Source organism: Methanosarcina sp. 1.H.A.2.2 (genome assembly GCF_000979975.1).
GTDB lineage: Archaea > Halobacteriota > Methanosarcinia > Methanosarcinales > Methanosarcinaceae > Methanosarcina.
Map to the genome: position 1 here is coordinate 1 of NZ_JJQL01000041.1, position 57671 is coordinate 57671.

The window sequence follows — 57671 nt, forward strand, 5'->3', positions numbered from 1 at the left end:
TTCATCTTCTTCAAGTTTTATTTTTGCCATGAATGAAGATACAGATGGGATTCAAAGCTTATAAATAGGACTCAAAATTAAGTTGCCACGACACTAGAACCTGTTTACCAGATGCATCCGTATGGATTTCTACGTTATTTATAGACGTAACTGTACCTTCCGGGACACCAACAAAAATTGATTCACCGCAATCTATGAACCGATTGTTTTCTGCCTGAATATGTGTAAATGGTAGTGATGATATTCCTGTTCTACATTCTATGAATTGATTATTTAATGAAGTAATTCCGGTATCTTGACCTACTGTTAAACCTACCCAATGATGGATTATTTTGCTATTCTGAACTGTACAACCTACAAACTCAGTAGTGCCAACAGCACTTGAAGTATCATCTCCCTGAAATGTAAATCCATCAAAGACCGTGCCTACATTGTTATTAATTTCACCAATGTTGAAACTACCTGTGAGTATTGTGTCATCTGGGTTTCCGGATTTAGATTTTATAATCAAATCTTGCGTGTCTATAGTGGCACTATCACTATAAGTCCCAGGCTCAACAATAATTGTATCTCCTGCAGTTGCATTATTAACTGCTGCCTGTATAGACTCACCGTTGTGAACTATTATGTTCGCTGCAGCACCTATTCCAGAACCTGCCATTAAGATTAAGAAGGCAGATAAAATTGCAAAGAAACGGTTTTTCAATTTCCACACAATGAACACCCAAAGAAAGTATTTTTTTAATGACTTCGTCTCAAACAATAATATAAGGAAGTAGACTTTAGACTCACGTAGGAGTTATTTATCTGACTTTGGCATTGATGAAGAAGTCAATGACTAATTTTAAAAGATTTATTAATAATAAAGAATTATATTATTAGAATAGACCGTAGTATATAATATTGTCGAACAGTTATTATTATTGTTATTATAGCAGTAGATTTATATATTTAAGCAAAGGCTTGAAAATACACATTAGGGCTTAAAATGTGCAATCTGCAATGTTCAACCAATTGTAAAAGCAAAAAATGTTAACGTTTCGTCAACGACAAGCTGATATTTCCAGAGATTTTCATTCTTGCAGTTTCTTTTTAATTGTCAGGATAACTAAAACAGGTATTGAAATCGCAGACAACTTATAAAGCCACTCCACAAAAAGAGGACACAAAACAAAAAAACAAGAGCCGTCGGGGGGACTTGAACCCCCGGCCTGCTGATTACGAATCAGCCGCTATACCGCTAAGCCACGACGGCACATGGATTGAAGAATAAGCAGACTTAGAATAGCGATCAAGAATTTAACTATTTCGCTCGTGAGAGTTGTTTCCTTCCCGCAAAGAGAAGAATTAAAGAGAAGGAAAGCAAAAACCGTCAGTTACTTTCTTGCTCTTTAATAATTATTTTAACTTATTATTTTTCTCTTTTCTGAAAGTACTTGAGGTAGAACCATATAAAAATAAGAGCAACCAAAACTGAGAAACCTATCATGAAATAGGCAAATGTGGACATCAGAAATCAGCTCCCTGTAGAATTCTAAGTATGATCTGTAATTGAGCAGTTTTAAGAAACGTTATTGAAATTGTACCTGCAAATGTTTAAACATTTCTTTTACACAGGCCTCAGAATATTAGATCATACGGTTCCTTTTCTTCCTGCAAAGAATATTTTATATTTTATATTTTAATTGGCACACCCTGGCTACCAGTTACACCCTGGCTACCAGTTACACCCTGGTTGCCAGTATAAGTCGCCCGGCAGAGAGATTTTCATGCTCCGACCTTTGCGAGAGGTCGAAAAGCGAAAAATGGCAGAAATCTCAAATTACCCTTGCTTCGATGCATATATTATACTGGTGGGGGGCATAGGAACGGACTACTTTTTCCTCCAGAATTTCAATCTTCCGCCCTGCTTTTTCCGCAGCTTTTCTGATAAGTTCGACGGAGCTTTCGAAGAGATCGTCTTCATGAGTCATTCCGTAATAGTGGATTATGCCACCTGGTTTTGTAAGGAGGACAGCAGAGTCAAGGAACTCATGGGCACTGTGAGGAAGGTTCATGATTACATGATCGGCAGTGCCTGCAAACCTTTTTGCTTCTTCCCGGGCATCGCCTTCGATTGCTTCAATGTTTTTTGCGGAGTTAAGGGTTATATTTTCCCTGAGATAGCGGACAGCATCCGGGTTTTTGTCGATTGCCACAACTTTTGAAGGCTTTTTGCTTTTTGCAAACAGGATGCTGTAAGGACCGACCCCTGCAAACATATCGACAACGGTATCGCCTTCCTTAACCCAGGAGAGGATTCTTGAACGTTCAGTAGAAAGACGGGGAGTAAAATAAGCTTTTGAAAGGTCGACTTTGTAGCGGCAGCCATACTCCCTATGGATGGTTTCGGTTCTGGGCTCGCCTGCAATTACCTCAAATTCCCTGATCCTGAACTCTCCGATAACAGGAGTAAGAGGCTTGACAACGGTTTTTATGTTTGGCTGGGCAAGAAGGAGGACATCGGCGATTTTGAAGGCTGTTTGTGAGTCCAGACTCTCGTCTTCCAGAAGCGCAATATCTCCGATGAGCTCATAAGCCGGATTGAAACCAAGAAGATCTCCAGGTGTGGGTTTTTTCTCCTGAGGCTCAAAATCAAACTCAGCAAGTTCAGCTTCCGCAGGAAAATCTGCCAGCTCATGCGAAAGAAGCTCTCTGGAAAGGGGAAGATAAAGAAAAGTTTCATCCGAACCTATTTTCAGAGAATTATCAAGGAGTTCAAAATCAAGGAGTACTCTCCTTGCAGATTCTCCTTTCTTTTTGGGAATTTGTATGCATTGTCGCTTCATAGGGCTCCTACCTTCTGAAACTCTAAAGCTATCCTTTTGTTATTAAGTTTTCTCAATATCGAAATTGAATTTGGGACTTATTTGAATAAGGGACTTATTTCAGGAACTTTGTTTCCAAAGGCATCTTTAGACTTGAAATTATATTAAAATAGGAATTATCAATAAGCGTTCAAACAGATGGAGGGGAGTTAATCTGGCACCTGGACTGACCATATCGGAACTCAGAACTATATCACTTAGTCTACAGATAGCAACTCTATTACTTTACATAATAAGCGTTGGGGCTTTAAAAAAAAATAAATCAAAAAAAGAAGGAATAACAAAACATGGAAAAATAGTAACTGGGGGATATGCTCTTGCGATATTATCCGGCCTTTACATGTTATATTCCGCTTACAATTTAATCATTGCCGGGAAAGCCCCTTCAGTTATATATATTCATGGCTTTTTTGGAACCCTAGCCCTGGCTTTTGGTTTTATCTTTGTAATTAACAGATGGAGCTGGAAAACTCTTCAAAATATGAGAATACAGCTGGCTTTATGGATACTGACCTTTAGTGGTGGGATATTGATCTATCTCACTCTTATCGGAAAATTATGAGGAAAAAAGAAAGATAAATGTATAATTATAAAAATTAAACGCGATATGAAAACAGGATATATGCACAGCTAAAAGGCTCAATCTGAAGAAGACTGAACACAGAAAAATAGGGCACCTATACCCTGCACATACCGGAAAAACCTTTAATTAGGCTGGAAAATAAAAAAAGAAGAAGAATTTAAAGGATAATCTCAATATCCAGTTCTTCTGCTAGTTCCTTATACCTGTTTCTGATGGTAACTTCCGTAACCCCGGCAACATCTGCGACTTCCCGCTGAGTCCTCCGCTCACCGCAGAGAATGGATGCAATGTAAATTGCAGCTGCTGCAACTCCTGTTGGTCCTCTTCCGCTTGTAAGTTCTTTTTCTGATGCCTGCCTGAGGATCTCAACACTCTTTGACTGGACTTCTCCTTTCAGGTTAAGCCCGGAGCAGAACCTCGGGACATAGTCGATTGGGGAAGTTGGCATGAGTTTCAAGGCAAGTTCTCTGGAAATGAAACGGTAAGTCCTTCCGATTTCCTTCCTGCTGACCCTCGAAACCTCTTCGATCTCATCAAGAGTCCTCGGGACACTGCACTGGCGGCAGGCAGCATAAAGAGCTGCTGCGGCTACACCTTCAATACTGCGGCCGCGGATAAGGTTCTTGTCCACAGCTTTTCTGTAAACGACTGCCGCTGTTTCCCTGACAGTTCTCGGCAGACCCAGAGCAGAAGCCATTCTGTCCAGTTCGGAAAGGGCAAAAGCCAGGTTTCTTTCAGTTGCGTTACTTACACGAATTCTACGCTGCCATTTTCTTAAACGATAGAGCTGCGCACGGTTTTTGGAGGAGATGGACTTTCCGTAGGAATCACGATTCCTCCAGTCAATCATTGTGGAAAGCCCTTTGTCGTGGATTGTGTATGTCATGGGCGCACCCACACGGGAACGCTTCATACGTTGATCGTGATCGAAAGCTCGCCATTCGGGCCCTTCATCCACAAAATCGGCATCTACGACAAGTCCGCAGTCACCGCAAACGAGCTCTGCCCGCTCGTAGTCGTGAACAAGGTTCCTACTGCCGCATTCCGGACACACGGCCTTTTCGTTCTCAAAACTTTGCTCCTTTTGCTTCTCTTTGCGAGCTTTGATCATGGCACGTATTTTTTCTCTTTCAAGAGTGTCCGAATAGCGAACCCTTTCGACTTCTACCATATTATATCACCTTACAAATTAACATGACTATGTTTATGATTCCCTGCAATCTCAAGCCTGCACAACATAAATTACAGTATATATATAAAAGAAGGGATACGAAAACTTGCGGCTATAACTAGCAAAAAACATATAAACCAGTTAAAGTTAACCATAACAAAGGATTTAAATCTTCATCGACAATCAGAGATCTCACCGAATATAGACTCTTTCATTGACGAGAGCCCGAATTTCTGAATCAGGAATTTGCCTAAAGCCCCTCACTAAAAAATATGGATGGTTCACAGGTCCAAAGACACTGGCAATTGTACCAATCCGACTCAGGGCTTTGTCAACAACAACCGAATTCAACTTTGGAGGACTACCTGAGACATTATCGGGTTTTACCTCATCCCCTCTAATTATCAGGTTTTTAGGACCTGACCTGTGCAACACGGTACCGAGTCGTTTCATATCAGCCACGAATAGTTATGCCTCTCTGCGCAGGGTAGAATACCCCGGCTTCGAGTGGATTAAACTGTCAGTCCCGAATAAGAATATATATTATAGACTGAGAAGCATATGTAGTCTACGCTTATAACATATAAAGATATCGCAAGACCTATATTATACATTGATTGGAACTAAATTGAGAGAGTAAATTATAAGATACAGTTAAGGAGAACCACAAGCTTATATATTAAATGGACATTGTTGGCAACAACCAGGCCTTAGGTCTGGGGAATTATCAGACTCTAACTCCGATTAATGATCTCGTTTCAGGGAGGAGAATCATTGTCTAAGTTCGTATATTTTTTTGGAAAGGATGTAACTGACGGCAAAAGTAGTATGAAAGACCTGCTTGGAGGTAAGGGTGCAAACCTTGCCGAGATGGCAAATCTCGGAATTCCCGTACCACCTGGCTTTACAATAACAACCGAAGTCTGTGTACTCTATCTAAAGGAAAAGAAATATTCCGCAGAACTGCTCAGACAGGTCGAAGAAGCAATCGATCGATTAGAAAAACTAAATAATAAAAAACTGGGAGACCCTGAAGATCCGCTACTTGTTTCTGTAAGGTCCGGAGCCAAAGTATCTATGCCAGGGATGATGGACACCGTCCTGAATCTGGGGCTTACGGACAAATCCGTGATAGGACTCGCAAAAAAAGTTAATGATGAAAGATTCGCTTACGACTGCTATAGAAGATTTATCGCCATGTTTGGGGACGTGGTGCTTGGAGTTGAATTCAGAAAATTCGATTCCTTAATCGAGGACACGAAAAAGGAAATGGGGATTAAGTCCGACACTGAACTCGATGCAAAAGCATTAAAAGAATTGGCAGATAGGTTTAAGGAAGTAATCAAACTCGAAAAAGGATTTGAGTTCCCGCAGGACCCAAAGGTTCAGCTTCAGATGGCAATTAATGCTGTTTTTGACTCATGGAATAACCAGAGAGCCATCACCTACAGGAAACTCAATGACATTGATGACAGCTGGGGCACAGCTGTTACTGTACAGACCATGGTTTATGGGAACAGAGGAAACACCTCAGGTACAGGCGTTGCTTTTACAAGAAACCCATCTACAGGCGAAAAGAAGTTCTTCGGAGAATACCTCATCAATGCACAGGGCGAAGATGTAGTTGCCGGGATAAGGACCCCAGAATATATTAATACTCTAGGAGACAAAATCCCGGCAGCATATGCCCAGCTTGTGGATATTTGCCAGAGACTTGAAGCCCACTTCAAGGACATGCAGGACATAGAGTTTACCATTCAGGAAGGAAAACTCTACATGCTGCAGACCAGAACCGGAAAGCGCACAGCTGCTGCAGCCGTAAAGATTGCAACGGACATGGTGACAGAAGGGCTCATAGACAGGGAAACTGCAGTAAACAGAGTAAAAGCAGAACACATTGACCTGCTCCTGCACCCGAGGATTGACCCGGAAGCAAAACTGGAAATAATTGCAAAGGGGCTTCCCGCATCTCCCGGAGCAGCTGTAGGAAAGGTAGTATTTACTGCCGAGGCTGCTGAAGAGATGGCAGAGTTAGGCGAAAAGACAATTCTTGTCCGCACCGAGACATCTCCGGAAGACATCGGAGGCATGGCAGCTGCGCAGGGAGTCCTTACCGTGCGCGGAGGGATGACTTCTCACGCCGCAGTCGTTGGAAGAGGCATGGGCAAACCCTGTGTCGTTGGTTGCGGAGAGATCTCGATCGATATGAAGGGTGCTCTCTTCATGGTAAACGGTTTCACCATCAAAGAGCACGAATATATTACGATCGATGGAAGTATCGGAAGCGTCATAATCGGGAAAGTAGACCTGATTGATGCCGAGATAAATTACGATCTGAGAAAACTCCTCACATGGGCTGACGAGATAAGAACTCTCGGAGTAAGGACAAACGCCGACAACCCGGCTGATGCAGCCCTTGCCCGCGAACTCGGTGCAGAAGGTATCGGGCTTTGCAGGACAGAGCACATGTTCTTCGGAGAAGACAGGATCCCTGCAGTCAGGGAAATGATTATGTCCGAAGACGAAAAGGCCAGGAAGAAAGCCCTCAAGAAACTACTCCCCATGCAAAAAGCAGATTTCCTCGGAATCTTCCGCAGCATGGAAGGCCTGCCTGTGACCATTCGGCTCCTTGACCCACCTCTGCACGAGTTCCTTCCTGATAAAGAAGAGCTCGATGAAAAGCTCAGGGAACTTGAAGCCTCTGGGGATTGCGGGAAAATCGATGAGATAAAAAAAGTTATCAAGCGTGTAATTTCCCTTAAGGAACTCAACCCCATGCTCGGGCACAGGGGCTGCAGGCTCGGGATCACCTATCCTGAGATCTACAACATGCAGGTACGTGCAATAATGGAGGCCGCCTGTGAAATTGCATCTGAGGGAATGGAAATTGTTCCTGAAATCATGATCCCACTCGTTGGCCTTGTAAAGGAACTCACCCTTTCCAGAGAGGAAGTCTGCAAGATGGCAGAAACTGTCATGGCTGAAAAAGGCATAAAGATCGACTACAAGGTAGGAACCATGATCGAACTGCCCAGAGCCGCAATCATTGCAGACCAGATCGCAAAGGAAGCCGACTTCTTCTCCTTCGGGACAAATGACCTGACCCAGACAACCTTCGGGTTCAGCAGGGACGACGTATCCAAGTTCGTGCCTATCTACCAGAAGGCAGGAATCCTTGAACACGACCCCTTCGCAGTCCTGGACCAGGAAGGCGTAGGCGAGATCATGAAGATCGGCATACAGAAAGGCCGCTCCGTCAAACCCAACCTCAAGATGGGAATCTGCGGAGAACACGGCGGAGAGCCGAGATCCATTGCATTCGCTCACGAAATTGGCATTGATTATGTGAGCTGCTCCCCCTACAGAGTCCCAATTGCAAGGCTTGTAGCTGCGCAGAGCACAATGGAAATGAGAAACGCAAAAGGAAAAATCTAAAATTTAAAACTCTGGCGGGACCATATCCTGCCATTTTCTTCTTTTTTTGAAAAACAACTCTCAGGAGCGTAGCGGCTAACCAGCATTTAGCCTGCTTCAGGACTTAAATAAATCCTACTATGCTGCACTGATCCTCAAAAACCAGAAATCGAAAATTCAAAAAAAGGTTATCGAATTGCAGCAGGATCTGCCGCAATCCTTCAAGAAAGATAAATGTTCAGAAACTTCAGTATTCCCTTGCAATCATATAGTCGGCAATCTGGAGGAGAAGATCCTTTTCGGGACAGTCTTTCAGAACATCCAGTTTTGCCTTGCCCTCATTGATATATGAGATTGCAAGATTTTTCACGTAATCAAGGGATCCGCATTCTGTAAGAGTCCGGACGGCTCCTTCGGTTTCTTCGAGAGTGGCTTCCCCTTTCCCGAAGATGTCCAGGTTTACGCCTTTCCTGAAAGCGTCAATGACAATCAGGGTATGCTTCCCTTCCATAAGGTCACTGCCTCTTACCTTTCCGAGTACTTCTTCAGGAGAGATCATGTCCAGGACATCATCGTACATCTGGAAGCCAATTCCTATAAGGCGGCCATATTCGGATAAGGCCTCAGCAACCTCGTCAGAGGCCCCACCGAGGAGAGCACCGATCTTGGCTGCGGCTGCATAGAGGACAGAGGTCTTCTTTTCCACCATTTCGATGTACTCAAGTTCCGTTACCCTGTCCCTTGTTTCGAAGTCCATGTCAAGCCACTGCCCTTCACAGATTTCGGTACAGGTCTTTGAGAGGACATCCATGCACTTTAAAATCCTTACAGGTTCGTTATCGACCTTTGACAGGATCTCGAAAGCTTTGGAGTAGAGGGTGTCTCCGGCAAGGATAGCACCGGCTTCACCCCATTTAACATGGACTGCAGGCATTCCCCTGCGGACGTCGTCCTTATCCATAATATCATCATGGATCAGGGTGAAATTGTGTACAAGTTCCACGGCCACTGCTGCAGGCAAAACGGACCTGAGATCGGAACCTACAGCTTCTGCTGTCAGGATAAGAACTGCCGGACGAAGGCGCTTTCCGCCGGCATCCACGAGATAACGAGAAGCTTTGTAAAGCTCCTCGGGACGGGTTATTGGAAGCAGTTCGTCAATTGCAGCATCAACATGAATACTTCTTTTTTGAATTTCATCAATAAGCGTCATAAGCATCACGAGAATACAGAGGGGTTTTCATTATAGAGTTACTCTTCTATATATAACACTTCGCCGTTTCTGAGAAGGTGTACGGTATCTCCGAGTACATACCCCGCATCCTCTGCCATTTCGATGTAATGCCCGTGCATTTCCATGTCTCCGTGGGCAGGAATTACATGCTCAGGATTTACCATGCGCAAAAGCTCCCAGTGGTCTTCCCTGTAAGCGTGCCCTGATACGTGAACATTGTCATAGATCCTGCCACCCCTCATTCTGAGTTTGGTCTCAAGAGCATAGCGGTTTGCCTGAGTCATTGGGCTCGGGATCACATTTGCTGAGAAAATGATCCTGTCTCCAGGGTCGATTGTGTAAGGCGTTTCCCCGTTTGCAACCCGAACGAGAATGGAGCCTGGCTCTCCCTGGTGTCCTGTAACAATAGGAAGATACTTGTTCTTGCCTTCCTGCATGATGCGCTTGAATGCCCTGTCGACATCTTTTCTCATGCCGTAAATCTCCACATTGGAGGGCAGTTCAAGGTAGCCGACATCTCTGGCTGCACTCACATAACGTTCCATGGAACGCCCCATAAGCACCGGAATTCTCCCCATTTCCTCGGCAGCCTCGATAATTGCTTTTAGCCTGGCAATGTGAGAGGCAAAAGTTGTAACGATCATGCCCACATCGGACTCTTCTGTCCCGAGCAGTACATCCCTGACCATGTCCTTTGCAATCTGTTCCGAGGGGGTCTTTCCCGAGCGTCCTGCATTCGTGCTTTCGGTAATCATTGCAATGACCCCTTCCCTTCCGAGGGATTTGAAGCGCTCGAAGTCAGGAGCATCACCCATAGTAGGAGTCCTGTCCAGCTTGAAGTCGCAGGCATAAAGGACCGCCCCTGCAGGAGTGTGCACAGCTGCAAGTACACAATCGATAATACTGTGCTGGACCCTGATGAATTCTATGGAAATATCTTCCGTAACCTGATAGGTCCCGCCTGCCTGTAAAGGAATAACCCTGTTGCAGACCTCGAACTTGCGCTCAGACTCAATCTGCTGTTTGATGATAGCTGCAGTATAGGGGGTAGCAAGTATAGGAGCATTGTACCTGTGGGCAAGCTTCGGAATCGCGCCTACGTGGTCAAGGTGCCCGTGAGTACAGACGATTGCCCTGACAGTCCCATTGATTTCTTTCATGATGGTGTCATCAGGGATTGCACCCATCTCGATCAGTTCAAGAGAATGCATCTTGTCAATTTCAACATCTTCATGGATTTGAACCCGGTCAAGCCTGAGCCCCATATCCAGAATGACAATATCTTCACCTATAATGATAGCAGTCATATTGCGGCCCATTTCATTATAGCCGCCGACTGCAACAATTCCTATTTCAGTCATATTTTTTAACCTCTTATTTAATTTTTTTAATTTTTCATCCTTGTGAAACCGAAACCTCAAAACGAATCAGGTAACGATCTTAAATCAATGACCATGAATGTAAACGGTATAGTAGAGAAGTATAGAATCATTTTTAGAAAAGTCACTTCTAAAAGCTACCTTTTATACCCTTGAAGAAATCCTCTCCTGGATGAAATGCACCAGGCTGCAGTCCCTAGCAGGATAATGCCACTTTAAATATATATTTGTTTCATTATACAAATATTTTGATCTGCCAGAACTTCCGGAAACTACCTCTGATCCTGTTCTCATGTAATACAGATTTTCAAAAGGCTTTCCGACCCATTGAGAGATTTCCAGAGCCGAACTTGATCCACAGGCACTTTCAGTATCCTTCCTTAGTCACAACTATTTCTCAAAAGGCCTGATTCCAAACATACTCCGAATTAAGGGTAAGCTTTTACCTTTAAATGACTTTACTAACCTATTTCCTATATTTCAATAATCTAGATTATATATTCCAATAATCTGGTTTATATATTCCAATGATTTGTCTTCATACTCCAATGACTTATTTCCTGAATTCCAGTATTTTCCAGATCCCAGTTGATCAGGTATGGAACTCACTTCAATACTTGCCTAAATGATTTGTTTATAATTGATCCCTTATTCCAGTTGATCTTATGAACAATTCCTGATTTAATGAATCTGATAAGTGACCTTTAATTTAACAATTCCATAAATGACTCTAATGAACAATTTAAAGAAATTGACTATTAAATCAAGATTTTAAAGAACCAATTCTTTGAGTTGGTCCTGAATTGATGATTTTAAGGAGTGTATTTCAAGGAAAAATTAACCCCGATTAATGTTTCGAAGGTCTTTACCCCGGGAAATTGATCTTCAAACTAAGAATTTCATGAGGTAGTTCTAAGAGTTAATTTCTAAATTAAGGATCTTAAGGAGCTATCCCTGCTTTGCTTAATGAAGGTAATTTGACATTGAGTCCTATTCAGCTAAGTCCTATTCTGGTAATTATACTTATCTGAATTACCAGAAAAATTAGCTCTTTATTTCACGATGTTATAGTATTTCACGATGTTACAGTAAACTGACAGCTGCTCTGCCAATTTGTGATGTATGATCTTTGCTTTGTAAAGGATCTTACCGCAGTACTGACCTGCAAATCCCAGTAAAACTGCTTCCATTGTTCCAGATGGAATCATGATAACTCTGGTATTCTCATGCAGTCTTAATAAACGGCGTTCTTTTACTCTTCCGGTATACCTAAAGGGAAACAAAGCTAATTACTTTTTCCCTGATTTAAGAGTTCAGAGAGATAAATAAGTTCTCAGGTTAATATTGACTAATATTAACTATTTTCTTTTGAGACATTACTTCCGTTTTACGTATAAACATTGTCATGGAATAAATCTGTAATCGAATAAATCTGTAATCGAATAAATCTGTAATCGAATAAATCAGTACTCCCTGATTAATTGGCTGGTATTATTCCAAAATGACCGTAAATGATGTCCTAAGCCTTCTTTTCACGCGCCGCGCAAGGCTTGATCCCGCCTGCTTACTGTAAATACAAACGAAATCAATAGCCGTGCTGGGGGTTCTAATACCAAAATATCAACCATGTAGCAGAGGACAACCAATAAATTTGTAATGGGCTGTGCAGGCAGATGAAGGATAGAAGGAAGGGATGATGAAATGATTACAGTCCCTCTTCTCCTGTGATTAAAGTGCATTTTTGCGTAAAGAATAGTCTTTTACATTAAAACCGCGCTGCCCAAGGTATTCGAGTGTCCATCCGGTGACAACAACCGGTGCATTATGCAGGTCCTGGATGTTTGCACAGCCGCAAAGAAACATTGCAGCCCTGAACTCATCCAGCATGTGGGAGAGGACACTGACAACCGAGTCTTTTCCTTCAAGAGAAGGTCCCACAAAGGGCAGGGCTGCACTTGCCGCACTGGCTCCCAGAGCGAGGGATTTTGCAATATCAAGCCCGGTTCGGACTCCACCTGTTGAGATAATCGGGAGGGAGACCCTGGATTCTATTAAGCTGGCAACAGTAGGAATTCCAAAGTCCCAGAAAAGTTCCCCGAGACGTTCGGAAACCGAATCCCTGCTTTCTTTTGCCCTGTAGACCTCGACTCCTGCCCAGCTGGTGCCCCCAACTCCTCCGACATCAATTGCAGAGACTCCGGCTTTCTGAAGGAGAAGGGCATCTTCCCTGGAAATGCCTGCTCCTGTCTCTTTCACAATCACGGGAGTTTTGAGCATAGAACATAGTTCAGTAATCATATCCAGGCAACCGGTAGCATCCCTGTCCCCTTCGGGCTGGATGGCTTCCTGTAAGAAATTCAGGTGAATGGCAAGGGCATCGGCATCAATCATTTCGATGAGTTTTTCTACCCCTTCAACCCCGTACTGGCGAATCTGGGCAGCCCCAACATTTCCGTAGACAAAGGCTTTCGGAGCTTCATCCCTTACAATCCTGAAAGAGTCCTCCTGAGCAGGGTCGTCAATTGCAGCTCTCTGGCTGCCAACCCCTATCCCGACTCCCAGCTCTTCGGCTGCACCCGCAAGTGCAGCATTGATAGGGATGGTATCAGGGTGCCCTCCTGTAATAGATGCAATCAAAAATGGAGCTTGCATGCGTTTACCAAGGAAATCCACAGAAAGGTCGAGCTCATCCATGTTTAATTCAGGAAGCGCCCTGTGGATTAGAGTCACATCTTCAAAACCCGAACTGGCCCCCCGGGCTTCAACCGGGCTTTCAGCACAGAGCTTCAGGTGTTCTATCTTTCGCCTTGAGGTAGTATTGATCATACTTCATACCCTTTTATCCGGACTGATCCTGGTCCCTATGGATTCCCCATTTAAGAACCTGTAAATGTTATCCGCTTTTCCTGCATTGAATATATGTGAAGTGATACTAGAATTTTTGCTAAGTTCCAGAAGTTCCAGCACCTTCCCGAGCATTCCACCTGTAACATCGGTACTTCCCGAACCCCCGATACATTGCCGAAATTCCTCAAAGTTGGCAGGAGTGATCTCAGGCACCGGTTTTCCATCCTTATCAAGCACCCCATCCTCAGCCGAGCCCAGCCCGAGCCTGGTGATCCCGAGTTCCTTTGCCAGATAAGGAACTATCTGGTCTCCCGAGAGGATACAGGCCCCGAGTTCAAGATCCATAACAACATCTCCGTGCAGTACGGGGACAAAGCCTTTTTCGAGCATGAGTTTTATGCTGTCAAGGTACATACTCTCTATCCTCCCGTTTCTGCAAACGGTACAGCCCATTGGATGCACAGCAATAGCCATAACTCCGAAACTGTTCAGAGCATCCACTACCCTTGAGGCGAGTTTCTTTACGGATTCATGTGTTACAATTGCCCCCTCAGGGTCAAAAGTCCTGTCAAGCCCGTATTTTTTGGCATAGGTATGCCCAAAAGAGCCAGCCCCATGTACAACAATCATTTTTCCCCGGAAGCCTGAAACTTCCCGTGCAATCCTGAGAAGGTCAGCCTCTTTTACAACCCCTTCATTTGCGCCTTTGTCGGTAATGGCGCTGCCTCCGAGTTTAAGGATAACAGATTCGGTTGAAGCGTTCATTATATCACTCAATACCTTATTAAATAGCTTTCAGTCGATCTAAGGATTAATCTGCGACAGTATTAAACCGTGAATAATTAAACCGTGAATAATTAAACGGGAATAATTAAACGGGAATAATTGTAATCAAATGCTCCATCCGCCCTTTAAACACACTTTTTTTGAAAAATCCGTAAAGATTCCGGAGCGTTTTGATTTCGGAGAATATAGGAATTTCCTTTGCAGGAAAACCCACGGGAGTTCCTTAAGGCTCAGTCGACCTTCAGTCCCTGTTCCGTGGGTTTTGTAATGGTGACCTTACCTCCTGCGTTTGCAATGGCTTCAGCTACCTGTATGGACTTTTGAGGTGCCGTAAGTGCAACCATACAGCCGCCACCTCCGGCTCCCGTAATCTTTGCCCCGAAGGCTCCTGCTGCCCTTGCTGAATAGATTAAACGTGAAAGCTCAAGGATATTTACCCCAAGAGCATCAAGCAGGCCCTGGTTCACGTTCATGAGCCTGCCAATAGAAGCATAGTCCCCAGAAAGCACAAGGGGTTCTCCAATTAGGGAGATTTTGCCAATAGAAGCCATAAGAGGTTCAATCAGCTCAGGGTAGCTATCATGAAGCTGCCTTACATTTGCTACAAGCTCTTTTGTGGAAGAAAAAACTCCGGTATCCCCTATCACAATTCCGCAGTCAGGTGTTTTTAACTTTCTACGCTCCGGGATGGTGACAACCCCTCCGAAAGTAGAAACATAGGTATCGGTAGGGCTTGCTGAACCCTGTACCCGGATCTCGATTTCATGCCCAAGTTTTGCAATCTCTTCAAGGGAGAGGCCACATCCAAACAGCTCATTTAGAGCGCCTATGCTTGCAATTGTTACCGCAGCAGACGACCCGAGCCCTGAACCCACAGGGATATCGGAATCAACAGTCAAAAAGATGCCTTTTATGGGTACAAATTCCCCCATTTTTTCAATAACTGCAGAAACATAGGGATGTGTTTCAAAATCAATCCCTGTTCGACCAATTTGTGACTGGATAACTATGGAATTGTTTAACTCTACCCTCACCCGGGTCCTCAACTCTACCGCACATGCTATTGCGGTTTCTCCGTAAACAACCGCATGCTCTCCGAAAAGATAGATTTTGCCGGGCGCAGAACATGAAACCATATTATTCCTCAAAAATTTTCAAGTTTTGTTGAATTAGAGTATGTAAAGTTTTGTTGAATTTGAGCATGTAAAGTAATGAACTTTATCCTCGGAGAGGATAACCATAAGTAAAAGTAAAAATTATATAAAAAAACTTATCCCGGCATGAACTTTATCCCGGGTGTTTTCTGCATAATAAAAAACAAGCATACTTCATTTTTCGTAAGATATGTCTTTACTCCACAATAATCGCAGCATACCCGACAACTGCACTCATATCTCCTGAAACTTCTCCGCTGTTTGCATATTTAAGTAGAGTTGCCCTGGACCCTCCGAGCTTTTGGGAAGCTGAAAGCATTGCTGCAATAGGCCCATATCCGCATACTGAAGCATTTCTTCGCTGGAGCCGGTCATACATGCCTGAGACATTGAGATTCAGGATAGCATCTATAACTTCGGTATCGGTTTCCCTTGCGCGTTCTGCAGTTTCGTAATGAGTAAAATCACTGGACGCTATGATAACCGCACGTTTCCCGCTTTCGGAAACAAGGTCAGCAACAAGGTTTCCCACCTCAACTGCTGTTTCTTCGTCCTGCATACCCATGCAAATAGGAAGAATTTTAAAATTCCGTCCGAAACGGTATTGAAGAAAAGGAAGCTGGACTTCAATAGAGTGCTCGTATGTGTGCCCCAGTTCATCTGCATCAACGATGCTCCCGAGAAATCCTTCTGCAAGTTCGAGATCAACATCAATAGTTCCCAGAGGGGTTTTCCACGTTTCTCTGGATACTGATACTGGCGAACCGTACCCTGTATGGTTGGGGCCGAAAAGGATATAGGTATCGGCTTCAGGAAGGGTTGCATAAACATGTGCAGCCACTTTCCCGGAATAGATATACCCGGCATGCGGGCAAACAGCCCCAAGGACTTCTCGTTCTCTGAACTCCAGACCTTCGAAACATCGTAGAAGTTCTTTCTCCAGATTTTCACAATGCAGGGGATAGAACTGCCCTGCAACTGCTGGTTGTCTCATTTCCAATCACCCATAATATAAGATATGGGCAATTTGTATAAACCCTTGCAGTATGCAGGACGGATGTTCCGAAATCAGAGAGGAGTTTCGAAATCAGTCATCTCGTAATTGAAGGGGGTATTATTGAGTCTGGATACTTCCCTTGCAACCAGCCAGTAGACAAGAGAAAGAGCTTTTCTACCTTTATTGTTGGTTGGGATTACGAGATCCACATTTGAGGTCAGGTTGTTGGTGTCACAAAGTGCGATCACAGGCACCCCAATGCTTGAAGCTTCCTTCAGGACCTGGGCATCTCCGGCCGGATCGGTTACAATTATAACATCCGGTTCAAAGAAACCATGCATCTGCGGGTTTGTAAGAGAACCTGGAATAAACCTTCCGAGCATTGCCCTTGTGCCAAGTGCCCTTGAGAACATTCTGGCGGGGTGCTGCCCATACTGCCTTGAAGATACCACAAGGAGTCTGGAAGGGTCATAGTGAGACAACAATTTTGATGCAGCTCTGACTCTTTCATCTGTGGACTGAATATCAAGTACGTATAACCCGTCAGTTCTGACCCTGTATACGAAACGCATCATATCCTGAGTCTTCTGCTGGGTCCCGATATGAACACCTGCTGCCAGGTATTCGTCAATAGATACAAGGGATGTAGCTCCCTCTTTGGGAGAAACTGCTTCTTCCCCCGATTCTACAGGTACAGATCCGGTCTTTGCTGCGGCTTCCTTTTCAGGTTTTGCTTCAGCCACGACATTTTCTTCAGGCAAAGGCTGCTCTCCGGTTTCCTCCTGCCCTGTCTGCTCAATTTCCTCCATAAAGTCACCTCATATATAGAATCAACAATAAAACGCATTCAGCATCTGAAATGTATCCCATTACGTTTTTAGCTTTTCTTACGTTTGACCGTTATAGGAATAACTCCGGCCTTCAACTCTGCAATGGCTACACCCAGGGGGTCCAGCCGCCCGTCATCTTCAACCAGGACAGGAGCCCCCATTGCTATCTGCAATGCTCTTGCACCAACAATTCGTGCACGCTCGAACCGGGTATATTTTTCCTTAACCAACAGATCACCCTGAAACTTAAAAACGCTCCGATGAGTTCCGATAATCGAGAAGCATGATAAATTTGATATTCAGTACATACACCTGAAAACCAGTGCCCTTAAAAAGGGAAGTGGGACCGCTGAGATTCGAACTCAGGTTCCGGCGTCCCGAACGCCGAAGGATGGACCAAGCTACCCTACGGTCCCTTACTGGTACGGTGAAAGAACGTCAACAAGTTCGACATGGCTGAGGAACATTCTGCGACAGCAGTAACGGGTGATCCCGAGATCATCCATTACTGTAGCAGCGTCTTCGCCATCGTTGACGCGTCTTTTGTACTCATCCCAATAGTTAGAGATTACTTTTCCACATGAGAAACATCGGACTGGGATCATAACTGTCCTTACCTGTAAGATTTCTGGTATTTAGCCCTTGCTCCAGGCCCACCAAAGTTCTTTGATTCTTTCTGCCTGGAATCGCTTACAAGTAAACTGCGGTCGTAGGTTGCGAAGTTGTCTCTGATGATTGTGTCATTTGTCCATTCCACAATCCCACGAGCAACAGCGGTCCTTACCGCATTAGCCTGCCCGACGATTCCGCCGCCCCGAACATCGACATTGATGTCAAGCCCGGAAACTACTTCATTTCCTGCGATTAGCAGAGGTTCGGAGATCTTCATCATTGCAAGCTCAGGAGTATAGAGCTCGAGTGGAATTTTGTTGATCCTGACCTTACCGGTACCTTTCATGACTGTTGCACGTGCAGTTGCAGTCTTGTGCTTTCCAGATGAATTAACTACTTTGACCATGAGGACTCACCCATTAGAACTTTGAACCCATTTTCTGGCTCACTTCACCAAGCTCCATGTACTTGTTGGAACTCAGAAGCCTCATGTCGGCATCTGCGATGGCGATCGTTTCAGCACCCTTAAGTTCATAGGGGACACCTACATAGACTTTGAGCCTGGACATTGCATCCTTGCCTCTTGATTTCTTATAGGGCAGCATGCCACGAATAGTCCTCTTCAGGATGCGGTCCGGACGCTTCGGGAAGTAAGGCCCGAATTCCGTTGCACCCCTTTCTCGGGTCTCCCGGTACTCTCTAAGGGTGGCTGCCCTTGCGCCAGAAATGATGGCTTTTTCGGCATTTATAATATAAACCTTTTCGTCTCCTGAAAGCAACTGTTTTGCAACTGTACTTGCAAGACGCCCCAGAATAAGTCCATTTGCATCGATAACCGTCATCTTGTCACCTCAGCGGAAAATCCGGATACCGGACCCTTTTGGATTTGCTTCCATGATCTCCTCGAGACTCAGGCACTTGCCGCCGGCTTCAGTTATTTTTTCAACTGCGGATTCGCTGAATGTTACAGCCGCAACCGTAACAGAATGATCAAGGAGACCTGCACCCAGGACTTTTCCGGGGATAAGCAGGACATCATCTTCAGCAGTGTGCCTGTTGATCTTGCTTATATTCACAGCCGCATAGTTTCTGGACGGCGCCTCAAGACGTTTCGCTATATCCTTCCAGATGGGGGCAGAATCTCCATTTGCCCTCTCTTTCAGGGTAAGAATCAGGGAAACGATTCTTGGATTTGTTTTTCTTACTAGTTTTACCAGTGATTTTTTACCCAATGTATGTCCCTCCGCAAGATTAGTATGAAATCTCACTCACGCGGAAAAAAATTCCCTATCGCGTTCGAACATCGCTATAGCTGCCGCGACTCTGAAGATAGGGGCAGCAAATTAAAGATCAAGCGATTAGTCGGATGGTATGATGTGAATAACATTTCTAGTACATAAAGATTATGCGTAATCTGAAGAACCAGGAACAACCATGGAAACCTTCCCAAGTATCCCCTCTATTTCGCATCCGAACTTTCTTGCCACAATAAGTGCCACTATCCGGATATCCACAAGATAAGCAAGCCTATCCTGCATGGAATTGATTTCGGAAACAAGCCGTTGTCTGTTTACGCCCGTATCCGCGGAAACGAAATCAAGGATCTGTTCAAAGGATATTTCTTCCCTGTGACGACCTGCAGAAGATTTATCTGGTTTTCCGGGTTTCTTGTTGAGTTCGAGAAAATCTTCAGGAGGTTTAAAAGCATGGGGAAGCCGGACACTCTCAACATCAAAACAGGGTAAAAGTGCACCGTCCTTAAGGGAAAGCAGGCCTGCTTCAAGGGCGCGGCCCTTTATCTCAGAAGCAGTCTTCGGGGAAAACCATTTCAGATCAAAGGCAAGGGAAAACTCAAAGTCTTTTTCCGGGAGAGAACCGGTAAGATTTTTTTTAAAAGGGGCCGAAACAACACGTTTAAGTTCTTCCATTCATGAACCTCGAGAAATAACTGCGCTGGGAGGGGCAGTATAGTATATAAGTCCCACAGGGTGCAGTTTCACATTTGAAGAATTCCGAAAAAAAAATTGAATATCTCCGGCACAGAAATGAAATTTAAGCCTGTACCGAAGTGAAATGTTTTTCGGAATATTTTTACTACAATTTACTGATGAACGAATTCAGAGGGTCACAAGCTTGGCATTGATGATTCCAGGGACCTGCCTTACCTCTTCAAGGATTGCATCAGAGACATCGACATCCACGTTAAGGACCATCATGGTAACGCCTCCGACTTCCGCCCTTCCGACCTGCATGCCTGAAATGTTGATGTTGTTTTTACCAAGAACCATACAACAGGGTCCGATAACATTCGGTTTGTTAATGTGCTTGGCAAAGATCATACGGCCTGCGGGGAAGATGTCTACACTGTCATCATCAACGGAGACAATCTTGGGCTCATCTCCAACAACAGTTCCGGCAACCAGCTTCGCCGTTTCTCCGCTGGTGAGCCTGATACTGACAGTTGAAGAATACTCTTCTGCAGATTCGGACTTGCTTTCCACTACTGCGATCTTTCTGGACTTCGCAAGGATAGGAGCATTGACGTAATTTACCCCGGAACCGAGAGCCATTTCAAGCAGCCCTTTGAGGGCAGAGACTGTAAGGGGCCTGGTGTCTTTTCCGGAGATTTCCCCATTGTACGCGATTTCTACCTTTTCGTAATTGCCGTCTACAAGCTGCCCTGCAATTTTACCCATGAGCTCTGCGAGCCTGATGTATGGAGCAAGGACTGCCATAGCTTCGGGCTTCACCGAGGGGATATTGATTGCGTTCTTTGCAAGCCCGCCAGTAAGGACGGAGACTACTTCCCTGGCGATGTCGATTGCAACATTAACCTGAGCTTCCTGTGTGGAGGCACCGAGATGCGGAGTTACAATGACGTTGTCAAATTTCAGAAGAGGATTGTCAAAAGGTGGTTCCTCAACAAAAACATCTAAGGCTGCCCCGCCGACCTTTCCACTTTCAAGGGCTCTTGTAAGGGCTTCTTCGCTGATGATACCGCCGCGGGCACAGTTGATGATCTTGACCCCTGGCTTCATGAGGGCGAACTGCTCGTCATCAAGGATATTTCTGGTTTCCTTGATAAGTGGAGTGTGCACTGTGATGTAGTCAGCCTCTTTTGCAATTTCATTAACTGTAGCCAGCTTGACTCCGAGTTCGGCAGCCCGCTTCTCGGAAATGAAAGGGTCATACCCCATAAGGTTCATCTCAAGCCCTGAAGCCCGCTTTGCGACTTCAGACCCGATTCTTCCGAGCCCTACAACTCCCAGTGTCTTGCCCTTGACCTCAACGCCCGTGAACTTGTTGCGCTTCCATTCCCTGGATTTCAGGGAAGCGTTTGCCTGAGGGATATTCCTGGACATCGACATCATCATAGCAATTGTGTGCTCTGCTGCCGAAATCATATTTCCTTCGGGAGCATTGGCTACAATGATTCCTTTCTTGGTGGCTGCGTCAACATCGACATTGTCGACTCCGACTCCTGCCCTTCCGATAATTTTCAGGCTGTCAGCAGCCTCGATGACTCTCTGAGTAACCTGAGTGCCGCTGCGTATTACAAGGGCATCGTAGGCCCCGATCTTTTCCACCAGCTCGTCTTCGGAGAGACCGGTACAAACGTCAACAGTAAAATATTTTTTCAGAATCTCCAAACCTTCATTGGAGAGTGAGTCGCTGACCAATACTTTCATGTTAATTTCTCCAGATAAATACGATAAACGTGAGATGCTAAATTTTAACAAAGAATACCAATCAACTTAATCACACTTAAGCATTATCACATGTTTTTAGAGGCGGATTTTCCTAATATTAGGATCTTTAAAGCTCTACTCCACACGATTAACCTACAAGCCTTATAATTCCGATCTTCGGTTCGTAACACTGCCCTCCCGAAAGAAGAGAACGGACAACTTCTTCTACTAACTCTTCAGGGACGCCTCTTGAGATTGCGGCATCTACAAAACTAGCGTAATCAACTCCCTTGCCTCCACCCATTTCCCTGAGCAGCTCAAGTACGAACTCCTTCTGGTCAGCCTTGGCTCCTGCAGGATCTTCGGATTCGAAGTTCAGAGCGCTGAGACCTTCCCGGATAGAAGCCCTGAGCTGTTTAGCAAATTCCTGAGGGGCGCGTTCCCTTTCAAGGGCAATGGATATCCCTTCCGCAAGCTCTTCGGAAATTCCTCTCTCAAGCAGGTATTCCCTGAGTGTTTCCCCATGGTATCCGCATGCGAGAGCATCCGAAAAAGCCTCAAGCCTGTCAACGGCCTGTTCTGCAGTATCCACAACCCACCTATTGCGGAGCTCTTCGTCTACAACGTTTGCCTCTTCTGCCCGGATTGAGATAAAAACAGAGCCCGGTTCGGGTTCGTAAATTCTGGCTTTTCCGGTAAGTGCTATGAAAGCAGGGACCTGAACCGTTGAAAAGAAAATGGAAGCATCAGGCTGGTACTGCCCTGCATATACCGTAAAAGCTCCCGTTGGGTCAACTATCCGGGCTTTCCACATTTCATTTTGTGTACCTATACTGTCGAGTTCGGTAAGCACACCAATTGCAAAGACACGGTTGAGAATAAGCCCCAGGGGGCTGATAAGCAGGTTGGGGGATTTTGAATCAGCTGTTTCGGACGCGGATCTTGCCGATTTCTCAAGCTCCCTGCAGGCTTCAAATTCTTTTGCAAAAACCCTTTTTGCAACTTCTCTCTTAAGCAAGGCTTATCCCTCCCCCGGAAACCTCTGAACCCGGATCCTCTTCATCCTGCCCGAGCCTGTGTAATAATTCAACAACTCTAACAGCGAGGTCATCTTCGGGCACCCAGGCACTTTCTGCAACAAAAGAAATTCCATACTCTCCCTTTGAAGAATTCCCGCGTACTGCCAGGTAACGGCCGGTAAGGAACCGTCTCAGGTCTTCATAGACCGCATCTTTAGAAATATCAGAAAACATGAGCTGTTCGGCTTCCTCAAGGGTCTTCCCGTAGATAGATTCTGCAAGTTCCCTTGGAAACATGACTGACATAGCCCCTGTCCCATCATCCAGTATAGCCTTAATTCGCATATCTCTTACGCCTTCCACCTTGCCATGTGCCCTGCAATTTGATTTCTGAACCACACGGCTGCACTCCGGACAGCGGGAAATGATTCCGGAACCCGGTCGGACTGAAACAACATTGCCTGCAGCAGCTATATCGAACATACTGTCTCTTGAGTCTATTTCTTCTATTTTAAAGGGGGCAGGGTCTTTTGCTGCGGACTCGAAAGTAAAAGCAAGACTTTCAGCTTCTTCAGACCCTACTGAAGAGACTTTAGTACTGCTGAGGATATTGATCGAAGGCATTCCCCTGAACATGCGGATCTGGGCCCCTTCTATCCGGATTATGCTTCCTATGTCAATGCCCGGAAGTTCAACCCAGGCGCTGAAAGGCAGCCTGCCGGTCTCATCCGCAAGCACGCCGGAAATCACTTTAGACTGCTTACCCCTGACCAGAACTTCTCTGTGAGAAAGCTGAAGTACACAGGCTACGGTTCTAACGGAAAAATCCGCAGCACCGATATCAATCAATTTTTTTGCGGGACTTTCGGAAAGTTCGGAAAGCGGAGGGAGTGAAGAGTCAGAAACTTTAGATACCAGAGATTGCTCCCCTATAGAAAGCCTTATCCTGTTCTGCCAGAGGCGAGTATAGGCGTTCCTGACATTGATAACATCTCCAACCGAGCCCGGCAACTCCCTCCATGAGGAAAACATGACAGAACCCGTTTCGTCTGCAAGAACCCCGGTATACAATCTGGAAGGCCCCTCATGCCCCCCTTCCTGAGGACGAAGTGCCTTTTCCCCTAGATCCAGGATTCTGCCTGTTATTTCAAAATTCTTAAGGGAAGCTGAAAGGTCTTTTACCTTCAGGACTTTCCTTTTTCCACCAAACTTTCGGAGGATACTCTCCTTTGCAACTTCCGGAGGTACGCGAAAAGCAAGAAGTTTATCGAATTCTGCCCGGATACCACTCTTTTCAATGTCTCCAAGCGCCCTGGTTAGCTCTTCAAGTTGGGGCGCAATTTTTTCATCCATTTTAAGCCTCCATTCGAGACAAGAATAAAACAATTCAGATATAAGGGTTTCAGGTTTTACTTTAGATATAAGGGTTTTAGGTTATACTTTATGACTGCAGTCATTTACAACTGCAAGCATTTCGAGCATTTATAGGTAGTCAGGTTTCAAGACTTGATATTTTCGAAATCTGATAAGTAGGAATACTCAGTCCATCATAAAGATAACTTTTGGAAATCATTAACTGTTAGTTTAAACAAACTTCGCTTCTGTAATCTTTTAGATATTACTTTTCAAGGATGATTGTTCAGAACTTGTGATTCCAAAGATATATCTTTTCAGGACAAAATTGTTTTCCTGATAAAATATTGAAAGAATTAGCTCTGAAAAACAAACAAGATTCATTTCTGAAAAAGAGATAAGATCCGTTCCTGAGAAACAGAGGAAATTCGGAAAAGAGGAAATTAACGGTTTCTAAAACGATAAAAACGAATGAAAGAACCATAAAGAAATGGAAGAGTAAAAGGGGAACTAAAGATGGAAAGAATGAAAGAAAGGAATTTACAGGTATTAAAAATAGTAGCAACTGCATTTATTCTGGCAGTCATATGCACATGCTCTGCCGTTTCTGCAGCAAACTTAAACGTGGATTCTGAAACCGAAGGGGGCTATACAACAATACAGGCTGCAGTGGATGCCGCAAAAGCCGGAGATACTATTTTTGTAAGCCCCGGGACTTATGTTGAAAACCTCAAAATAGACAGGCAGGTGAGAATCTGGTCAGACTCGAGGAACCCTAACAATACGATTGTAAAGGCAGCTGACCCTGCAGAAAGTACCGTAGAAATAACTGCGGAAAGGGTAACTTTCAGCGGATTTGGGGTGGAGGATTCAAAGAAAGCCGGAATTTTGCTTACAGGAGCCAATAACTGCTATATCAACAATAACAGAGCCAGAAACTCAGAATACGGGATTCTGCTGCAGGAAGCGGGAAATAATAACATAAACGGCAACACCATAACCCTGAATGAAATAGGGATAAGGCTCGAAGGCTCGGACTCAAACACGATCCAGGACAACCTCGTTGCTTATAACTACGGTTTCGGGATCTCCCTTGAAGAGAGCCGCAGGAACATTATCTTTAATAACTACTTCAAAAACGCAGAAAATGTAGAAGAAAACACCGTAAACGCAGACAACACCTGGCAGAGTACCCTCTCAACCAAAAGTAACCTTGTCCGGGGCCCTTATATTGGCGGTAATTTCTGGGCAGACCTTGAAGGGACCGGTTACAGTGAAACCTGCGTGGATGGAAACAGCAATGGAATATGTGATGTCTCATACGAGGTAACCGGAGGCGGATCCGATAACTCCCCGCTTTTCCCGAAAGTTCCAAATGCTGTCACATCCCTCGAAAGCAAACTGGATGCTGAAGCTTACGAGCAGGGCCTGGCAGACAGAGAAGGCGCAGGAAATGAGACTGGAACCCCTGTAGAAGAACAGACAGAAGAAAACGAAACCGCAGGGGAAGGAAATGAAACTAATGAAACAGAAGCTCCAGAAGAAAACGGAGCTCCTGGACCGGGTCTTGGATTTACAGTTCTGGCGGCAGGAGCGGCTTATATCCTGAAGCGGAGAAGGTAACAATAACAGTAATATAAAAATAGAAAACAGGAGAGGAAGCAGAAGGGACAGTTTTTCTGTCCTTCTTCTTTCCCCTGTCCTTCACATTTTCCGGAATCACTTGTGGGCAAAATAAGCCACAACTTTTTCTCCATCTACGGCATCAATTCTACAGAATCCGAATCTCTCGAACTGGACGATGTTGTCAAGTTCGGCTGCAATCCCGTGTTCTCCTATTCCTTCGATATCGCCTTCAGGACCTCGGACTTTAACAGAAATTCCGTCAACGGGAGCCCAGTGGAGGATTTTTGCTTTTGCTTTTTTAAGGGCTTCAAGAGAAACATCAGAGCGTTTTGCCTGTAGCGGGGAAAGGGAAGTGATTTCGATATTACAGAAATCTTTTAAGCGGAGGACAGAGCCCACTTCAAGTTTTTCTACATCGTCCTTACAGACAAGTACCTTATTTTCTACGGCAATTTCCCTTACACCTCTTGCATGATCAGTGGGGTGGAGCGGAAGTTTAGCAACTGCAGGCTCTGAATCGGTAATTTCCAGTTCTACCGGGTCCCAGACAAAGAAGTACCTATTTGCAATGGGGTCCACGATTTTACGGTTTTCGGCGTAAAGAGACTCCATGCTGATACTCACGTCAGTCATCCCGACTCCCATTTCGATCATGAACTTTTTGAGAGCTTCAGCTCTTATCCCACGGCGCCTGATTGCCCGGATTGTTGGCAGGCGGGGGTCGTCCCAGCCGCTGTATTCTCCGGATTCAATGGATTTGCGCAGGGTACTCGTGCTGAACTTTCCGAACTCGTGGATCTTGACCCTACCCCAGTGGGTGGTCTTCGGGTATGTCCAGCCAAAGTATTTGTAGATGTAGCCCTGCCGCTTTTCGCTGTCCATAAGGTCTTTGCCCCGGATGATATGTGTCATGCCGAGCTCATGGTCTTCGATAGCGCCTGCAAAGTCCAGAAGGGGCCAGACAACGTATTTGTTTCCGATTTCAGGGCGGGGGTGGGACATTTTTCTAATCCTGAATGCACCCCAGTCCCTCAAAGCAGGGTCCTTATGTTTGATATCGGTCTTGATCCGCAGCACAGCCTGCTGGTCTTCATATTCCCCGGCAAGCATCTTTTCCCAGTGCATGAGGTTTTCTTCAGGGCTGGTGTCCCTGTGCGGGCAGGCCTGTTTAGCATCCTTAAACTGTTTGAAGTCCTCCCCTTTACAGAAACAGACGTAGGCTTTTCCCATCTCAATTAGCTTTTTTGCATAATCATAATACATAGGGAAATGGTCAGAGGCATAGACAACCTGGTCAGGCACAACTCCGAGCCATTTGAAGTCGTCCAGATACCAGGTATAGGCTTCAAGCATGGGGCGCTTTATATCAGGATCGGTATCGTCAAAACGCAGGATAAACTTGCCTTCATAGATCTTTACGTACTCGGAATTGACTACCATGCCCCTTGCGCTGCCCATGGTCCCGGGCCCGTTGGGGTTAGGGGCAAAGCGCATTACGACTTTCCCGGTCTCTGCCCCTTCGAGGGGTTTTAAACCCTTGTCAGGCTCTTTCTTTACACTCAGGGCTTCTATGAGCTCTGGAGCAATTTCCGACAGCCGGGCTTCCCAGGCTTCAGGGTTTCCATTAGCAATTTCTGAAACAATAGCTTCAAGTGCCGCAGAGACGGCATTGGGATCGGCCCTTAGCTGAGGGTACTCCCCCATTACCTTGCCCATTACAGCTTTTGGCTGGGGGGCTTTTCCGTATTTTACAGCATTTTGAAGGGCATATTTTTCTATTGATTTAAGATCTTCAGGACTTAAGGTCATAGGAGCTTCTCCAAAAATAAACATGGATTAAATCTTGATTAGATGAGACAAGAATATCACACAAGTTCAACTGAATAGATAAACCCACAAAAAGGGATAAATCCATAAGATGCGCTGAATCCGGTGATTGCGGAAAAAACATGTAAATAGGATTATAAAAAGTCACCGAAGCCCGGAACTCCGGAGAAAAGCCCGGATTGCAAAAAAGCACATCCAGAAAGGGTTTTCAAAGACAAAAGCCTTTACTTCGGAATAGAGACTTCAATTCCCCGTATCCGGGACACTTTCTCATTGATACTACCTAGTTCCCGCTCAAAATCCTGCAGGAATTTAGGGACAGCATCCCCTGGCACCGCACCCTGAGCTGAAGGCTTGATAAGATTTGCCTGCTCAAGGACTCTCAGGGAATAACGCACCTTATGGTTCTGCATCCCGGTAACTTCTGCAAGTTTAAGGATTCCTATGGGACCTTCTTCAATTACCTTTTTGAGCACAATCAGGTGGCGCTCTGCAAGGTCAAGTTCAGTTCCAATTTGCTCAAGAAGCATCAGACAACCTCGTTACTAAGTTTTCCGATTCCCTGGATTTCAACTTCCACAGTATCTCCTCTGTGCAGTTCACCAACTCCAGGAGGTGTACCGGTAGCTATTACATCCCCAACTTCCAGGGTCATAATCTCGGTAATGAATTCAATGAGATAAGGAATATCAAAAATCAGGTTTGAAGTGCTTGATTCCTGTCTGGTTTCCCCGTTTACCCTGCAGGCAATCTTTACATCAGCAACATCAATTTCTTCTGTAGAGACTATATAGGGCCCGAATGCTGCAAAAGTATCAAAACTCTTTGCTCTTGTCCACTGCCCGTCCTTTTGCTGGAGATCACGTGCAGTCACATCATTAAAACAGGTATAACCTGCAATCACGTCTTCGGCTTTTTCGGCTGAAATATTCTTGCAGCGCTTTCCGATTACGACTGCGAGTTCAGCTTCATAGTCTACCCTCGAACTGGATGCAGGGTAAATGATCTTGTCCCCATGCCCTATAACCGCAGAGGGAGGCTTTAAAAAAAGAACAGGGGATTTAGGGACTTCCATGGAAAGTTCTTCGGCATGATCTTTATAGTTCAGGCCAACACAGACGATTTTAGAGGGGAATGAGGGTGGTAGAACGCGAAGTTCCGAGAGTTCAAATGCCCCGGCAGAGATCCCTCCATTGGGATACACACGCCCATCTTCGATTTCCCCATAAAAAATATTATCTCCTGACCTGAACCTTCCAATCATATCTTTGCCTTCCTCATCCTGTATTCGTGGAGCTTTTTACCTGCTCTCTTTCATTTTTTTAAATGATATATAGAAACTTAAATTTTAACTCTTCGCCCACTGGCATCCCGGGAATATTTTCCGAGTTCCGAACCAATGAGTTGAACCCCGGAAAACACAGGCCCGTCCTTGCAGACCCGAAGCCCGGAATGGTCTATGCAGCATGCCCCGCAGACTCCGATGCCGCATTTAAAATAGCGGTGGAGGCTGAACTCTGACTTTTCCAGAGCCTTTCTCTCTTCAAGAAGCCTGAAAACCGAAGACATCATTATTTCAGGGCCGCAGACTGAAATTCTGTCATAGGCTGCCATGTCAAGGCTTTTGAGGACATCAGTCACAAACCCTTTAACTCCTTTTGAACCGTCGTCGGTAGAGACATAAACCTTTCCAAGAGCTTCAAATCGCCCTTCAAAAAGCAAGTCTCCGGCACTCCGTGCTCCAAGAATAGTATGCACCTCAGCGCCTGCAGCAAAGGCTGCCTCGGCATAAGGAGATAGGGGAGCAGCTCCGACCCCGCCAGCTATAACAAGTATTTTTTCGCCTTTAACAGGAAGGGTAAAGCCCTTTCCGAAAGGACCCCTGAGCCCGAAAGAATCTCCTTCTTTTAACTCAAAGAGCTTTGAGGTTGCCTCCCCTACCTTCTGGACAGTTATGGAATTATTTCTGGAAAGGCCCATAGGAATCTCGTCCACGCCCCTGATCCAGACCATTACAAACTGCCCCGGCCCCATATCCTCAAACCTGGGGTCAAAGAAAAAAGTCCTGACAGCAGGGGATTCTTCAGTTATCTGTGTTATTGTAGCATTAAGAGGAAGCATCAGACCATCTCGTGGGCAAGCCCTATAATTTTCTTTATATCCGAATAACCTTTCCTCTCGAGGAAAGCCTCTATTCCTGCACCGATTTCAGAGAAGATATCCACCCGGTCATATACCGCAGACCCGACCTGGACAGCGGTTGCCCCTGCCATCATCATTTCCACGGCATCTTCCCAGGAAGAAACTCCTCCTACACCGATCACCGGTATTTCCAGGGCAGTGTAGAGGTCGTAGACGCATTTGACGGCTACGGGCTTGACAGCCTTTCCAGAGAGCCCTCCTGAACGGTTTCCAAGCACCGGATATCCGGATTCAATATCAATAGCCATTCCTTTTAAAGTGTTGATTGCAACAACAGCGTCTGCGCCCCCGGCTTCTGCTGCATTTCCGATGCATGTGATATCTGCAACATTGGGGGTCAGCTTGACCCAGACAGGAACGTTAACAACATCTTTCACAGCCGCCGTAACTGCCTCTACCAGGCAGGGGTTTGAACCGATTGCAGCCCCATAACCTTCAGCGTGGGGGCAGCTCACGTTCAGCTCGAAGGCATCAGGCTTTGCAGGAAGCAAGCCCTGAGCAACTTCAGCAAACTCAGACGGATTCCCGCCGAAAATGCTTGCAATTACCGGAGCTGGAGAGTTATTTTTTGCAAACTCGAGCTCCTGCAGGAAGCTGGGATAGGAAGGGTTCGGAAGCCCCATGGCATTTAAAAAGCCGCAGTCCAGCCTGACCATGCTGGGGTTGTGGTGTCCGGTTTTCGGGGTGGGACCTATGGATTTGGTCACAACTGCACCTGCGCCCCCTTCACGCGCAACCCTGCAGAGGGAAGCGCCGGTTGTCCCGAGCACCCCGGCTGCAAGAATGGTCGGGTTTTTTAATTTAAGTCCGGTGAGAGTATACATTACATAACTCCATTTCCTGCCCGCGGGCAGTCTCTGTATCAATAATCGTATGAACCTTCTGTACCGCAGGCGTCTCCGGAGATCTGAAGGAGCGCTTCTTCCGCCAGCCTCTTACCCCCCATCTCCACAAGCCTGTGCCCCAGTTTCCTGGCTCTCTCAATACCACCAATCATCGGGATAGACTCCTCAACCCGGACAACTTCTCTGCCATCCAGGGAAAGGACTTCAGCCAGAACATGAATTTCTTTCTTATCAGGTTTAAGCTCGGCATAGGAGCCAATAGGAGTTGTACAGCCCCCTCCAAGTTCGGAGATCAGGATGCGTTCGAGTTCAGTAACAATCCGGCTCTCGGTATGATCAAGTTTGGAAACCGCAGCTTCAGCCTCAGTGCCTGCCCTTGTCACCACTGCAACCGTGCCCTGGTTCGGGGAAGGGCAGAAAAACCCAGGGGAAAGGATTTCTCCTTCAAGGTCCCAGCCCATACGCTCAAACCCTGCCTTCGCGAGCAGAATACCGTCATACTGCCCTTCTTTAAGCCTCCTGAGCCTGGTGTCGATATTGCCTCTGAGCTCCTGAGTAATAAGGTCAGGCCTGTAACGCTTGATCTGGGCAGCCCTTCTCAGGGAGCTGGTGCCTATAATGGACTGTTCAGGCAGTTCGTCAAGAGTAGTCCCATCGTATGTAATCAGGACATCAAATGGAGTGTCACGCTTCAGAACTGCGGCAGTAGGAAGCTCCGGCGGGCGGATTGTGGGCATGTCCTTCATCGAATGGACAGCGATGTCGACCTCTCCTGCAAGCATGACATCGTCCAGTTCCCGGACAAAAGCCCCGACTCCTCCGGATACGGCATGCAGGGGACGGTCAGTAAACCGGTCTCCGCTGGTTTTTATAATCTTAATACTGGTTTCAACGCCCTGTTCCTTAAGAAGGCGTGCAACATTCTCGGTCTGGGCAAGCGCAAGCTGGCTGCCCCGGGTACCTATGATCATTTGGAATCCTCAAACGTTTTAAAAGATAAAATCTTCAGAGATTTTCCATATAAGCTTCAAGGGTCTTTTCAAGGTCTTCTTCGCTGTGGGCTGCAGATATGAAGTTAGTCTCAAACTGGGACGGAGGCAGGAAAACCCCGCTTGCAAGCATCCTGTGGAAGAATGCAAAGTAGCCATCCTTGTCACACTTCAGGACCTCCTGGTAATTATGAGGCTCTGCCCCGAAGAAAATCTTGAACATGGAAGCAATTCCGCACACATTATAGTCAAGTCCTTCATCCTCAACGATTTCCGAGAGCACAGTGCGCATGTAATCTCCGGTTGAATTCAGCTTTGCGTGAATATTTTCCTCTTTCAGGTAATCAAGCATGGCAATGCCAGCTGCCACCGAGCAGGGGCTTCCGCTGAAGGTCCCTGCCTGATAGACAGGCCCGGAAGGTGCGATCATTTCCATAATTTCCCGGCGGCCGCCAAAGACCCCTATTGGCATGCCCCCGCCTACGATCTTTCCGAGGGTGGTCATGTCAGGCACGACCCCGAAGTATTCCTGCGCCCCGCCCATTGCGAGCCTGAACCCGGTAATAACCTCATCGAAAATGAGAAGTACATCATTTTCCAGCGTGAGCTTTCTGAGTTCTTCCAGGTATCCGGGTAACGGGAGAACAGGGCCTATATTCCCCATTACAGGCTCTATGATCACTGCTGCAAGATCGTCCCTATTCTTTTCCACAAGTTCGGTCATTGTTTCAATATCGTTATAGGGAGCCTGCAGGGTATGTTTGGTGAAATCTGCAGGAATGCCGAGGGAATCGGGCTCTCCAAGGGTAGTAGCCCCTGAACCGGCCTTTACGAGCACCGCATCATGGGCGCCGTGAAACCCACCTTCAATCTTGATGAATTTATTTCTGCGTGTAAAGCCGCGGGCAAGGCGAAGGGCACTCATGGTGGCTTCCGTGCCTGTAGAAACGAAACGGAGCATATCAATGCTGGGATAATAGCCTGCAACCTTTTCTGCGAGGGTTACCTCAAGCTCGGTGGGAGTTCCGTAGAGCCAGCCTTTATCGAGCTGAGTTTTTATTGCCTCCTTTATTACCGGATGGTTGTGCCCGAGGATAGCAGGACCGTAGGCAAGGCAGTAGTCAATATATTCGTTTCCGTCAAGGTCCCTTATCTTCGAACCGTCCGCAGAAGCGGTATAGAAAGGATAGGGTTTGATTGCGCGCACCGGACTGCTAACCCCACCAGGGATGAGGGTCTTTGCTTTCTCATACATCTGTCTGGACTTATCAAGTGTTACCTCAAACGTCATGGAAATCTCACCGGATGGACTTAAATGTTCAATAAAGGACTGTAAATAGATTAATTTGAGTAAATTAAATTGACTAGATTAAATTGAGTAAATTAAATTGAGTAAATTAAAGGGACTTTTGAGTTAAAAAGACCTGAAATAAAGGTCAATTCCCGGACTGAAATAAATTCCTGACTTAAAGTTAATCTTTAAGCAAAGCAGGCTTTATTTTTCAAGTGGGCTTTCAGGAGTGAGCTTCTGGATTAAGCTAATGCTCTTTTCTGTGCTCCTTATTATCTTTATAACAGAGCCTTCACCTATTAAGCAGTTATTGATGGAAGCAACCATTGATGATAGCATACAGGCAAAAGACAGGCTTAAAAACAAAAGGTAAGAAAAGGAGGCGGGAAAGAAAGCCCTGACTGAAACCTCCTAAAAACAGGAATGCCTGAAAAGAAAGCAGTTACTTCAGCATCCGAGCAGCATCCTTTGCAAAGTAAGTAATGATGAAATCCGCCCCTGCCCTCTTGATCGAAATAAGGGACTCGTACATGGCTTTTTTCTCATCAATCCATCCATTGGCTGCGGCTGCCTTGATCATGGAATACTCCCCGCTTACGTTGTATGCGGCTGTTGGCATCCCGAACTCACTCTTAACTCTGTATATGATATCCAGGTAGGGAAGCGCAGGCTTTACCATCAGGATGTCTGCCCCTTCTGCCACATCAAGGGTTACTTCCCGGAGAGCCTCGTCACTGTTTGCAGGGTCCATCTGGTAGGTCGAGCGGTCCCCGAAGGAATAACCCGATTCAGCAGCTTCCCTGAAAGGTCCGTAGAAAGAAGAATGGTATTTTGCGGCATAGGACATAATAGGAATATTCTCAAAGCCGCTGAAGTCAAGCGCCTGCCGGATTGCGTCTACCATTCCGTCCATCATTCCCGAAGGAGCTACCATATCAGCTCCGGCTTTTGCATGGCTGATAGCAATTCTCCCGAGGACTTCAAGAGTAGGGTCGTTAAGGACTTCTTTAGTTTCAAAGTCGATTATCCCGCAGTGCCCGTGGCTCGTATACTCACACATGCAGATATCCGTGATCACTACAAGTTTGTCTCCGAGTTCGGCTTTGATTCTTCTGACAGCTTCCTGAATGACGTCAGTTTCCCCGCAGGAAGAGCTGCCCTCTGCGTCCTTGAATGCAGGCACTCCAAAAAGGATCACTGCAGGAATCCCAAGCTCTGCAATCTCTTTTGCCTCTTTTGCAACTTCTGAGAGAGGAAGATTGTATATTCCGGGCATGGAGGAAATCTCAACTGGGGAATCGATATTCTCGTTTACAAAAATAGGCATGACCAGGTCGTTTGCGGATAAGGTAGTCTCCCGCACAAGGTCCCTGATTTTTCCCGTCCTCAACCTTCTTAACCTGACTTCTGGAAACATGTGATCACTCCTGAAATATGAATTGTTTTACCTGTGAATTCGTTAAGAAATATTAACTGCTTTACCTGTGAATTGCTTTAATTTGGAGATTATTTCTGCCTGTAATTGCTTCTGCTTTCCTTTACGTTTCGGCCTTAATCTTTTACAGCATATTGCTCTTTAACCTGTGCCTGTTCTTTTGTGCAGCCGGGTTTCACGTTTTCAACCCTCACCCTGTCTTTATCGAGGCAGAAGACCTTTGAAACCACATCAAGAAACTCTTCGTTTCCGAGTTCTGCAGCCTGGCGGAGGACTTTGGTAGGCTCGGCCAGGATCTTGTTGACAATTGAATGAGTGAGATCATCAAGCACCTCGGTTTCGATCTCCCCTATAGTATGATAGGCACTGAGCCGGTTAACTGCTTTTTCCCGTTCCCTTACGCGGACATCATAGACCTGCCGGTAAAGCTCGGAAATCAAACGGTCAGCTTTTTGGCGTTTGTACTGGAGATTTAAAAGCCGGATTTCGTCCTGGATAATGGCTTCAGCCTTTTTTGCTTCTTCTTTTCGCATCTTCAGGGTCCTTTCACTGATGACCCTCAGGTTATCGATATTGCAGAGCTCAACATTTTCGAGCTCCGCGACGGATTCCTCAATATCCCTGGGATTTGCGATATCGATAAGAAGGAGTTTTCTGTCCCTGTCCTTCACGGCTTTTTCAATAATCTCCCGCGTAAGGATATAATGGGGAGCTCCAGTGCCGCTGATCACGACATCCGCACCCGGGAGATAGGACCTGATATCATCAAGCTTGACCGCGTGACCTCCTAGCTCGTAGGCGATTTCTTCGGCTTTCTTAAACGTGCGGTTTGCAATGTAAATAGCTTCGATATCCTTTTCGGCAAGAGCCTTTGCAACCAGGACTCCTATTTCCCCGGCTCCGATAACAAGCACGGATTTTCCTGTGAGCCCCCCGAAGATATCTTCAGCAAGGTCTACAGCTGCAGAACCTATGGAAACCGAACCCTTATTGATCAGGGTCTCGTTCCGGATCTTCTTGCCCACCTGGATAGCCTTTTCAAAAGCCGTATCAAGGATTTTTCCAGTTGTTCCCGCTTTCTTGGAATAGGCATAGAGATCCTTTATCTGCCCCAGGATCTGGTCTTCTCCTACAATCATGGACTCGAGTCCCCCTGAAAGCCTGAGCAGGTGTTCCAGAGACTCGTCGTGCCCATAAAAGTCGATGATGTGGGTGGAAGCTCCCATTTCCTTTGCAAAAGAGAAAAGTATACTGCTGCTTTTGGGGGAAACTATGTAGATTTCAACACGGTTGCAGGTTTTTAAGACGACGCACTCGTACACATACTCATGGTTGTACAGGTTATGGAGCAGCCCGTCCAGATCTCCGTGCCAGGCGGATTCCATTTCCTCAACCTTCGCTTTTTTATGGGATATAACCATACTTGAGATTTCTGTCACAGAGAGCCTCCGGATAGAATGAATACAGGAAATAGAATGAATAATATAAGGAGTTGTAAATTAAACTTTGTCCAGAAATCCTCAACCATTTTTCACTTAAGGGTTTCTATTTAAAGGGTAATTAAAGAATCATCAGCCATTTTTCACTTAAGGGTTTCTATATAAAGGGTAATTATTTAAAGCATTTTCATTCACAGAACGTTTCCTTTCGCAGAGTAACCCTTTTCCTTTCAATATACTCTGCATGTGCCTGTGAACCTCCAGCCTGATTTTACAGGTCGGAATTTCCGGAATTATCTGAGATTATGGCATATGCGATTTCTGCTGCCTTTTCATATGATTCGGAAAATCCATTCCAGACACTTTCGCTTTCAAGGACTTTCCAGAGAAGGGCTTTCCTTTTCCTCTGCTCCTTTATGTGCAGTTTGAGGTAAGTCCTCAACTCGTCCTGAAGCCGGATCATATCGGAATATGCAGGAGTTATCACGCCTTCGATCTGCCTGCGGGTGTATTTAGAGACCGCAGGACTGTGCCCAAGGGTGGAGATCCCTATCACAAGGTCTCCTCTTTTGATGACTGATGGGATTACAACATTACCTAAAGCATCCACCTGATTAATCAAAATATCGCTTTCCCCTGCAATATCAGTGATTTTCCGGTTAAGTTCGGAACTGCTGGTTGCAGGAATAACAAGAAAAGCCCCTGAAATGATTTCCCTTAGCTCGGAATCCGCTGCCGCCGTAAGGTCAAGCCGGATCAGCCTTACCTGCCCTGATGCTCCAAGTTCCTGCAGCCTTTCGGAGAAATCAAGGCTGACAACGACAGTATCCGCACAGCCGCAGAAAAGCTCAGCCTTGCGCTCCCCAACAGAACCGCCTCCGAAAATCACGATTTTCCTGCCTGAAAGGTCAAGCATTAGGGGGAGAAAATTATTTGTTCCAGCCATTTTCAGGGACCTCGATATATAAGATGAATTAATTAGTCAGCCCTTAAAGCCTGACTCCTGTTTTCTTGAACTCCCTGTCACTGAAGAAAAGGGTATAATCCTTAACCCCGGTAGCTTCCGAAATCCTTTCAGCCACTTTTTCGCAGTCTTCGGGAGTATAGGAATGGACCATTGTAAACAGGTTGTACTGCCAGTCAGGATAACGGGGGCGTTCATAACAGTGCGTAACTTCGGGAAATTCAGCCATGATATTCCCTACCGTTTCGATCTGCTCATCCGGGACATTCCAGACACACATTGCATTGGCTGTTATGCCTATGGCTCTGTGCCCGATTGAAGCCGCAAAGCGACGGATCTTCCCGGCTTTCTGGAGGCTTTTAAGCCTGTCAACAACCTCCTGTTCACTGATTCCAAGTTCGGCAGCAAATCCCCTGAAGGGAGAGTGTGTAATCGGAATTCCGTCCTGCACGAGTTTTAGCAGTTTTACATCCGTTTTATCCATTTTTTTCACCTGATATCAAACTTTACCTGGATCTTAAACAGGTGCTTTGTAGGAAGATCAAGAAGAGGACAGCCTGTTTTCTCCCGAATTTCGCTGAGAATCCTCTCAAGCCTGTTTTTATTAGGAGCAGAAAGCGTAAACCAGAGATTATATTGTGCAGCACTTCTGAGATAATTATGGGAAACTTCAGGATACTCGTTAATAAAAATAGCAACTTCCTCTATGCGGGACTCAGGCACTTTCAGGGCTACAAGAGTACTTACGCCCCCCATATTTCTCATGCTGAGGATAGGGCCTACCCTTCTTACTGCCCCTTTCATGTTGAGTTCACGCAGCCTTTCAATGACTTCAGTTTCCGGAAGCCCGAGAATCTCGCCTAACCTTGCAAAAGGTTCGACTTCGAGGGGGACTTCCTGCTGGACCAGGTTGAGGATTTTCTTATCGGTTTCGTCAAGTTCTATTACCGGAACTTCCCTGTCATAAGGATCCATATCACAGGAAAAATCGGCAGCCTCTTTCTTGAGCTGATCTTTTAAATTATCAATGTCAATCATCTGGATCACTATCATTTTTTCCCAGGCCTGTAAATACAGTAAGGCTCTTCTTCGAGATAGTCGCCTGTAGCAGCATAGGCTCTTGCCCTGCAGCCTGCGCAGACTTTTTTGTATTCACAAATCCCGCACTTTCCTTTAAGCTCTTCGGGATCTCTCAATTTCCTGAAGACCTCGGAGTTTTCCCAGACGTCCCTGAAAGACTGTTCCCTGATATTTCCAGCCAGTACGGGAAGGTAGCCGCAGGGATAGACCTCTCCAACGCTTGATACGAAGCAGAAGCCAGTCCCTCCGAGGCAGCCCTTTGTCATGGCTTCGTAGCCATGGGTTTTTACGGAGATCTCGATGCCTTCTTTTTTTGCCCTCTGGCGCATTATCCTGAAATAGTGGGGAGCACAGGTCGCTTTCAGCTGGATTTCCGATTCTTTCTGCATGTCATAGAACCAGTGCAGAACACGCTCGTAGTCCACAGGGGAAACCTCATCGGATTCTTCTCCCCTGCCTGTGGGCACAAGGAAAAAGACATGGTACGCAACTGCCCCGAGCTCTTTTGCAAGCTCAAAGGTTCTCGGGATCTCCTCAAGGTTGCGCCTTGAAATCGCTGTATTGATCTGGAAAGGAAAATCTGCTTTCCTGAGGACTTCGATGCCTGCAAGAGTTCTATCAAAGGCTCCCGGCATGCCACGGAACTCATCATGGGTCTTTGCAATCGCTCCGTCGATACTTATGCTGAGCCTCTGCACCCCGGCATCTCTTAATTTATCCACAAGCTCAGGGGTCAGCAGAGTGCCGTTTGTTGCGAGCACTACTCTGAGCCCGGCATCAGTCCCGTAACGTGCGATCTCGAAGACATCCGCTCTGGTGAGAGGTTCGCCTCCGCTAAGGATGAGAATTGGTTTTCCAAGCTCTACAACTTCGTCAATGAAATGCTTAGCTTCTTCAGTTGTAAGCTCACCTTCAGGAACCGAGGAAGTAGAAGCTCCCCTGCAGTGCACGCAGTTCAGATTGCAGCCCGCAGTAAGTTCCCATGCGATAAGTCTTGGTGCATTTGTCATGGCAATCAGAGATTAATGGTTTATATTAATGGAAGTCAGAGATTTAATGGAAGTCAGAGGGAAATGAGATTTACAAATTAATGATAATTAGGAAGTAAAAATCATAATCTGAAGACTGAATAGAAATCAGAACCAATTTTACTTAAAGTTAATCTAATTAAAACTTGAGAGGTCATATTAATAAAGTAATATTAATATTCTGTCATTTCAAACAATGACCTGTGAAAAGAGAAGAGGAAGTCATGTATTCATCCGAATGGTGGACTGAAGATTTTATTACTATATTATTATGATACTTCAATCTCCGCCTGAGCAGAGGGATGCTCGGACAGATTACATCAGTTTGAGAATCCGCAGCCCGGTAGGAAAATACTTTCTGGATAACGATATAGCATTTGGAAGTTGAGCGTTAGTGGGGGGGCCAGTCTTAAGATTACTGAAAAGCTTGCAAAAAAGAAGCTTACTAAAAACAGGAATAAACTACTTCAAAATAGGTTTTATGTGAGTCTGGCCCCATTTTTTAATTATTCCTTTTTTACGTCATTTCTGTAATGGACACGTTGAATTCTCCACTTTCATTGATTAGTTCAAAGATTACAGTGTTTGTAAGGTGTGGAGTTGAATAATATATTGCTGACATATTTTCAGATACAATATGGTAATGATAATCCCCGGATGCGAAGTACAAGTACCCATCCTTAAATGGGTTTGACCATTTTAGTAAAAGCTTTTTTGGTTTTTCTACACTTACAGTTTGTCCTGAATTGAGCTGATAATTTGTTTCTTCAAAATACTCTCCGTTGTATCCAGTAATTCTGATGGTTGCGTTATGTGGGTGTTCATCATAATTCGTGATCGTATAAAGTGGTTCGATTGTCGTGAACGCCAGTGGTGCTATAATAAGAAACATCATAAAGAAAAAGAAAATTAAAACTACTGCCATTATTTTATTAAATAGACTCACCTTATCACTCCTTTGTAAAGTAGCAAAATAACAATTTTTGTTGTTCTGTATATGTGCGAAAGCGTTCCTTCTGAAAATTATGCTTCATAATTGCACACTTCAGGAGAGGTTCCTCGCTTTTGTTTGTATTATCAACGCGTATTCTTAACAAGAAAAAAATGGATGAAAAAGATAAGCTATTCAGGATAGCATCTTTTATCCCCTAAAGGACTCAACCCATTCCGGCCTTTCAGGAGGATTATTTTTAAGCATTTCTCTCCACTCTTCATCCGTCAATCTTTTTCCCGGAGGCTGCAAGAACTCATAATAACTCATTACAGGGCCTGCCCCGAGCACAATCCTGCCGTCAGGCTGTTTATAGGCTACTACTATCAGGTCCAGTTTTCCGGTTCCTTCTTCCAGAACTCCGGCGGGAGATGTGTAAACATCCGCAACCAGAGTGGACATCTGAGACTTTATATCCACATTCTCAAGCATTGGAGCTATGTTTTGTCCGAAATTCCTGATGAATTTGTACTCTGCATCTGTCAGTTCTTTGTTTTCAAGCTCTTTAATAGAGATTTCCAGCAGTATTTCAAGAGTGTTTTCAAGAGTTGTGAAATCTTCATCTGACTGTTCATCAAGAACTTCCATTTCCGCCAGCCCGCTGTGTGCCATTTTAGTAAGGGCAAGCATCCTTGCATAAAATTCTGGAACTGGTTCCACATATCCCTGAACACGTTTCTCTTTCGGGGGAGGAGGACCTGTAAAGTACTCCTGCTTTGCATAGAGGATGGTATCATGCCTGAGCTCGGTCCAGGAAGCAAGGGCTGCATTAAGCTGTTTATCTTCCCAGGCTTTATTTTGCATGAAGGTGGGATACCCTTCGGGATAGCTTACAAGGAGAGGCTTTAAAGCATATAGTTGAGCCCAGTAGAGGTTTTTATTCCAGTCCTCCTCATCAAAAGCCCCAAATTCTTTTTCGAGAGACCGGTAGCGGTTTTTGTATTCTTCATTTTCGGAAACACCCATATTTTTCAGGTGTTCTCTGGCCCTTTCAGAACCAAGGAGGCCCATGATGTTCAGGGCGGGAGGATTGAGCTTCTGGAGAATATAGGAGTCAGGAATGTAGCGCTGACCCATGAACCGGAACCCTTTTGCGGCCTCAAAGGTTTCGTTTTCAGTTTCAGAGCCTGCCGGAATTAGTTTCCCGGTTCCGCCGTAGATTTTGGGGCTTTCATATTTATCCAGCTCGGTTATCAGTTCTGCAAGGCTTTCATTGTCAAAACTCACTCCGGACCTATCATTCCCAAAAACAGTATCCAGAGCTTCTGCATATTCATAGGGCCCGAGATCATCGGAAAACCCGACATAGAAAGCCGTCACATAGTAAATTCTGTCCCATCTTGCCCGGAGGTTTTTGCTCCTGTCAAAATGGTCAGAAATTAAAAATGCCTGCATAGTCTGAATTCTTTCTTCATTTTCCTGGTACTCTGCAGCTAATTCTTCTGCCGTTGATTCTTCTTCAGTAATCATGTCCGACTGAAGGAACATACTTATTCGACCGTGCCACATCATGGCCTTGAAATATTTCTCCAGGATTTCCGAGTTAGTGTAGTGTCCTCTGGGCACATACTGAGAATAATCTTCGTTGTACTTGAAAATAGGAGAGGCTTCAAAGCCTTCATGAGATTCTATAAGAGCAAGCTCGGCTTCAACATCATCTTTTACAAATTCAGGAACCTTAAACTGAGACTTTATCTGATTCTCTTCTGGCTGGAGCAGGCTCAAAGCGACCGCAAAATATGCAACATTTCTTCTTGCAGCTTCCTTTTTCCCTCCTGATGCGCTGTTATAATCATATATGGAGGCTTCAAGAAGAGCTTTGTCAAGTTTCCAGAGCTCGGAGTAAAATTCCTCAGATTCTACCCTTTTTAGCGTCTCATCAAACTGGATGTGATAAAGGTGAAGAAGAGAATCCGACGTAATGAAGATAGGAACATCAGCTATTTTCAGGTCTCGATAAGTTTCATTTACCAGTGTTTTCCCTGTTATCAATTGATTTTCGGAATCTTCACCTGCGAGTACAACAAATCCATTTTTGTACAGCAAATTCCTGCTTTCGTTTGTAAGGGGAATTTTCTGAGTGAAATCGTTATAATTTGCAATTTCGGAAACCTTTAGGGGCAGAGAATAAGCAGGAACTTCAGGCTCGAACTGCAGATTTTCTTTCCTGTAATATCCGGAAAAGGAGCTTTGCTTTTCAAGGGTATTGCTCTTTTCAGAGAAGGTTTCTTCAGGAGCAGCTTCTGCGGCATTATTAAATGAACTGTCCTGATCATCTATTACTTCTTCCGGTCCTACGGTATCATTAAATGAACCGTCCAGGTTATCGGTCATTTTTTCCGGTCCGGTCTCATTGACGGGTTCGCTGCTGCTGTCGATGCAGCCTGATCCGGAGATCAGCGAAAACACCAGTAAGAAGACTATCAGTGCCCTTATTTTCAAGAAAAATCCCTCACATTTTAACTGAAGCAGGTAAATTAAGAGAAAACTAAAAAATTTAAGTAACGTTTCCCGGAAGGCATGACCAGGCAAGCCTTGAGACCCTCAAAACCGGCATAATCACGCCTCTGGAACGTGGAGTTCAGGCGAAGCTGGAAAATACATTCTAACTCCATAAACTACTTTTAATTAGCTCTATATAAGTTTTCTAGCCAGATCATCAAACTGACAGGCTTCACACAATTTTCGAGTATGTAATCGACCCTCTAATTTATGATAGTTTGAGACTCTGGTCAGAAAACTTATAAGGTAATAGCTACCACAGCTGTTTTCCGCGGATAAAAAAGAATGGTCACCAGTCTTCGGGTATTTACGTCGATATTCAAACCAAAATCTGAAATCCAGGTAACTACATGTCGGATCGTCTGTATTAAGGATTGAAAATTAAAGATAAAAAAGAAGTGATTTGCGGCGGAGAGTGTATATAAATTGGAGTGGATTTTGGGGGAGAGAGGCCGCACTCACTGTATTACCTTTATTCCAACAGGGTTCTGGGATTAATAAAACCACTCCTCAGCATATGGTCGGCAAGCACAAGGGCAACCATGGCTTCGGCAACCGGCACCATGCGCGGAGGAATCGTGGGATCGTGACGCCCTTTGATTGCAATTTCGGCATTTTCATTAGTTGAGAGGTCAACGGTTTGCTGAAGTTTACTTATGGAAGGGGTAGGCTTTACTGCAGCACGGCAGACGATGTCCAGGCCCGATGAGATTCCTCCGAGGATGCCACCTGCGTTGTTGCTCGAACAGGTAATTTTTCCGTCTTCCATGCGGAAGGAATCGTTCATTTCACTTCCGCGCATGCGGGCGGCCTCAAATCCGGCTCCGATTTCAAAGCCTTTGACTGCAGGGATGCTCACAAGGGCTTTTGCAAGGTCTGCATCCAGCCTGTCAAAAACAGGCTCTCCAAGACCTGCAGGCACGCCTTTTGCAATAACCTCGACAATTCCGCCGACGCTATCTCCTTCCTGCCGCAGGGCTGCAACTTTTTCAAGCATTTTTTCGGCAGCCTCGAGATCGGCACAGCGAACAGGGGTTTTTTCCACGTTTTTGAGGATTTCTTCAAAAGACAGAAGGTTTGCCCGGATTCCGCCAAGCTCCAGCACATGCCCGGCAATCCGGATTCCGTAATGGGATAGCAAAAGCTTTGCCAGAGCCCCGCCTGCAACCCTGCCTATTGTTTCCCGCGCTGAAGACCTGCCTCCCCCGCGGTGGTCCCTTATTCCGTAACGGGCCATGTACGTAAAATCGGCATGACCGGGGCGGGGAGTGTCTTTGATAGCATCATAAGAAGAAGACCTGGCATCAGAATTCCAGACCAGCATGGAGATGGGAGTCCCTGTGCTCATGCCTTCGAAAATTCCTGAAAGTATCTCCACCCTGTCAGCCTCGCTTCTGGGAGTGGAAACCTCACTCTGCCCGGGGCGCCGTCTGTCCAGTTCTTTCTGGATATCGGCTTCGGAAAAAGGAAGCCCTGCAGGCAGCCCGTCAACCACTACACCTACAGCCCTGCCGTGGGACTCTCCCCAGGTCGTGATTTGAAACATCTGCCCGAAAACGTTTCCAGCCATGCATCTTAACTGGTTTTTTTGCTATTTGATTCTTGGGGTAAGGCAGGTTCAAGATGCACAACCACATCAGTAACGTCTTTGTACTCAACCTTCAGCATTTTGCTTACCCTGTGAGCGATAAGGTGTGCATCTTCAAGAGGCATGTCAGACCGCACAAGCACATGCATATCTATCCGGATATCGCCCATGCCTCCACGAGTCCGGATCTTGTGGCAGCCGAGCACCCCCTCAATTCCTATAACAAGGTTGCAGATCTCTTCTTCCTCAAGTCGGGACATGTCAAGCAGAACCTTTGAACTCTCTTTCATAATCCTGAACCCGGCCCTGAAGATAAGGAAAGAAATCAGAAGGGCGATTACAGGGTCAAGCAGAGGAAAACCTGACCGTATCGCAATCAGGCTTACTATAACCGAGAAAGAGACATAGATATCACTTTTAGTGTGCATGGAATCTGCAATCAGTACCGAGCTGCTCAAAGCTACCCCTTTCCCGTGTTCGTAGCGAGTGACCATGTAGTTCACACCCATTGTCCCGAGCATAATGATAAAGCTCAGGGCTGTTACCCCGGGAGTGCTCCGTACAAGAAAACGGTCCAGAGCATTTTGGAAGATCTCAAACCCGACAAACAGAAGCAAGACAGCTATAAAAATCGAAGCAACTGTTTCGTACTTCTGGTGGCCGTAAGGATGTTCCCTGTCAGGAGGGCGGGATGCAATAAAAATTCCCACAAGACCCACAATATTGGATACCCCGTCAAAAAGGGAATGATATCCGTCCGCAGTCATGCTTAAGGTGCCGGTTAATTTCCCGTAAATGATTTTAGCAAAAGCTACGGCAAGGTTCAGGAAAAGTACAAGAACAAGAACTTGCTGGACTTTTTTGAACCTATGCATCACCAGATGGCACCCCCAGATGTGAACTGCAAAACACAGGAATACAGAACGACAGAAACAAAAGGTTTAGTATAGCCGGAAGACGCTGTTGTTAGATAGTAACTTACGTTTTATATTATAATATTCTGCTGTCCCGAACTAGCAAACCAGAAAAATGTAAAAAAGAAATCGAAAGTAGAAAAGAAATAGGAAGTAGAAAAGAAATCAAAGTGGAAAAGAAATTAAAAGTGGAAAAGAAATCGGAAGTAGAAAAGAAATCAAAGTGGAAAAGAAATCAAAGTGGAAAAGAAATCAAAGTGGAAAAGAAATCAAAGTGGAAAAGAAAAGGTGTTTTAGCACCCTGAGCCTGCCCACAACATATAGGCTTCAACTATTTCCTGCCCTTCGAGGAAGACAAGCCCGTGTTCTTTGCCATATTCTTTTGATTTTTCTTTTGAAAGGGCTTTCCCACTAACGTCATCCAGCATCTCGCAGACAACCATTGCAGGGGTAATTCCTGCCATTCTGGCGAGGGCAACTGAAAGCTCTGTCTGGCCCATGCGTTCATCGAGAAGCCCTTCGGCAGCCCGGAGGAGAGCCACATGCCCGGGAGTCCGGAACTCGTTTCCAAACCGGACTCCGTTTCCGGAGAGGGAGTTTTCCGTGATTTCCCCGATTTTTCTGATTGTAAGGGCTCTTTCAAGATCAGGGATTCCTGTTCTTGTATCCCTATGGTTGACCCAGATGGAAAAAGAGGAATGTGAATCGTACTTAAGGTCCCCGTCTTTTTCAACAACTTCTCCGAGGGATTCACTTGTTTTGCTGGCTTCCCGGACAATGTCTGCCATAAAAGGCAGCCTGAGCTGTTTTGATGCCACAGGATCTACTGCCACACAGATAAGCCCTCCTGCGTCTTTCCGCATCCACTTAACGTCTGTGTAAGTGACAGCCTTTGCAGGGATCACAAGATCCGTTTCTCCTTCCCTGGAGTCCGAGTCATAGATCTGAATCATTTTTCCGTCACGCAGGGCTTCCAGTGCCCTGTTGATGTTCTCATTACTATACTTCAGGCATTCGCATACTGTACTCTCGCTCATTCCTGTCCCTCCATACCCTGTTTTTTTACCCGTGTCACAATTCTATCTCCGTCTTTCAATTTCAGGGCATCCCTGAGTTTTACCGGTGCAATAATCTCAATTAAATCCGATGGGTAGTGCGTCCTGTCAGGAACGACCACAGCAGCTTCTATGCCCTCTACTTTGAGAGGATAACAATTCCCGCCTCCGAAAGTGCGTTCTCCATCATTAAAACCTTCTATCCGGACTGCGGGCATTTCTAGCAGCCTGTTTCGAAGAGCCGAGCTGTTTTCAGAAAGCTGCACGTTCAGAGTACCCGGGAAAGGTACAAAATGCAGTTTTTCTTCAAATTGCTTCCTGTATCCGGGGATGTTTATATAGTACTGACCTTCACCAAGACCTTTAAGCACATTTCCTTCAAGTTCCAGGGTATCAGGCTCTGAGGAAAAGATCCTGTTGTATTCAACGTATTCGTTCTTTAGGATTTCAATCCCTTTTTCGGTCATTTTTATCAACTGGCCACCGGGGACTATCTTTCTTTCAATTAACCGCTCTTCTTCCATCTGCTTTAGCTTTCTTGCTGCGGTTTTAGAGCTGTCCCCCGTATGCTTGTGAAACTCACTCGAAGAGACCTTAACATTTTTGTTTACTGCCCCTCTGAGGGCAAGTTTCTTCAGGTATTCAATGTCCGGCACTGTCGGCACCCTTATTGCCTTAATTTTGAGATGCGTCTCAATTATGAGATGTAAGACTACGCATTTCATTATAATAAAACTTTTGATATCAGACAGGACGGGAGGATAAAGGAATCAGTATTCCGAATGGTAATATAAAAAGTTTTAGGAACCAACTAAGTAGAATAGAGAGAATTGGAAAACATACCTGCCATGACACAGCAGATCAATATCGAATGCCACTCATGTTCGCCTGAGGAATCACACACTACTGGCATTTCAAGCCTTCTTTCCCATTCGTCGAGCGCCTCTTGAGCCCACCTGTGTACGGCAAATACAAAAAAATCATTAACCGGGCTGGAAAAACCTTGAATCTGGAATAATAACCAGGAAGCTAGAGATGGGCTGATTTCCAGGATAATAGATAGTAATTTCCAGGATAATGGATAGTAATTTCCAGGATAATGGATAGTAAAAGGATAACAACGTTCCAGGCTCAGGGTTTAAATTCAGGAGCCATTTGCTTTTTTACTCTTTTATCTTTATCTCGAATTTATTTTTAATGGGGCTTTTTTATGTCCGAACTTCTCCTACAAGATACCTTCAGAAGAAAACATCACCGGAGAAGTTAAGTATTTAGTATTTTGAATCCATCTACTGATTAGACTATGATAAGAGAAATTGATATTGAGTGCCCCTCCTGTTCCCCGCAAGAGGAAGTTGGACATGAAGTTCTGAAAGAAGGACAGAGCCCGCTTGTCCGCTGTATGAAGTGCGGCCAGGTGCATCCTGCAAAGATTAAAACCCCGAAAAACATCAGCGTGAGGGTCATTGTCAGCAAGATGGATACCTCAAATACCTTCAAAACCGATCTGGATTCCGAGACTGTTCTTGAGGTGGATGACGAGCTGATTGTTGACGATGAAGAGACGGGAATGGTATGCCCTATCCTGATCACCTCCCTTGAAGCAGGAGGAAAACGTGTCAATGCAGGCATTGCAGAAGAAATAGAGACAGTGTGGGGAAGGGCAATTGATGAGATAACTGTAAAATTCTCCGTACAGCAAGGAACTGAAAAAACGGAAGTAATGGAAAAACGCGTTCCCGGAGACTATGAATTTGTAGTGGGAGCAGAGGAGAAAGTTGGAAACACCAGGATTTTCATCACCAAAATCAAGGTCAGAGACGGGCTGTTCAGGTCAAGGAGAGACGACGTTGTACTTGCAAAATATGTAAAACGTATATTTGCCAAAAAGAAAAGAGAAGGATCAATTCAGGGTGGGAGCAGAAGAGGACCGTGGTAAAGAAAACCACATCGAAAAAAAGGGAGTAAGAAAACAGGACGAAGACCAGGAAGAACTGCATAAACTCGAAGAGATGCGAGAGCACCTCATAAGAGGGCTTGAGATCCATGGAACAGGAAGAAAAGTCCTCAAAGCCATGCTCAAGGTCCCAAGGCATATATTTGTCCCGGAATACGCGAAAAAGGGGGCTTACATTGATACGCCTCTGAATATCGGCTTCGGGCAAACTATCTCTGCCCCTCATATGGTTGCCATTATGTGTGATCTCCTTGAGCTTTCGGAAGGGCTAAAGGTCCTGGAAATAGGGGCGGGGTCAGGATATCATGCAGCAGTAATGGGGGAACTTGTAGGGAGGAAGGGGCATGTATACACTGTTGAGCGCATAGAGCCCCTTGTGAATTTTGCAAGGGAGAACCTGAAAAAAGCCGGCTACGAAAACGTTACCGTACTGCTTGAAGACGGATCTGTGGGCTATTCCAGCTATGCTCCTTATGACAGGATAGTTGTAACATGCGCAGCTCCTGACATCCCTGAACCTCTACTGGAGCAATTGAAACCCGGAGGAATAATGGTAATTCCTGTAGGGGAATATGTCCAGGAGCTTATCAGAATTAAAAAAGATAGCGAAGGCAATATACACAAAGAGAAAAGAGGGGGAGTTATTTTCGTGCCTTTGATAGGCAAATACGGGTTTTAAAAGAACCAGGAGTATGACGCAGATAGAAGAAGTTGGAAATCCACGCCTTTTAATCAATAAAATAAAAGTTAGGGATAGGGTATTCAGGTCCAGAAAAGCGACGTTGTGCTTGCAAAACAAGTAAACAAAATTGTCAGAAAGAAGGAGGATGATTTTGGTCAACGCGATTTCCGAAAAGGACTATGGTAAGGATAACAAGAGAAGAACAAAAGAAGAAAAAGAATTCGAAGAGCTTCGCAAGCTCCTTGTAGAAAGGCTTGAAGGTATCGTACTGGAAAAAAATGTGCTCAAGGCCATGCTCCGTGTTCCCAGACACAGGTTTGTTCCGGAATATGAGCAAAGGGCAGCTTATACGGACAGACCTCTAGAAATCAGCCACGGGCAAACAATATCCGCCCCTCATATGGTTGCTATTATGTGTGAAATCCTGGAGCTGTCTGAAGGGCATAAAGTCCTGGAAATTGGGGCAGGTTCCGGATATAATGCTGCAGTGATGGCAGAGCTCATAGGAAAAACCGGACGTATATACACTGTGGAGCGCATAAAACCTCTTGTAAATTTTGCAATGAAGAACCTGGAAGAAACGGGGTACGATAATGTTACAGTATTACTTGAGAATGGATCAATAGGTTATCCCCGGTATGCACCTTATGACAGGATAGTTGTAACATGCGCAGCGCCCTCTATCCCTAAGACTCTGCTGGAACAGTTGAAACCCGGGGGGATAATGGTAATTCCTGTAGGGGATTATTTCCAGGAACTTATCAGGATTAAAAAAGATAGCAATGGCAATATACATAAGAAAAGAAAAGGTGAGGTTACCTTCGTACCTATGCTCGGAAAACATGGTTTCCCAAAAAATTAAGAACTTGATAATTTGGCATTAGAAAAAAATCTGAAGCAAGGCTATAAGCATCTCCTTTAATAAATTAAAAAAAATTAAATAAGGTATTAATATATGTGAAATTAACTACTTGATATGGACATCGATAATTACGAGGATTTTGAAGAAATTCATGTCAAAGATGTCTATATAGTCGATGTTTTCAGTGACCCTACTCCGGTAGTACTGCTTGAGAATTTAAAAGGCGAGATGCTTCCCATATATATTGGGCATCTGGAAGCCCTTTCAATAGGAAACGTGCTTAAAAATATCTCTCCTCCTCGCCCGATGGCTCATGACCTCATGGTTAATATTTTTGACCGTATGGAAATAAAGGTAGAAGGCGTAATGATCGATGATAAAGTGGATAAAGTCTATTATGCCCGCCTCCTGATAAGAAAGGACAATAACATAATGCAATTCGATGCAAGACCAAGTGACTGCATTGCCCTCGCCCTCAGGGTGGGAGCCCCGATCAGAATTAGAAAGAAAGTGCTGGAATGTTCCGAAATAGAGATGTCCAGACTTGAAGGCGCACGTGTGATGAATATTTTTGGCTGAATCAGCAGAGTTGCGGCTCTGCAGTGCGCTGTCCTTTTCGCTCGCTTCGCTCGCTCAAGAGGACTACTTGATGGGTTTTGGCATTTCACATCTGTTTATTCTGCTTTTTTGCAGGGCCTCCAGACCGGCTGGTGGAGGTGCTGATGTTTACTTGAATTAAAAACGGTTTCTGAGGTAAAGGAAAGTGATCTCTCAGTCCGGGGGCTTTTATCCAATGTATTTTCATCTCTCTTAATCGTGTTGTCGGTTTTTAGGTCGCTTATTATCTGGTTGGCAGGTCGGCCCAGGTTCTTGCGGCGCAGGGAGAGAAAACGGAAGATCTTCTCCCGGACTCTGGAATATATCAACCAGTTAATTAGGGACCACCAGATTATTCCATCTCTACTTATTCTGACAGCCTGCTGCCCTCAGGACTTCTACCGCTTAATTTCAATAAGCTTTTAATAACAGTTAACTTCAATATCCCTTGATGCTCACCAAAAGAATCATACCATGCCTTGATGTGACCCTTGATAGGGCAGGCGGCTGTGTAGTCAAGGGTGTGGAGTTTGTGGACCTGAAAGAGGCCGGAGACCCTGTGGAACTCGCCAAGCGCTATAATGAAGACGGCGCAGACGAACTTGTTTTCCTGGATATCACAGCTTCAGCTCACGGCAGGGGAACCATGATCGATGTGATCGAAAGGACCGCAGATGAGGTTTTTATCCCTCTCACAGTTGGAGGCGGGATCAGTTCAATAAACGCTATCCGCCAGATCCTGAGGGCAGGCGCTGATAAGGTTTCGGTCAACACCTCGGCAATAAAAAACCCTGATTTTATAAAAGAGTCCTCTGACATATTCGGAGCCCAGTGTATTGTTACTGCGATTGACTGCAGGCGAAATACAGACATAAAGAACAATCCCGGCAAAACCATACTGGAACTTGAAGATGGGACCCCCGCCTGGTATGAAGTGGTAATTTACGGAGGCAGGGAAACTACGGGGATTGATGCCGTGCAGTGGGCAAGAAGAGCAGAAGAACTGGGTTCAGGAGAAATCCTGCTTACAAGTATGGACCGGGATGGGACCTGCGCTGGCTACGATATCCCCATTACAAGAAAGCTCTCCGAAGAACTGGATGTCCCAATCATCGCCTCTGGCGGAGTTGGAAACCCACAGCATATCTATGAAGGGTTTTCCAAAGGAAAAGCCGATGCAGCCCTTGCAGCAAGCATTTTCCACTTCAGTGAATATTCAATACGAGAAGTAAAAGAGTACCTGAGAGAGCGGGAAATCCCTGTAAGGCTCTGAATGCTGGAAAAAATTGAGGATGATGCCCTTCAGAAGAGCCTGGCATCCATAATCCTTAATTTTCAAGGGATCTATTTTTCCAGGAGATTTATTTTCCAGGGCTTTACTTCACCCAGAGCATTACGGCATCAGGAGCTTCGATTACCTCAGCGATTCTTCCTTCTATAATATATTTACTTCCAGATATTTTGAGATACTTTTTTATTTATTAGAGGCAATCTCTTATCTGGAATTTTTATCTGAATTCTTATCGGGGTAATCGAAGATGTCAGAAACAGAAACTATGGAAACTCTTGAAGGGTTGCAGTTGAAGATCCTGAACAACACCGGTGAGGACTTTGTGCTTCAGGCTCAGAAAATTGAGAAGGGGAAGTACAAAAAAGGCCATTTTGCTCCAGAAAAAATCGGGTCTTATGAAGAAAAGATCTTTGAGCTTATTGCATGCGATGGAAGCTGTGAGGGTGGAGCGGATATTGAAGGCTGGATTAAATACGGGATAGGATGCTCAGAGGGATACTTCAAGGTACACTTCAAGCACATGGGAAAGGAAGACAAAGTCAACTATTCCTGCGAATCCCACATGCATGATGGAAAAATACTCTGCGAAACCTCAAAAGATAAGAAAAACAACAGGATTATGACCTGGATAATTGGGCCAAAAGCATAACCCGGAAAAACATTATATCGGGTTTTGTCCGTTAGCTCTTTAATAATCTACTCCCCCTTTTATTATTTTTACAACAGTATTACCGATTGGTTTTAAGGTATTTTTAAGAGGAATTGCTTCCTGAGCAGTTATCAGCTTGCAGGAAGGAATATTTCCGCACTTTTTGATTTTCAGTTTTATGTTCTCCAAAAAGGATGCCAAAGCTTAATTAAGAGCATACTCTGTAATCCCATTTGATGAAGCCTGCGAAACCTGAACTGCTGGCACCGGCCGGCGGCATGGAAGCCCTTACGGCAGCTGTAGAAAACGGAGCTGATGCTGCATACATAGGAGCCAGGGCTTTTAGCGCCCGGGGATATGCATCTAATTTTTCAGAAGAAGAGCTTGAAAAAGCTATTGATTATGCCCATCTAAGGGGCGTAAAAATATACGTAACCGTAAACACCCTGCTCAAGGAAGGGGAAATGGAAAGTGCTCTTATACTGCTTTCCCGCCTGAGAGAAATGGGAACAGATGCAATCATCATTCAGGATCTTGGACTTATTTCCCTTTCCCGGAAATACCTGCCTGACCTTCCCCTGCATGCAAGCACGCAGATGACTTTGCACAACAGTGAAGGGGTTGCTTTTGTAAAGGAGCTGGGAATCGAAAGAGTTGTACTCTCACGGGAAGTTTCACTTGAAGATATAAATAAGATAAAAGAAAAAAATGATGTAGAGATAGAGGTTTTCGTACATGGAGCCCTCTGCATATCCTATTCAGGCCAGTGCCTTCTGAGCAGTCTTATAGGGGGAAGAAGCGGAAACCGGGGATACTGCGCCCAGCCGTGCCGCAAAAAGTACAGGCTGTACTGTGCAGGAAAGCAGGTTAAAACCAGTGGCAGTTATCTTTTAAGCCCTAAGGACCTTAACACAACCTCAGGCCTTGGAGCCCTTATAGAAGCCGGGATCGAGTCTTTCAAAATTGAGGGCAGGATGAAAAGGCCGGAGTATGTCGCAGGAGTTGTCAGGATCTACCACCGCCTGATTGACAGGTACCTGAAAAACCCTGCCGGTTATTCGGTTTCCGAAGAGGAGCAGGAGACCCTTACCCAGCTATTTAACCGCGGCTTTACTTCAGGCTACTTTTTTGGAAACCCGCGTGAAAAACTTATGAGCCGGGAAAACCCCCACAACCGCGGGATTCCCGCAGGCACGGTTGTCAGCTATGACACGCGCACAAAGCGTATTCGCATAAAACTTTCAAACTCCCTCCGCCTGGGAGACGGGATAATGGTCGAAAATGCCGAGACCAGGCCTGAAGATAAAGGAAAAATCATATCCTCGATGTATACTGAAAGGGGCCCTGTATACAATGCGGGGAAAGGAGAAGTCATAGAGATCTCCTTTGATTCAAGGGCGCCATCAGGAAGCACGGTTTACAGGACACATGACAAGAAACTCATGGATTCCCTTAAAAAAGAAAGCGAATTCGGAGCCCTGAGGCCTAAGATCCCCTTACTTATCACAGCAACCATTGCCCCGGGAAAACCTGCCAGGCTCGAAATAAAGGACAGCGATTCAAATGTAGTGGCAGTTGAATCCGAATATCTGGTCGAGAAGGCAGAAAAGGTGCCAACCTCAAAAGCCCAGATAGAAAAACAGCTCACCAAGCTTGGAAATACTCTTTTTGAGGCAGCCGAACTTAATGTGAATGTAGAAGAGGATATTTTTATTCCCGTTGGGCAACTGAACGACTTGAGGACAAAAGCGGTCTTGCAGCTTGAAAACCTGCGCGTATCAAAGTGGAAGCGGGCGCCTCTAGAAAATCTGCAGTTCCCTGTATTTGGAGAAAAAAAGGCAACGGAAATAGAGGAAATAGAGGAAAACGGGAAACCAGAGGAAACAGAGAAAATAGGGGAAACACGGGAGATAGAGGAAATAAAAACCCAAAAACTTCCGGGAAAGCCCTTGCTTTCAGTTTCCGTGTATTCCTCTGAAGGGCTTGAAGGAGCTCTTGCAGGCGGAGCAGACTGTGTTTACTTCGGAGAGGGACTTTATAGAAGGCCGAAAGCAGCCGGAAAAGAGAAAAACTCCGACGGAGAGGAGGCTTCCGGCAGGAGTCTTGAATCTATTTTTGAAAGCGCTGTTCTGAAAGCCAGAGCTGCAGGCAGTAAAATCTATTTTAATACTCCTAAAATAGTGAAGGACTACGAGATGAAACCGGTGGAAGAACTTCTCTCCCATGTGGAAAAGTTCGGAGCTGACGGGGTCCTTGTTTCAAACCTCGGGACGTTTAACCTCGCAAAAGAAAAAAAGGTTCCGTGTATTGCAGACAGTCCCATGAATATCTATAACGGCTATACCTTTGCCCTTCTTTTGCAGAAAGGAGCAGAAATGGCTGTAATTTCTCCCGAATTAACGCTTGACGAGCTCAAAGAAGTAGCTGCTTACGGACCTGCCGAATGCATTATCCACGGCCGCCTCGAACTGATGGAATCCGAACACTGCCTTGCAGGAGGGCTGCTCGGGAAAGATGGAAATCAGTGCAGCGCACCCTGTACCTCAGGGAACTTTAAGCTGGTAGATGAAAAGAATTACGAATTTCCCCTGCTCATGGACTACCAGTGCAGGACTCACCTCCTAAACTCAAGGTCCCTCTGCATGCTGGAATATGTCCCGGTACTTATCGAAAGTGGTGTTTCAAGCCTGAGAATCGAGACTCTCGGAATGGACAATCCAGAAGAAATCAGGAGAATTACAGGGAAATACAGGAAAGCAATTGACGCATTTTGTGAGACCGGAGAGAGGGCAAAGGAAAAATGTGAGGATCTCGGGAAAGGTTTTACCACAGGGCATTACTTCAGAGGCGTACAGTAAGAGAACCGAAACAGAAAAAACAGACAAAAAGAGCGGCAAGAGATAGAAGAGAAAAAAGGATGATCGGATAATGGAAAAGAAGAACATTGCAAAACAAGAGAATCCGAAGATTTTCCTGTCAGGCTCGATCCGGGGAGGAAGACAGCTTCTTGAGACATACCGGTTTATGTACGACGCCCTCGAAGAAGCAGGAGCGGAAGTACTCACCTGGCATGTTGCAGACCCCGAGCTGGAAGAAAACGAATCAAAAATGACTGAACAGGAAATATATGCCAGAGATATTGGTTTGCTTGCAAAAAGTGATGCGCTGATTGCAGAAGTGACAGTACCGTCCATGGGTGTAGGCTATGAAATATGCAGGGCGCTTCTCCGGAAAATTCCTGTACTCTGCCTGCACAGGTCCGATGCGGCAGTCTCTTCAATGGTGCTCGGGAATCCTGAGCCTTCACTGGAGGTACAGACTTATTCAAACGAGGCAGCACTTAATGAAATTATTATTAAATTTGTCCGGGCTCTCTAAGGAAAAATGCCGTAAAATAGTGTTCCGTCCTCAAATAAAAAAAATAAGAGGCCATTTTCGAGTATATCTGACACAAATATCCAAAAAGACACAACTGGTTCATAAAACCCAATGATAAATATAAATAATTTGAACTCTATGTATAATCTATGGTAGTTGGAGTTCCCGAAATATCAGTATTAATTCTGGCAGCTGTAGTGGCATTTGTGCTGTACAAAGTCCTCAAGACTGCCACCGGCCTTGCAATAAATGCAGCACTTGGGATCTTAACCCTGATCGTAGCAAAGTTTTTGTTAGGACTTGAAATCGCAATCACCTGGGTAGCAGTCCTGATCTGCGCAATCGGAGGAATTTTCGGAGCCCTTGTAATAATCGTGCTTAATTACCTGAAGTTAGCTTTTGTATGAAAAAATAAAATATTCAGGTTGTTTTTAAAGTTGTATAGAGGGTCTAAAACGGCAAAAAACAGATGAGTAGGAAGATTCAGAAAAAATCTGAATTAAATTCAAAGTTTCCGGAAAACTCCCCTGACCATGTGCCGTTGATAAGATTCCCCTCTAAAAGTTTTCTCTTTTATTACATTTTCCAGTTCAAGAACTTCAAACCCGCAAAAAAGTTCCTTTACTTCTTCTTCAGTAAAATAATGATAAATTATCCCATTTTGCCGGGCAAAAGTTTTTTCTTCAAATGGGCTTGAAGGCTCCCCTCCGCAGCGCATATCTTCACAGCCGAAAGCCTCGAAAAAAATAAAACCGCCACAGCAGAGAAGGCGGGAGAATTCCCTGACAGCAGCTTCCCGCTCTTCTTTAAAAAGATGCTGGAGCACCCCGTAACAGAGAATTCCGTCAAATGACCCGGATTTGAAAGGAAGGGCATGCACACTTGCCCCAAGATGTTCTGCAAACCTGCCGCTTCTTGCAAGCTGTGAGCGGGAACTTCCAAGGGCAGTTAAAGAGATATCAGCTCCAATAGCGGTGTAGTGCCTTGAAAGCTCCCCAAGGTACCTTCCGTTCCCTGAGCCTGCATCCAGAACTCTCACTTCTGGCGCAAGATAAGCCTGCAAACTCCGAATAGACGCAGGGCCCCCCCATTTGAGATGGGCGTATTCTTTATCCCAGGCAAGGAAGTGCTCTTTTGAAGAATCTGTTTTTGAAGAACCTGTTTTTGAAGAGCCTTCTTTTGAAGAGCCAGCAGGTTTTTTCCCCGGTACATCAAGATCCTTTATTTCTGCCGCGCCAGTTATCTCTGTGTCCTTGATGTCCATATCCATTATAACCTGCCCGTTATCTGTTTTCATATTTATCGGTCATTATTCAACTGCGCCTTTCAGGGCTGTATGTTGAAGCTTCCCTGAACCGCTTTATAAGGAATTCCTTCTCAAAAGAGGATAAGAACCAGCCGGCTTTCGGACCCGAGTTCTGCCCGAGAATTGAGGTGTAAATCGCTTTGAAAAGGTCTTTAGGGTCTACCTGCGGGACCGGTTCATTTAACTTTTCTGCGATCAGCCCATTCAGTTCAGAACCTTCATCTTTTGCGGAATAGACCAGCATATGGTATTCCTCTCCGCTGATTGTCTCTCTCGTTTCGATAAGGTCGGCAAAAGCCCCAAGGAAAGATTTCTGGATTTCCGAAAGGGTTGCTGTCTGCACAGGCACCTTTTCTTTTACGCTAAATTTCGCAAACGGAGGGGCATAGAGTTCAAGCCATTTTGAGACATTATCCACAAGTTCCCTGATACACTTTTCATCTTCAATTGAAAAGCCCGAACGCTTTACGATCTTCAGCACCTGCTCGAAATCTCCCCGGGCGACCTGATAGATTGTCACCATCTGCTTGAAAGGAATTTCCGGATGGCAGATACCTGTTGCCCGGGAGAGTTCGTAAATCTTCTTTTCAAAGTCCCCGAGGGAGGGATCATTTTCCCGGAATTTTTCCCTGAGCCGCTCGTATTCGTCCACCATGGTAAGGAGAGGCTGCCCGGGATCGAACTTGATATGTTTTTCAGGTTTTGTACGGATGATAAGGTAGCGAAGGACTTCCGGAGGCACCACCTCAAGCATATCCGAAATCGAGACAACCACTCCCGTAGAAGAAGACATTGCTCCCTGCTTTCCAAGCATTATCCACTCGTAGACTATAGGGTAGGGCGGCTCGTGCCCGTAGATTTCCCTTGCAATTCGCTTTCCGGTATCATAGGAGCCACCCCTTGAGGCGTGGTCTTTTCCGAATGGTTCCACAGTTACCCCAAGAACAGCCCAGCGGGCAGGCCAGTCCACTCTCCAGGTAAGCTTTCCCCCTCCTGCCATCGGCACCGTCCCGGAGTGCCCGCAGGCACAGACATAGTCCACAGTTTCGGCTTCCAGGTCAAAACCCGTAACCTTCGTGGTCGTGATTTTACCACATTCGTTACAGCGGGGGTTGAAAGGGCTCCATTCCTCTGCAACTGTTTTTCCCGAAACCTCTTCAAGGATTTTTGCAATTTCATTCCTTTTCACAAGAGCGGACTTTATCGCTTCGGTATACATTCCTGCCCTGTACATTTCG

The 57671-nt window shown here is 45.4% G+C and carries 55 protein-coding genes and 2 tRNA genes (1 of these 57 running past the window's edge); 12 read left to right on the top strand and 45 right to left on the bottom strand.

All coding sequences use genetic code 11. The annotated features are described in order from the left end of the window. Positions 1-58 precede the first annotated feature (58 nt). The 5 genes from EO93_RS06530 to EO93_RS06555 all read right to left on the bottom strand — a co-directional run bounded on the left by EO93_RS06530 (position 59) and on the right by EO93_RS06555 (position 5074). Complete coding sequence (locus EO93_RS06530; protein ID WP_048161579.1) at positions 59-715, bottom strand: hypothetical protein; 657 nt, start codon at positions 713-715, stop codon at positions 59-61. 468 nt (positions 716-1183) lie between these two features. Next, a tRNA-Thr gene (locus tag EO93_RS06535) sits at positions 1184-1255 on the bottom strand. A 562-nt stretch (positions 1256-1817) separates the two neighbouring features. Next, positions 1818-2828 (bottom strand): class I SAM-dependent methyltransferase family protein, encoded by a 1011-nt coding sequence (locus EO93_RS06540; RefSeq protein WP_048161581.1) that lies wholly within the window; start codon positions 2826-2828, stop codon positions 1818-1820. Positions 2829-3607: 779 nt separating this feature from the next. Further along, positions 3608-4621 (bottom strand): transcription initiation factor IIB, encoded by a 1014-nt coding sequence (locus EO93_RS06550; RefSeq protein WP_048134465.1) that lies wholly within the window; start codon positions 4619-4621, stop codon positions 3608-3610. A 192-nt stretch (positions 4622-4813) separates the two neighbouring features. Beyond that, entirely contained in the window at positions 4814-5074 is a 261-nt protein-coding gene (locus EO93_RS06555; protein WP_048134510.1) for a Gar1/Naf1 family protein, read from the bottom strand. Between the two features lie 321 nt (positions 5075-5395). On the opposite strand from EO93_RS06555, the gene ppdK reads away from it, so the two are divergent. After that, entirely contained in the window at positions 5396-8056 is a 2661-nt protein-coding gene (gene ppdK, locus EO93_RS06560; protein ID WP_048161585.1) for a pyruvate, phosphate dikinase, read from the top strand. 226 nt (positions 8057-8282) lie between these two features. Here ppdK and EO93_RS06565 read toward each other — a convergent pair whose 3' ends face one another. From EO93_RS06565 to EO93_RS06640, 17 genes are all read right to left on the bottom strand, one after another. Further along, the gene (locus EO93_RS06565; RefSeq protein WP_048161634.1) at positions 8283-9248 is read right to left on the bottom strand and encodes a polyprenyl synthetase family protein; all 966 of its coding nucleotides are present in this window, start codon (positions 9246-9248) and stop codon (positions 8283-8285) included. Between the two features lie 38 nt (positions 9249-9286). Beyond that, the gene (locus EO93_RS06570; protein ID WP_048134462.1) at positions 9287-10630 is read right to left on the bottom strand and encodes an RNase J family beta-CASP ribonuclease; all 1344 of its coding nucleotides are present in this window, start codon (positions 10628-10630) and stop codon (positions 9287-9289) included. 1746 nt (positions 10631-12376) lie between these two features. Beyond that, positions 12377-13474 (bottom strand): type 2 isopentenyl-diphosphate Delta-isomerase, encoded by a 1098-nt coding sequence (fni, locus tag EO93_RS06575; protein WP_048134460.1) that lies wholly within the window; start codon positions 13472-13474, stop codon positions 12377-12379. Between the two features lie 3 nt (positions 13475-13477). Further along, on the bottom strand, positions 13478-14260 hold the full coding sequence (locus tag EO93_RS06580) for an isopentenyl phosphate kinase (RefSeq protein ID WP_048134458.1): 783 nt from the start codon (positions 14258-14260) through the stop codon (positions 13478-13480). A 251-nt stretch (positions 14261-14511) separates the two neighbouring features. After that, complete coding sequence (locus tag EO93_RS06585) at positions 14512-15417, bottom strand: mevalonate kinase (RefSeq protein WP_048161587.1); 906 nt, start codon at positions 15415-15417, stop codon at positions 14512-14514. Positions 15418-15631: 214 nt separating this feature from the next. After that, positions 15632-16435, bottom strand: a complete 804-nt coding sequence (locus tag EO93_RS06590) for an MEMO1 family protein (protein WP_048161589.1) — start codon at positions 16433-16435, stop codon at positions 15632-15634. Positions 16436-16503: 68 nt separating this feature from the next. Continuing rightward, the gene (rpsB, locus tag EO93_RS06595; RefSeq protein ID WP_052733563.1) at positions 16504-17241 is read right to left on the bottom strand and encodes a 30S ribosomal protein S2; all 738 of its coding nucleotides are present in this window, start codon (positions 17239-17241) and stop codon (positions 16504-16506) included. Positions 17242-17309: 68 nt separating this feature from the next. Further along, positions 17310-17492, bottom strand: a complete 183-nt coding sequence (locus EO93_RS06600) for a DNA-directed RNA polymerase subunit K (protein ID WP_048134451.1) — start codon at positions 17490-17492, stop codon at positions 17310-17312. A gap of 111 nt (positions 17493-17603) precedes the next feature. Next, positions 17604-17678 (bottom strand) — tRNA-Pro (locus tag EO93_RS06605). After that, positions 17679-17867, bottom strand: coding sequence for a DNA-directed RNA polymerase subunit N (locus tag EO93_RS16800; protein WP_048141520.1), 189 nt, complete (start codon positions 17865-17867; stop codon positions 17679-17681). Between the two features lie 8 nt (positions 17868-17875). Beyond that, positions 17876-18280, bottom strand: a complete 405-nt coding sequence (locus EO93_RS06610; protein WP_048134449.1) for a 30S ribosomal protein S9 — start codon at positions 18278-18280, stop codon at positions 17876-17878. 13 nt (positions 18281-18293) lie between these two features. Then, entirely contained in the window at positions 18294-18716 is a 423-nt protein-coding gene (locus tag EO93_RS06615; protein WP_048134447.1) for a 50S ribosomal protein L13, read from the bottom strand. Positions 18717-18725: 9 nt separating this feature from the next. Beyond that, on the bottom strand, positions 18726-19106 hold the full coding sequence (locus EO93_RS06620; protein ID WP_048134446.1) for a 50S ribosomal protein L18e: 381 nt from the start codon (positions 19104-19106) through the stop codon (positions 18726-18728). A 171-nt stretch (positions 19107-19277) separates the two neighbouring features. After that, positions 19278-19802, bottom strand: a complete 525-nt coding sequence (locus EO93_RS06625) for a DUF2240 family protein (protein ID WP_048161591.1) — start codon at positions 19800-19802, stop codon at positions 19278-19280. A gap of 189 nt (positions 19803-19991) precedes the next feature. Next, positions 19992-21563: a phosphoglycerate dehydrogenase gene (serA, locus tag EO93_RS06630; RefSeq protein WP_048161593.1), complete on the bottom strand. Its 1572-nt coding sequence runs from the start codon at positions 21561-21563 to the stop codon at positions 19992-19994. Positions 21564-21711: 148 nt separating this feature from the next. Next, positions 21712-22581, bottom strand: coding sequence for an RPA family protein (locus tag EO93_RS06635; protein WP_048134439.1), 870 nt, complete (start codon positions 22579-22581; stop codon positions 21712-21714). Beyond that, entirely contained in the window at positions 22574-23935 is a 1362-nt protein-coding gene (locus tag EO93_RS06640) for a Single-stranded DNA binding protein (RefSeq protein WP_048161594.1), read from the bottom strand. Before EO93_RS06640 ends, EO93_RS06635 begins: the two co-directional genes overlap by 8 nt. 516 nt (positions 23936-24451) lie before the next feature. Here EO93_RS06640 and EO93_RS06645 point away from each other — a divergent pair. Next, positions 24452-25558 carry a nitrous oxide reductase family maturation protein NosD gene (locus EO93_RS06645; protein WP_048161595.1) on the top strand — a complete coding sequence of 369 codons (1107 nt, stop codon included), beginning with the start codon at positions 24452-24454 and terminating at the stop codon, positions 25556-25558. A gap of 96 nt (positions 25559-25654) precedes the next feature. Here EO93_RS06645 and EO93_RS06650 read toward each other — a convergent pair whose 3' ends face one another. The 17 genes from EO93_RS06650 to EO93_RS06730 form a co-directional block, all read right to left on the bottom strand. Next, positions 25655-27370 (bottom strand): glutamate--tRNA ligase, encoded by a 1716-nt coding sequence (locus EO93_RS06650; protein ID WP_048161636.1) that lies wholly within the window; start codon positions 27368-27370, stop codon positions 25655-25657. Positions 27371-27612: 242 nt separating this feature from the next. Beyond that, entirely contained in the window at positions 27613-27918 is a 306-nt protein-coding gene (locus EO93_RS06655; RefSeq protein ID WP_048134434.1) for a hypothetical protein, read from the bottom strand. Then, positions 27918-28652 carry a fumarylacetoacetate hydrolase family protein gene (locus EO93_RS06660; protein WP_048134432.1) on the bottom strand — a complete coding sequence of 245 codons (735 nt, stop codon included), beginning with the start codon at positions 28650-28652 and terminating at the stop codon, positions 27918-27920. The genes EO93_RS06655 and EO93_RS06660 overlap by 1 nt, the downstream gene beginning before the upstream one ends. Positions 28653-28729: 77 nt before the next feature. Next, complete coding sequence (locus EO93_RS06665) at positions 28730-29509, bottom strand: dihydroorotate dehydrogenase electron transfer subunit (protein WP_048161596.1); 780 nt, start codon at positions 29507-29509, stop codon at positions 28730-28732. Further along, positions 29509-30414 carry a dihydroorotate dehydrogenase gene (locus EO93_RS06670; RefSeq protein ID WP_048161604.1) on the bottom strand — a complete coding sequence of 302 codons (906 nt, stop codon included), beginning with the start codon at positions 30412-30414 and terminating at the stop codon, positions 29509-29511. The genes EO93_RS06665 and EO93_RS06670 overlap by 1 nt, the downstream gene beginning before the upstream one ends. Before the next feature lie 38 nt (positions 30415-30452). Then, positions 30453-31406 carry a hydroxymethylbilane synthase gene (gene hemC, locus EO93_RS06675; RefSeq protein ID WP_048134426.1) on the bottom strand — a complete coding sequence of 318 codons (954 nt, stop codon included), beginning with the start codon at positions 31404-31406 and terminating at the stop codon, positions 30453-30455. Positions 31407-31440: 34 nt separating this feature from the next. Further along, the gene (gene hemL / locus EO93_RS06680) at positions 31441-32715 is read right to left on the bottom strand and encodes a glutamate-1-semialdehyde 2,1-aminomutase (RefSeq protein ID WP_048134424.1); all 1275 of its coding nucleotides are present in this window, start codon (positions 32713-32715) and stop codon (positions 31441-31443) included. Between the two features lie 442 nt (positions 32716-33157). Then, positions 33158-34132, bottom strand: a complete 975-nt coding sequence (hemB, locus tag EO93_RS06685) for a porphobilinogen synthase (RefSeq protein WP_048134422.1) — start codon at positions 34130-34132, stop codon at positions 33158-33160. Positions 34133-34266: 134 nt separating this feature from the next. Continuing rightward, positions 34267-35589, bottom strand: coding sequence for a glutamyl-tRNA reductase (hemA, locus tag EO93_RS06690; protein ID WP_048134419.1), 1323 nt, complete (start codon positions 35587-35589; stop codon positions 34267-34269). Between the two features lie 271 nt (positions 35590-35860). After that, a complete protein-coding gene (locus EO93_RS06695; RefSeq protein WP_048161606.1) occupies positions 35861-36535 on the bottom strand; it encodes a bifunctional precorrin-2 dehydrogenase/sirohydrochlorin ferrochelatase in 675 nt (224 codons plus the stop codon). A gap of 43 nt (positions 36536-36578) precedes the next feature. Continuing rightward, positions 36579-37037, bottom strand: a complete 459-nt coding sequence (ahbB, locus tag EO93_RS06700) for a siroheme decarboxylase subunit beta (RefSeq protein WP_048134415.1) — start codon at positions 37035-37037, stop codon at positions 36579-36581. A 5-nt stretch (positions 37038-37042) separates the two neighbouring features. Beyond that, entirely contained in the window at positions 37043-37606 is a 564-nt protein-coding gene (gene ahbA, locus EO93_RS06705) for a siroheme decarboxylase subunit alpha (RefSeq protein ID WP_048134414.1), read from the bottom strand. Beyond that, positions 37603-38652 carry a heme b synthase gene (gene ahbD, locus EO93_RS06710; RefSeq protein ID WP_048134412.1) on the bottom strand — a complete coding sequence of 350 codons (1050 nt, stop codon included), beginning with the start codon at positions 38650-38652 and terminating at the stop codon, positions 37603-37605. The genes ahbA and ahbD overlap by 4 nt, the downstream gene beginning before the upstream one ends. Before the next feature lie 526 nt (positions 38653-39178). Next, on the bottom strand, positions 39179-39586 hold the full coding sequence (locus tag EO93_RS06715) for a hypothetical protein (RefSeq protein ID WP_235284136.1): 408 nt from the start codon (positions 39584-39586) through the stop codon (positions 39179-39181). Between the two features lie 216 nt (positions 39587-39802). Beyond that, entirely contained in the window at positions 39803-41986 is a 2184-nt protein-coding gene (locus EO93_RS06720; RefSeq protein ID WP_048161640.1) for a DUF3160 domain-containing protein, read from the bottom strand. Positions 41987-42626: 640 nt separating this feature from the next. After that, the gene (gene aroC, locus EO93_RS06725; RefSeq protein ID WP_048161608.1) at positions 42627-43724 is read right to left on the bottom strand and encodes a chorismate synthase; all 1098 of its coding nucleotides are present in this window, start codon (positions 43722-43724) and stop codon (positions 42627-42629) included. 5 nt (positions 43725-43729) lie between these two features. Continuing rightward, on the bottom strand, positions 43730-44617 hold the full coding sequence (locus tag EO93_RS06730) for a cation diffusion facilitator family transporter (protein ID WP_048161610.1): 888 nt from the start codon (positions 44615-44617) through the stop codon (positions 43730-43732). A 209-nt stretch (positions 44618-44826) separates the two neighbouring features. Between EO93_RS06730 and EO93_RS18415 the strand changes: the two genes are divergently transcribed. Then, the gene (locus EO93_RS18415; RefSeq protein ID WP_255350199.1) at positions 44827-44961 is read left to right on the top strand and encodes a hypothetical protein; all 135 of its coding nucleotides are present in this window, start codon (positions 44827-44829) and stop codon (positions 44959-44961) included. Here the strand turns inward: EO93_RS18415 and ribB are convergent. Both ribB and EO93_RS06740 read right to left on the bottom strand, forming a co-directional pair. After that, positions 44950-45693, bottom strand: a complete 744-nt coding sequence (ribB, locus tag EO93_RS06735) for a 3,4-dihydroxy-2-butanone-4-phosphate synthase (protein WP_048161611.1) — start codon at positions 45691-45693, stop codon at positions 44950-44952. The genes EO93_RS18415 and ribB overlap by 12 nt on opposite strands. Further along, positions 45690-46367 (bottom strand): winged helix-turn-helix domain-containing protein/riboflavin kinase, encoded by a 678-nt coding sequence (locus tag EO93_RS06740; protein ID WP_048134406.1) that lies wholly within the window; start codon positions 46365-46367, stop codon positions 45690-45692. The genes ribB and EO93_RS06740 overlap by 4 nt, the downstream gene beginning before the upstream one ends. 647 nt (positions 46368-47014) lie before the next feature. Between EO93_RS06740 and EO93_RS06745 the strand changes: the two genes are divergently transcribed. From EO93_RS06745 to EO93_RS06760, 4 genes are all read left to right on the top strand, one after another. Then, positions 47015-47650 (top strand): HVO_0476 family zinc finger protein, encoded by a 636-nt coding sequence (locus tag EO93_RS06745; RefSeq protein ID WP_048134404.1) that lies wholly within the window; start codon positions 47015-47017, stop codon positions 47648-47650. Then, the gene (locus EO93_RS06750; RefSeq protein ID WP_048161613.1) at positions 47592-48347 is read left to right on the top strand and encodes a protein-L-isoaspartate O-methyltransferase; all 756 of its coding nucleotides are present in this window, start codon (positions 47592-47594) and stop codon (positions 48345-48347) included. The genes EO93_RS06745 and EO93_RS06750 overlap by 59 nt, the downstream gene beginning before the upstream one ends. Before the next feature lie 148 nt (positions 48348-48495). After that, a complete protein-coding gene (locus tag EO93_RS06755) occupies positions 48496-49212 on the top strand; it encodes a protein-L-isoaspartate O-methyltransferase (protein ID WP_048161615.1) in 717 nt (238 codons plus the stop codon). Positions 49213-49326: 114 nt separating this feature from the next. Next, positions 49327-49791 (top strand): bifunctional nuclease family protein, encoded by a 465-nt coding sequence (locus tag EO93_RS06760; protein ID WP_048134398.1) that lies wholly within the window; start codon positions 49327-49329, stop codon positions 49789-49791. A 95-nt stretch (positions 49792-49886) separates the two neighbouring features. On the opposite strand, the gene EO93_RS06765 is transcribed toward EO93_RS06760, so the two are convergent. Beyond that, a complete protein-coding gene (locus tag EO93_RS06765) occupies positions 49887-50138 on the bottom strand; it encodes a hypothetical protein (RefSeq protein ID WP_048161617.1) in 252 nt (83 codons plus the stop codon). Positions 50139-50260: 122 nt separating this feature from the next. Between EO93_RS06765 and hisF the strand changes: the two genes are divergently transcribed. After that, the gene (gene hisF, locus EO93_RS06770) at positions 50261-51082 is read left to right on the top strand and encodes an imidazole glycerol phosphate synthase subunit HisF (protein ID WP_048161619.1); all 822 of its coding nucleotides are present in this window, start codon (positions 50261-50263) and stop codon (positions 51080-51082) included. Positions 51083-51347: 265 nt separating this feature from the next. Further along, positions 51348-51749 (top strand): hypothetical protein, encoded by a 402-nt coding sequence (locus EO93_RS06775; protein WP_048141566.1) that lies wholly within the window; start codon positions 51348-51350, stop codon positions 51747-51749. A 39-nt stretch (positions 51750-51788) separates the two neighbouring features. On the opposite strand, the gene EO93_RS17310 is transcribed toward EO93_RS06775, so the two are convergent. Next, a complete protein-coding gene (locus EO93_RS17310; protein WP_156161250.1) occupies positions 51789-51938 on the bottom strand; it encodes a hypothetical protein in 150 nt (49 codons plus the stop codon). A 47-nt stretch (positions 51939-51985) separates the two neighbouring features. Here EO93_RS17310 and EO93_RS06780 point away from each other — a divergent pair, with 47 nt between their 5' ends. The 3 genes from EO93_RS06780 to EO93_RS06790 all read left to right on the top strand — a co-directional run bounded on the left by EO93_RS06780 (position 51986) and on the right by EO93_RS06790 (position 55534). After that, positions 51986-54607: a DUF3656 domain-containing protein gene (locus tag EO93_RS06780; protein WP_048161621.1), complete on the top strand. Its 2622-nt coding sequence runs from the start codon at positions 51986-51988 to the stop codon at positions 54605-54607. 70 nt (positions 54608-54677) lie between these two features. After that, a complete protein-coding gene (locus EO93_RS06785; RefSeq protein WP_048161625.1) occupies positions 54678-55127 on the top strand; it encodes a nucleoside 2-deoxyribosyltransferase in 450 nt (149 codons plus the stop codon). A 149-nt stretch (positions 55128-55276) separates the two neighbouring features. Next, complete coding sequence (locus tag EO93_RS06790; RefSeq protein ID WP_048161630.1) at positions 55277-55534, top strand: pro-sigmaK processing inhibitor BofA family protein; 258 nt, start codon at positions 55277-55279, stop codon at positions 55532-55534. Positions 55535-55632: 98 nt separating this feature from the next. On the opposite strand, the gene EO93_RS06795 is transcribed toward EO93_RS06790, so the two are convergent. Both EO93_RS06795 and lysS read right to left on the bottom strand, forming a co-directional pair. Beyond that, positions 55633-56424 carry a class I SAM-dependent methyltransferase gene (locus EO93_RS06795; protein ID WP_235284137.1) on the bottom strand — a complete coding sequence of 264 codons (792 nt, stop codon included), beginning with the start codon at positions 56422-56424 and terminating at the stop codon, positions 55633-55635. A gap of 16 nt (positions 56425-56440) precedes the next feature. Further along, positions 56441-57671 carry the 3' portion of a lysine--tRNA ligase gene (gene lysS / locus EO93_RS06800; RefSeq protein ID WP_048161632.1) on the bottom strand. 383 nt of this gene lie beyond the right edge of the window, so 1231 of the gene's 1614 nt are visible here — the last part of the coding sequence; its start codon lies off the right edge, out of view; the stop codon is at positions 56441-56443.

Excerpts from the sequence above, each read along its gene's own strand:
- fni (WP_048134460.1), bottom strand. The coding sequence starts at position 13,474 with ATGATCAATACTACCTCAAGGCGAAAGATAGAACACCTGAAGCTCTGT.
- EO93_RS06780 (WP_048161621.1), top strand. The coding sequence starts at position 51,986 with ATGAAGCCTGCGAAACCTGAACTGCTGGCACCGGCCGGCGGCATGGAA.
- EO93_RS06660 (WP_048134432.1), bottom strand. The coding sequence starts at position 28,652 with ATGATTGGAAGGTTCAGGTCAGGAGATAATATTTTTTATGGGGAAATC.
- EO93_RS06540 (WP_048161581.1), bottom strand. The coding sequence starts at position 2,828 with ATGAAGCGACAATGCATACAAATTCCCAAAAAGAAAGGAGAATCTGCA.
- EO93_RS06665 (WP_048161596.1), bottom strand. The coding sequence starts at position 29,509 with ATGCTTCCTCTTAATGCTACAATAACACAGATAACTGAAGAATCCCCT.
- EO93_RS06645 (WP_048161595.1), top strand. The coding sequence starts at position 24,452 with ATGGAAAGAATGAAAGAAAGGAATTTACAGGTATTAAAAATAGTAGCA.
- EO93_RS06790 (WP_048161630.1), top strand. The coding sequence starts at position 55,277 with ATGGTAGTTGGAGTTCCCGAAATATCAGTATTAATTCTGGCAGCTGTA.
- EO93_RS06570 (WP_048134462.1), bottom strand. The coding sequence starts at position 10,630 with ATGACTGAAATAGGAATTGTTGCAGTCGGCGGCTATAATGAAATGGGC.
- EO93_RS06625 (WP_048161591.1), bottom strand. The coding sequence starts at position 19,802 with ATGGAAGAACTTAAACGTGTTGTTTCGGCCCCTTTTAAAAAAAATCTT.
- EO93_RS06565 (WP_048161634.1), bottom strand. The coding sequence starts at position 9,248 with ATGACGCTTATTGATGAAATTCAAAAAAGAAGTATTCATGTTGATGCT.
- EO93_RS06655 (WP_048134434.1), bottom strand. The coding sequence starts at position 27,918 with ATGCTTCTTGAGCAAATTGGAACTGAACTTGACCTTGCAGAGCGCCAC.
- EO93_RS06670 (WP_048161604.1), bottom strand. The coding sequence starts at position 30,414 with ATGTATACTCTCACCGGACTTAAATTAAAAAACCCGACCATTCTTGCA.
- hemB (WP_048134422.1), bottom strand. The coding sequence starts at position 34,132 with ATGTTTCCAGAAGTCAGGTTAAGAAGGTTGAGGACGGGAAAAATCAGG.
- aroC (WP_048161608.1), bottom strand. The coding sequence starts at position 43,724 with ATGGCTGGAAACGTTTTCGGGCAGATGTTTCAAATCACGACCTGGGGA.
- rpsB (WP_052733563.1), bottom strand. The coding sequence starts at position 17,241 with ATGGAGGAAATTGAGCAGACAGGGCAGGAGGAAACCGGAGAGCAGCCT.
- EO93_RS06555 (WP_048134510.1), bottom strand. The coding sequence starts at position 5,074 with ATGAAACGACTCGGTACCGTGTTGCACAGGTCAGGTCCTAAAAACCTG.
- EO93_RS06610 (WP_048134449.1), bottom strand. The coding sequence starts at position 18,280 with ATGGTCAAAGTAGTTAATTCATCTGGAAAGCACAAGACTGCAACTGCA.
- EO93_RS06795 (WP_235284137.1), bottom strand. The coding sequence starts at position 56,424 with ATGAAAACAGATAACGGGCAGGTTATAATGGATATGGACATCAAGGAC.
- EO93_RS06760 (WP_048134398.1), top strand. The coding sequence starts at position 49,327 with ATGGACATCGATAATTACGAGGATTTTGAAGAAATTCATGTCAAAGAT.
- EO93_RS06585 (WP_048161587.1), bottom strand. The coding sequence starts at position 15,417 with ATGGTTTCATGTTCTGCGCCCGGCAAAATCTATCTTTTCGGAGAGCAT.
- ribB (WP_048161611.1), bottom strand. The coding sequence starts at position 45,693 with ATGAGCGAGAGTACAGTATGCGAATGCCTGAAGTATAGTAATGAGAAC.
- EO93_RS16800 (WP_048141520.1), bottom strand. The coding sequence starts at position 17,867 with ATGATCCCAGTCCGATGTTTCTCATGTGGAAAAGTAATCTCTAACTAT.
- EO93_RS06640 (WP_048161594.1), bottom strand. The coding sequence starts at position 23,935 with ATGGATGAAAAAATTGCGCCCCAACTTGAAGAGCTAACCAGGGCGCTT.
- EO93_RS06720 (WP_048161640.1), bottom strand. The coding sequence starts at position 41,986 with ATGACCGATAACCTGGACGGTTCATTTAATGATACCGTAGGACCGGAA.
- hisF (WP_048161619.1), top strand. The coding sequence starts at position 50,261 with ATGCTCACCAAAAGAATCATACCATGCCTTGATGTGACCCTTGATAGG.
- EO93_RS06785 (WP_048161625.1), top strand. The coding sequence starts at position 54,678 with ATGGAAAAGAAGAACATTGCAAAACAAGAGAATCCGAAGATTTTCCTG.
- EO93_RS06755 (WP_048161615.1), top strand. The coding sequence starts at position 48,496 with ATGATTTTGGTCAACGCGATTTCCGAAAAGGACTATGGTAAGGATAAC.
- hemL (WP_048134424.1), bottom strand. The coding sequence starts at position 32,715 with ATGACGTTTGAGGTAACACTTGATAAGTCCAGACAGATGTATGAGAAA.
- serA (WP_048161593.1), bottom strand. The coding sequence starts at position 21,563 with ATGAAAGTATTGGTCAGCGACTCACTCTCCAATGAAGGTTTGGAGATT.
- ahbB (WP_048134415.1), bottom strand. The coding sequence starts at position 37,037 with ATGGATAAAACGGATGTAAAACTGCTAAAACTCGTGCAGGACGGAATT.
- EO93_RS06650 (WP_048161636.1), bottom strand. The coding sequence starts at position 27,370 with ATGACCTTAAGTCCTGAAGATCTTAAATCAATAGAAAAATATGCCCTT.
- EO93_RS06580 (WP_048134458.1), bottom strand. The coding sequence starts at position 14,260 with ATGAACGCTTCAACCGAATCTGTTATCCTTAAACTCGGAGGCAGCGCC.
- EO93_RS06775 (WP_048141566.1), top strand. The coding sequence starts at position 51,348 with ATGTCAGAAACAGAAACTATGGAAACTCTTGAAGGGTTGCAGTTGAAG.
- EO93_RS06695 (WP_048161606.1), bottom strand. The coding sequence starts at position 36,535 with ATGGCTGGAACAAATAATTTTCTCCCCCTAATGCTTGACCTTTCAGGC.
- hemC (WP_048134426.1), bottom strand. The coding sequence starts at position 31,406 with ATGATCATAGGTACCCGGGGCAGCCAGCTTGCGCTTGCCCAGACCGAG.
- EO93_RS06550 (WP_048134465.1), bottom strand. The coding sequence starts at position 4,621 with ATGGTAGAAGTCGAAAGGGTTCGCTATTCGGACACTCTTGAAAGAGAA.
- EO93_RS06615 (WP_048134447.1), bottom strand. The coding sequence starts at position 18,716 with ATGACGGTTATCGATGCAAATGGACTTATTCTGGGGCGTCTTGCAAGT.
- ahbA (WP_048134414.1), bottom strand. The coding sequence starts at position 37,606 with ATGATAGTGATCCAGATGATTGACATTGATAATTTAAAAGATCAGCTC.
- EO93_RS06745 (WP_048134404.1), top strand. The coding sequence starts at position 47,015 with ATGATAAGAGAAATTGATATTGAGTGCCCCTCCTGTTCCCCGCAAGAG.
- EO93_RS06715 (WP_235284136.1), bottom strand. The coding sequence starts at position 39,586 with ATGGCAGTAGTTTTAATTTTCTTTTTCTTTATGATGTTTCTTATTATA.
- EO93_RS06730 (WP_048161610.1), bottom strand. The coding sequence starts at position 44,617 with ATGCATAGGTTCAAAAAAGTCCAGCAAGTTCTTGTTCTTGTACTTTTC.